The sequence below is a fragment of the Kitasatospora sp. NPDC057223 genome (assembly GCF_042669755.1).
Taxonomy (GTDB): domain Bacteria; phylum Actinomycetota; class Actinomycetes; order Streptomycetales; family Streptomycetaceae; genus Kitasatospora.
Genome location: NZ_JBHUWW010000079.1, coordinates 1 through 41,233 on the forward strand (window position 1 = coordinate 1; position 41,233 = coordinate 41,233).

Consider the following 41,233-nt stretch of genomic DNA (forward strand, 5'->3'; position numbering starts at 1 on the left):
GGTTTATGGCGGCGCAGCGGCGTCACAGTTCCCGCCGCACGCTTCGGCGGCCGGTACCTCGAACGGTCCAGGGCCGGTTCGGGAGGCTTGGTTGCGGCCGCAGGCGGGAACGTGTCCGCGGTGGGTGAGGCCGGTTGGAGGGATGGACCAGGGTGATCGGTGATGAGAACGGCGAGCGGCACGTGCGCCCCGGGGGAGTGGACGATGCCACGGTTGAGGCGCTGGGTCTGCTGTCCGAGGCGCTGGAGACGACGCAGCGGGCGCGGGGTCGGCTTTACGACTTCCACCAGCTGACGGGTGGCGCGGACAAGGTGGTCGGCCGGGCTGTCCTGGCGCTGCGGGAAGCCGGGCACGCCGAGCAGGCCGATCTGGTGGAGCGTGAGGTCCAGGGTGCGGATGTGCTGCCGGGCATGTGGACGTTCCAGATCGTCGAGGCGTACGACGAGGGGTACTACCGGCGCTTCGCCGAGGCGGAACGGCTCGTCCGCGGCGAGCTGGCCGGCGGCCGGGGCCACATCGCCGAGGCCGAGATGAAGCAGCGCCGCGAGACGCACTGACCCGCGTCGCGCGGCGATGTCTCGCCGGAGATCCCGTTGGCGGGGCGGTGCAGTGCAGTGCAGGCGGCGCGGTCACGCGATCGCACGATTGATCGGGGCATTACGGTTCGGCCGTCGGTTTTATGCACCTCTGGCCCTGCCAGCCTGCCCAGTCCTCCCGGAGTGCGTTCCGCCTGCCCGGATCCGATCGCAGCTCGTGCGACCGGGATCCCATCTGGTCGGTGACGGCGTTCCGTCATCCTGGTCGTCGACATCTTTGTGGCTGCCCATACATCCGCAGCCCGCCGCACGGGTACACCGCCTTGACGGCCGCCACAACCGAGACTGGCGGCCCGGCCGGCAGTACAGCGGTCCGTGAGCGCCGTCCCGTTGCGGTGGTGAAGGGCGGATGCGCGATCGGCATCTGCGGGGGCGGGCAGCGGAACGGCTCCGCCCTCGGGGAGGGGGAGCCGTGTCCGTGCTGGTGCTGGTGCTCGTGCTTGGGGTCGCTTAGGCGTGGCGGTGGTGGTGCTTGTTGCCGGTGACGAGTCGGTAGACGGCGAGGAGGATGACCGAGCCAATGATGGCGGCTATCCAGGTGGAGACGTGGAAGAAGCCGTCGATGGAGTCGACGCCGAAGATCACCTTGCCGAGCCAGCCGCCCAGGAGGCCGCCTGCGATGCCGATGAGGATCGTGACGATGATGCCTCCCGGGTCCTTGCCCGGCATCAGCATCTTCGCGATGAGACCCGCGAACAGTCCGATCAGGATCCAGGCGATGATGCCCATGGCTTCTCCTACTTCGTTGAACCAAGCCGCTGTCGACACTCGTCTGCACCGCGGCGGGATTCCCAAACATGCGGTCATGAGCACCCACCGGCGGGGGCGCTCAGGTGCCGATACGGGTGAGCACGGCGCCCGGCCGCCGCTTCCCTTGCCCGGGTGAACCACTCAGTCCTCGGGAGTTCGCTGCCGCAGGGATGACCGTCGTCGGCGGGCAGGGCCGAGGCCCGTTGAAGGACGCTGTGACTGGCGGGTCGGGGGCAGGCTGGGTGACAGCGGGATGTGAGGAGAACCGATGAGTTCGGAAGGCGATCGGGGGCGTCCGGTGGTGGTGGGTGGGTTGGGGGGTGCGGACGGCAGGCGGGGTGCTGTCGCTGCGGTTGGCGCCAGGGCGCCGGGTGACAGGTGTGCTGGTTGCCGGGGTTCTGGACGGGCAGTGTGCCCGGGAGATGCGGCAGGCGCTGCTGGCGGCGGCCCGGGCGTGCCCGGGCGGGCTGGCATTGGACTTGAGCGGCGTGAGGGAGGGCGACCTACAGGGTGTGGCCGCGCTGGTCGCGGCCTGTGAGGCGGTGAGGGCGGCGGGGCACCCGGTGGGACTGGTGGCCGCGAGTGCGCAGATGGACGGCCTTATGGTGCTCACCGGCGCCCTGCACCTGCTCATCGACCATCTGGACGTGGGCCCGGACGACTCCGGCCCGCCCGCCTGACTTGGGTCGCGGGCCGGCCAGCCGGTGCTGGCGGTATCCGACTCGCCCATTGCACGGCACAGCGCGCCATCGATGTCCGCGGCCGGGCGGCCGCTGACCGTAAGGCTGCTACCAGGGCAGGACGGCGTGGATCTCCTTGCCGCCCGGGTGGGTGACGACGTCGATGTCGGTGGCGAGGCACTGGATGATGGCGGGCCAGCCGAAGCCGCCGCCGTTCACCAGGTCAGGTGTGCGGGGCGTGGGCAGCACTTCACTGGTGTCGCGCACACTGATCCGGACACCGTCGGGCTGGGCGCGCAGGATGAGGACGAAAGGTCCGGGAGCGTGGCGCACCGAGTTGGTGACGAGCTCCGAGACGACCAGCAGCACCTGGTCCGCTGCGCCGGCCTCGCGGGCGGGGGTCTGCGCGGCGAGGGTGTTGAGGAAGAGGGCGGCGCTCTCTCGGGCCCGCACACAGGAGCCCGGTCCGCCGTCGAACGCCGCGTAGAGCGGCGCCCGGACCACACTGCCGGCGCTACTGTCCACGCTTTCCTCCTTGACATCACACCCCGCATGCCCTGTGGGCTTCACTACCCGGAGCGCACATACTCCCACCGCGTGCCCGCCCCCTCGGAAGGGCCCTGCTGTCCAGGACAGGCCCCACTTGCCCTACGTTTGTCCCGTCCACCGTACGCGGCCCCGACCGGAAGGATCCCGAGGATGACCACACCCACACCTACCCCCGTGCTCAGCCTCGCCACCCGCGCCACCGCCGCGGGCCCCGTCATCGAGGCGGCCGGCCAACTCGACTACGACACCGCCCCCCGGATGCGCGCCGCCATCACCGCCGTCCTCAACTCCGTACCGGCCCCGCCTACCGTGGACCTGGACCTCGCACACCTCACCTTCTGCGATTCCTCCGGCCTCACCGCCCTCATCCACGCCCGCAACGAAGCCGCCCAGGCAGGTACCCAACTACGCCTCGGCGCGGTGTCGGCCAACGTCACCGACCTCCTCGCACTCACCGGGGCACAGGCCCTCTTTCCCTCGGCCGCTTAAGCGCACCGGGCCGACCGACGTCTCATAGTCGTCGGACTGGAATAGCGGCCGTCATGAGTCCTGGCCGTGGTCCGCTGAACCGCCCGTTTTTCGATCCGCCCCTCGAGGTGCCCGTCCAGGCCGACGCCCGGGCCGTCTGCTCACGGTGGTGCGGGCCCTGATCCTGACGTTCGCCGACCGCCGTTCGCTCCGCACCGGTTGCCCGGGGCGGGCGTGTGCCGGGGTCAGGGTTGTTCGTCGTCCGGCCACGTCCGGGTGTCGCGGGGCCGGACGTACGGCTCCTCCCCCTTGGGCAGGCCACCTTCGGTGGCGCGTTCGCGGGAGAGTTCGGCGTCGAACTCCAGGCCGAGGAGGATGGCGAGATTGGAGATCCACAGCCAGACGAGGAAGACGATGACTCCGGCGAGGGTGCCGTAGGTCTTGTTGTAGGAGGCGAAGTTCGCGACGTACAGGGCGAATCCCGCGGAGGCCGCCATCCAGAGGGCGACGGCGAGCAGGCTGCCGGGGGAGATCCAGCGGAACCCGCGGTCGCGCACGTTGGGTGCGGCCCAGTACAGCAGGGCGATCATCAGCGCGACGAGGATCACCAGGACCGGCCACTTGGCGATCGACCACGCCGTCAGCGCGGTGCTGCCCACGCCCAGCGCCCGGCCGACGCGGTCCGCGAGCGGGCCGGTGAACACGACGATCACCGCGCTCGCCGCCAGCAGCACCATCAGCAGCAGCGTCAGCCCCAGGCGCAGCGGGGTGGTCTTCCAGAGGGGGCGACCTTCGCGGATGTCGTAGACCGCGTTGGAGGAGCGGATGAAGGCCGCGACGTAGCCCGAGGCCGACCAGAGAGCGCCCGCGAGGCCCACGATCATCAGGATGGTGCTGGTGCCGCCGTTGTTCTGCAGCTGGTGGACGGCGTTGCGCAGGATGTCCCGGGCGGCGCCGGGTGCGAGGCTCTGCAGGTTGTCCAGCACCCCGTCGGTCGCGGACCGCCCGATCACACCCAGTATGGAGACCAGGACGAGCAGGGCGGGGAAGATCGCCAGAACGCTGTAGTAGGTGAGGGCGGCGGCCCGGTCGGGCAGCTCGTCCTCCAGGAACTCCTCGCCGGTGCGTCGTAGTACCGCCCACCAGGAGCGCCGGGGCAGGTCCCCGAGGGCGTCCGGGGCTGCTGCCTCGACCTGCCGACTCGGCCCGGGCCCGTCGGTGCGCTCCTGGCCTCCGGTCGTCTGCTTGCGGTGGTGCAGTGGTGCCATACCGGTCGCCTGCCCGCGACGCCAGCGATGAATCAATCACCGGTGCCCGGGGCCGGCGGTTCACCGGCTCCAGGCACGCCCGGGGCCACCTGGCGTGCGGGGAGCGAGCGAAAGCGATGAGTGACGAGCACGCACACCCGGTAACCCCGCTCCCTTTAGTCACGATGACATGCGCTGCGGGCGTGAAGCCGTCTTCTGGAGGGTAGGCCCGAGGCATGCTCACCCTCGGCGTGGAGGAGGAGTACCTCCTACTCGACCCGGCGACCGGTATGCCCGTTGCCCGGGCGGCGCAGGTGCGCCGAGCAGCGGACCTCCAGTCGGCGATGGACCAGGGCGAGGTCCAACGCGAACTCCTCCAGGCACAGCTGGAAATCGCGACGCCGGTCTGCCATGAGCTGGAGGAGGTCGGCGGACACCTCCTGCGGATGCGCCACGCCCTGGGCCAGGCCGCGGCCCAGAACGGCTGCCTGCTCGCCGCATGTGCCAGCGCGCCGTTCACCGACCGCCTCCCCGTGCCTGTGACGGACACCCTGCGCTACCGGGCCATGCACAGTGACGCTCCCCGGCTCACCGACGAACAGCTGATCTGCGGCATGCACGTCCACCTCGGCATCCCCGACCGTGCGACCGGCATCACGCTGCTGAACGGGCTTCGACCCTGGCTCCCGCTGCTGGTGGCGCTGGCCGCGAACTCCCCGTTGTCGCAGGGCACCGACACCGGCTTCGCCAGTTGGCGCACGCTGGTCTTCGATCGCTGGCCCGTCAGCGGGCCGCCACCCTCCTTCGAGGGCGCCGACGACTACGACCACCGGACGCGGGCCCTGGTGGAGAACCGCTTGATCCCCGACACCGGCCAGATCTACTGGCACATCCGGCTGTCCGAGCGCTTCCCCACCATCGAGATCCGCGCGATGGACGTGCAACTGCGCCCGGACGAGGCGGTGATGCTCGCCGGCACGGTCCGCGCCCTCGCCACCCGCCTGCTCGGCGACGCGGCCGCCGGGCGTCCGGTGCCCGCGATCCGGCCCGAGACGCTGGACGCGGCCGTGTGGTACGGCGCACGGCACGGCTGCACCGGCGAGGTGTTCGACCCGCTCCACGGTGAGCCGCGCGCAGCGGGGGACGCGGCAGCGGCCCTCCAGGGGTTCACCGCCTCCGCGGCCGGGAAGGACGCGCGGCACATCACGCCCGTGCTGGAGCGAATCCTGCACGAAGGCAACGGGGCGGCGCGTCAGCTACGCGAACTGCGCCGCAGCGGCCGCGAAGGGCTTGTCCGCATGATCACCGACCAGACCACGGGTGCCTGACCGCGCCCGTAGCCCGGTCCGGACCACCGCGCGCGACTCCGCGCCGCTGGCGCGGCCCAACCTCCGATCCGCCCAGCCGTGACTGGCGGAGCACCCCCAGCGCCGGTCCCGGTCAGTCGCGCGTCAGGCAACACCCGAAGTTGAGTCCCTACTTGTCAATGAACCTGTGTCAGCGCTATAACTTTCTTGTCGATGAGCCCGGCAGACTAACTGGCGTGGCAGTGTCTGTCCTGCCGCTGCCGCTGCCGCTGCCGCTGCCGCTGCTGCCGGATGCTCGTTCCGCTGCGATTGTGAGGAGCTGAATCACCGTGCTGATGCGTACCGACCCCTTCCGCGACTTCGACCGTCTCGCGCAGCAGCTGCTCGGGACCCCGGCGAAGCCGGTCGGCATGCCGCTGACCGCCTTCCGCGACGGCCAGAGCTTTGTCCTGCGTCTGGACCTGCCGGGCGTCGACCGGGAGTCGATCGACCTGGACGTGGAGCGCAACGTGCTGAGTGTCCGCGCGCAGCGCCAGGGCGCTCTGCCGCAGGGCGCGCAGGTGCTGGCTGACGAGCGCACGCTGGGGACGTTCACCCGGCAGGTGTTCCTGGGCGACGCCCTGGACACGGAGCGCATCGAGGCCGACTACGACCAGGGCGTGCTCACGGTGCGGATCCCGGTGACGGAGAAGGCCAAGCCCCGCAGGATCGAGATCACCGGCCCTACCCAGAGCGGCACCCCCGCCGCCGTGCGGGCCCCGCGCGAGGTGATCAACGCCTGACTTCCGTCCGCCACCGCCCGCGCGGCACCGCAGCCCCACCGGCGCCGATCGGGCCCCTCCTTCTTCCCGACATCGACGGCTTTCGAGGAGTGGAGATGACCACCGGCACCACCACCCAGCGGCGGACACCACTCACCGAGCCCGGAACGGCTCAGCGCCGCTCGGCAGGTTCCGGCGCGGAGAACGCCACCGGCAGGACGCAGCATGGCCTGCTGGTCGGGCTGTTGAACCGCCCCGGCGGTGCGCCCGCCGCGCTCGTGACGCTGCCGGGCGGGCGCCGCGCGGTCACCGCCGTGCTGCGGGGTCCGCAGGCCCGTCAGGTGGAGGAGGCGGTGGCCGGCCGGCTGCGGCCGCCCACCACGGCGTCGGGCCGTCAGCTGGTGCGCTGGCTGGAGCGTCCGCTGCCCGCTGAGTTGAGCGTGGCTGGCCCGGGCCCGGCGGACATCGCCCTCACCGCTGTGACCGCACCTGCGCCCGCAGTCGACCTCGCACCCGACCTCATGGCGGCCTGACACCGGCCCCACCCGTGCCGGACGCGCCAGCCGGCAGGCCCATCCGCCGGGCCTGCCGGCCGGCCCCGGGGTTCCGTACTGTCCTAAGGGAGATGCCCGGTGACCTTTACCGTGTCCGCGGTGCTGTTCTTCGGCGTGGTCCTGGGCGTGCTCGTCCGCAATCGGCAGGCGACCGGCTTCGCGGCCTGCGTTGCCGTCGTCTTCGGGTTCCTGCTCGCCTCCACCGGCTTCGCCCCCGTCATCGACAACCTGCTGGGCAACGCGGTCGCCATCCTCAACCGGTGACGCGACCAGCGCCGAACCCATGGACCGCCCCGGCACCGCACGACGGCCGACTTCCGCGGCAGGCCTGCAAACAGGCCTGGAGAAGAGGCCCCGATGCCGGAAGACTCATGGCCGGTCACTTTGACAGAACCGGCGTGCATAATTTCCGGGCGGCCGGGTAACCCGGTGGCGCGCGCCGCTGAGCACCCCACAGTCGAGCAGGGAGAGTGATCCTCATGACCGTCCTCCAGGACCTTGTACCGACCGCCGTCCCCGCCGAGCACCGCGCCGAGGAGGCTCTCCCCGCTGCCCCGGCTCTGCCCGCGGTAGGCGACCCGTCCGAGGTCGCGGCGTCGGACGCCCGTGCCTTGTCCAGGGACCTCTTCCTGCGGCTGCGTCAGCTGGAGGAGGGCACCCGGGAGTACTCCTACGTCCGCGGCACCTTGATCGAGCTGAACATGATGCTCGTGAAGTTCGCCGCGCGGCGCTTCTCCCACCGCAGTGAGCCGATGGAGGACATCCTCCAGGTCGGCACGGTCGGCCTGATCAAGGCCATCGACCGCTTCGACCCCACCATGGAGTACGAGTTCAACACCTTCGCGCTGCCCACCATCACCGGCGAGATCAAGCGCTTCTTCCGCGACACCTCCTGGATGGTCCACGTTCCGCGCCGGATGCAGGAACTGCGCCTCACCCTGGCCAAGGCCTCCGACGACCTCCAGCTGACCCTGGACCGTGTGCCCACGCCCCGGGAGCTCGCGCGGCACCTGTCGATGGACGAGCGCGACGTCGTCGAGGGCCTCAAGGCAGCGGAGGCGTACAGCGCGCACTCACTGGACATGTCCTCCTGCGACGACGAGGACTCGGGCGCCAGTCTCGCCGAGCGGTTCGCGGTGGAGGAGAAGGGCTTCGACGCCGTCCTGCACCTGGAGAGCCTCAAGCCCCTCATCGCCGCCCTCCCCAAGCGCGAGCGCGCGATCCTCTCCATGCGCTTCGGCGCCGAGATGACCCAGTCGCAGATCGGCGAGCGTCTCGGGCTGTCGCAGATGCACATCTCCCGGATCCTCAGCCGCGTCCTGAAGGACCTGCGCGCAGCCCTGCTCGTCGAGCAGTAACCGTGGTCGGCCGGCCGCCTCCTGTGAGGGCCGCCGGCTTGGTGCCCACGCCAAGAGCAGCGCGCCGTCCGGCGCTGCCGCCGGACCTGGCGGCTGCGGGCGTTCTGCGACTCCACGTGGTTGAACGACCTGCCCGCGGCCGGGCCGACGGGTTTATCTGCGAGCCTTCCCCACGAACATAGCTGCCCCGCCTGGACGGGCGCGTGGTCGCCGAAGTGCCGCAGGCCACGCCGGCTGGTCTCCGCGGACGATGGGAAGCATTCTCCGGGCCCGGGAAGGGCCGCTCACGGGTTGCGCGATTGCTCCAGCCGACTGGGCTGGGCGGGGCCGAAAAAGTAGGCGAGCGCCAGAGGCGCGATTTCGGGTCCGCGAGATCGCTCGCTCCTAGTCCTGCATCGTCGTGCTCACCTGCCCTGCTCACATGCGCCGGTCTCGCGCATCCTCTGCCCTCCGGTGCCTGGAACCTACCCCGCCGCGACACGCTGCGTCCGTGCGCCTCAACGCCCCCTGTCCGGCACACTTGGGGCCGCCCCGGCATCGGGCCTGGTCCGCTTCCGGGCCGCGTCCGCGTCGCCCGTGTATGCGGCTCGTGCTTGCTTCTGCGACTGGTGGCCTACGACGGCCGGGGCCCGGGACCCGGAGAATCGCGGCTGCGGTCTGGGCGGCCCGGGTGTCTCGCGGCAGCCGGCGTCGGTCGTTGCGGTTCCCGTGCTGTTCGTCAGCGGCGGTGGGTGAGGCGGTGCAGGGTGTCGCGCAGTTGGTGGGCTGCGGTGAACCAGGGCTGCCAGCGGCCGTGGTGGGCGGCTTCGGTGCTGTGGTCGGTCCGGGGAGTGGTGGCCGGGTCCGGGCGGTCGGACCGGTGTCTGCCTGCCATGGTTACAGGTTCTTCTCGTAGTTCGCGAGGGCGAGGCCGAGGCCGAAGAAGGTGGGCGCCCATTCGCCGACGTAGATGCCCCAGCGGTCGGCGCGTTCCAGGTCCTGGCCCTTCTCGACTTTCAGTGAGGTGGCCCAGGTGAGGACGGACAGGCCGATGGAGGCGAAGGCGGCGGTGTAGGCGTGTTCGCTGCGGATGCCGGAGTCGTGGAGCTTCTTGACGATCACGGTTTCTCCTCTGGGATGGTTCTTAGGGGTGGCCGGAGCCGGAGGTGTCAGCGCGGGCTGCCTGCCCCGCGGCCTCGGCCCCCGGTATTGAGCCTGCGGCAGGCCGGGCGGCCTCGCACCCTGGTCGGTGAAGGCGGGTGAGGTGATGGCGTACAGCCGGCGGCCGACATCCAGGCATCCCGAGCGGCATCCCGGCAGCCCGGTTCCTGGCCCACGGTGCGCAGGTCCCGTAACGGTGGGTGAACCCACGAGCGGGTGAACCGCAGCTGATTGAGGTGCCGCGATGGGGATAGTCGTTCGTATGCCGATGTCGTTGCAGGCCCTCCGGGCCGCGCGGTCGGCCTGCGGACACCCGATTCCAGGAGGAACAGCGGATGGACAAGCCCGGTCCCGTGCAGAAGATCGTCGATGCCGTCGTCGACGCCGTGAGCGAGGACGGCCACCCGGAAGTGCAGGTGCCCGGAGCACCGTCGGTCGGACCGCCGTCGCTGGCCGAGCCGACTGAGCCGAGGGCGCCGCTGGCGCCGAAGCCCGACCAGCGGGCACCAGCGCCGCTGTCGGCCACCGGGCGGGGAGCTGGTGCGGCCGGCGAGGTGCGGGCGCAGAGCGGTGGGTTCCTGACGACCGCGCAGGGTGCGCGGCTGCCGGACTCGGACCACTCGTTGAAGGCCGGCCCGCGCGGGCCGGTGCTGCTGCAGGACCACCACCTGCGGGAGAAGATCACCCACTTCGACCACGAGCGGATCCCGGAGCGGGTCGTTCACGCGCGCGGCGCCGCGGCCCACGGCGTGTTCCAGGGCTACGGGACTGCCGCCGGGGTGACCAGGGCGGCGTTCCTCGCCGAGGGCGTCGAGACGCCGGTGTTCGTCCGCTTCTCGACCGTCCTGGGTTCGCGGGGATCGGCCGACACGGTGCGCGACACCCGGGGCTTCGCGACGAAGTTCTACACCAACGAGGGTGTCTTCGACCTGGTCGGCAACAACATCCCGGTGTTCTTCATCCAGGACGCCATCAAGTTCCCCGACGTCATCCACGCCGGCAAGCCGCACCCCGACCGCGAGATCCCGCAGGCCCAGAGCGCCCACGACACCTTCTGGGACTTCGTCTCCCTGCACACCGAGGCCACCCACCACACCATCTGGAACATGTCCGACCGCGGCATCCCGCGCTCCTTCCGGATGATGGAGGGCTTCGGCATCCACACCTTCCGCCTGGTCAACGCCGACGGTGCTTCCACCCTGGTCAAGTTCCACTGGAAGCCGAAGGCGGGTGTCCACTCCCTCGTCTGGGAGGAGGCCCAGCTGATCAACGGCATGGACCCCGACTTCCACCGCCGCGACCTCGCGGACGCCATCGAGGCGGGGAACTTCCCGCAGTGGGAGCTCGGCATCCAGACGTTCCCCGACACTCCCGAGCAGACCTTCCGCGGTATTGACCTCCTCGACCCGACGAAGATCGTCCCCGAGGAGCTCGCCCCCGTGCAGCCGATCGGCCTGCTCACCCTCAACGCCAACCCCACCAACTACTTCGCCGAGACCGAGCAGGTCGCCTTCCACCCGGGACACCTCGTCCCCGGCGTCGACGTCACCGACGACCCGCTGCTCGCCGGCCGGCTCTTCTCCTACCTCGACACCCAGATCACCCGGCTCGGCGGCCCGAACTTCGCGCAGATCCCGATCAACCGCACCCACGCGCCGGTCAACGACATGCTCCGCGACGGCTTCCACCAGGACGCCGTCCACTCCGGCGTCGCCCCCTACAAGCCGAACTCCCTCGACGGGGGCTGCCCCTTCTTCGCAGGCGCCGGCGACCACGCCTTCATCGAGCACCCCACCCCGGTCGCCGCCTCGGCCAAGGTCCGCGAAGCACCGGCCTCCTTCGCCGACCACTACAGCCAGCCCCGGCTGTTCTGGCTCAGCCTCACGCCGGTGGAGCGCGAGCACGTCATCGCCGCGTACACCTTCGAACTGAGCAAGTGCTTCGAGCAGGCGATCAAGGAGCGCACCCTCCAGGTGCTCGCCAACATCGACACCTACCTGTGCGCCCAGGTCGCCCAGGGCCTGGGCCTGCCCGCACCGCAGCGTTCCGAGCAGCTCGCCGACCCGCAGCCCAGCCCCGCCCTCTCCCAGCTCGGCCACACCTGGCCCACCACCGGCCGGGTCATCGGCATCGTCGCCGACCCGTCCAGTGACCTCGACGCCGTCCGCCAGGTACGCGACGCGGCCCGCCGGGCCGGCCTCCTCCCGCTGCTCATCGCTCCCACCGGTGTACCCCTCGCCGACGACCTGCCCGTGCAGCGGACCTTCGCCGCCACCCGCTCCGTGGAGTACGACGCACTCGTCATCGCCGGCCCCCTCCTCCCGGCAGCCGACGAACACGGCGCCCGTGATGCCAAATCCGGCGTCGCGGGCCCCGCGAGCCAGGTCGACTCCCGCGTGGCCCTGCTCACGAACGAGGCCTACCGCCACGCGAAGCCGATCGCGGCACTCCCCGGTACGGAAGCCGTCCTCACCGCAGCCGGCGCCGACCCCGCCGCTCCCGGCGTGATCGCCGCCGAGGACACCGACGCGGTCATCACAGAACTCACCGGCCTCCTCGCCTCGCACCGCGTCTGGGAGCGGTTCCCCGCCGCCGTGAACTGACCGCGACCGCCCGGCCCTGCGCACGCCAGCCAATGTCCTTACGGCGGCGGCGGCGGACGGGCGCAGGGCCGGGCCGGGCGGCACCCCGCCACCGCACGAGGGACGAGCAGAAGCCGGCCGCGACGTCCGGCGGCCGGCCCTTCGCACCAGCAGCAGGATGGAGTGAGGCCGTGACCCAGGACCAGTTCACCCCGCAGGACCCGACCGAGCAGCACCCCGGGCCCGAGTTCGGGGAACAGGAGCAGCCCTACCCGGGGTCGAGTGAGCGGATGGACCCGGAACCCGATTACGGCGAGCGGATGTACCGGGGCGCCGGTCGGCTCGAAGGCCGGCGGGCACTGATCACCGGCGGCGATTCCGGCATCGGACGGGCCGTGGCACTTGCGTACGCGAGGGAGGGAGCCGATGTCGCGTTCTGCTACCTCCCCGATGAGGAACCGGACGCCCAGGAGACGGTACGTCTGGTGGAAGCGGCCGGCCGACGGGCGCTCCCCGTGCCCGGCGACGTACGGGACGAAGGCTTCTGTGCCGCTCTGGTCGGACGGACCGTCGACGAGCTGGGCGGCCTCGACATCCTGGTGAACAACGCCGCCTACCAGATGTCCTAGCCCGAAGGGCTGGCCGCGATCGACACCGAGCAGTTCGACCGGGTTGTGAAGACGAACCTGTACGCGATGTTCTGGCTCTGCAAGGCGGCGCTCCCGCACCTGCGGCCCGGATCGTCGATCATCAACACCGCTTCCGTCCAGGGGTACAAACCGAGTCCGCACCTGCTCGACTACGCCACCACCAAGGGGGCGATCGTCACCTTCACCCAGGGCCTGGCCCAGCAGCTCGCGCCGGACGGTATCCGGGTCAACGCGGTCGCGCCGGGACCGGTGTGGACACCCCTCATCCCGGCCACCATGCCCGCTGACAAGGTCGCCGCGTTCGGCAGGCAGTCACCCCTGGGACGGGCCGCCCAGCCCTGCGAGATGGCACCCGCCTACGTCTTCCTCGCTTCGCAGGAAGCCGGTTACATCACCGCTGAGATCGTCAACGCCACCGGCGGCATCCCCCTGCCCTGACACCTCACCCGAGCCGCCGGGCGGCCATGCCAGATGGGCCCAAACCGTGCAGGCCCTGCACGGTGCACGGCGGCGGGTACGAGTCTGAAGATCGGCATCCCCACGCCCCCAACCCCAGGGATTGCGACCGCTCGGCCCCCGAGGCAACCCGAGCGGGCCGATACTCGCCGACCACACCGTGTCGTCAGGATGACGATATGAAGTATCTGAGCGGTTTCGTCCTGCACCCGCTCCGGTGCGGTGGCGCTGCCTGGCCGCCGCTCCACCCGGGATGCTCCGGCACGGCCTGGTGCTCGCCGAGGTGGTGCGCGCCCGGGTGCTGGCGCCGTCCGCTGCCCGGGTCCGGCCGCCCTCGGTCCAGCCCGCCTCCGACTGCCGGTCCGCCCCGCCCCGTCCCGGGCCCTCGCCCCGGAGCCGGGCCGAGGGTGGTTCGCGGTGGCAGGCCCGGCCCCATGACTTCTCCAGGGCACGGAGTCGAGCACGTCACACTCGGCGTCGCCCGACTCCACGATGTCGCTCTCGCGGGATGAGCCGTCAGAAGAACAGTGGACCGCCGGTCCCGGACCTCCTGAGCTGGTATTAACGGGACGGTTTTCAGTAGTAGTGGCGGCGGCCGCCGACCTCGTGCCCGACGGCGCCCATGATCCACAGGATGAGGCCGATGACGACCAGGGCGATGCCGATGGTCCACAGGATGGAAATGCTGGCGAGGAATCCGATCACGAGGAGAATGACTCCGAGGATGATCACGGTGACCTCCGTGTGTGTTCCCCCCCTTGATGTGGTTCTCCCTTGTGGGAGGTGAAGCCTCTCCGTTCTTTCTCGGATTTCGAAGCGCTGTGCCCGTTTTGGACAGGGGAGCCGTTTTCGGCAGTGCCCGCGTGCACGAGCGTCCGCTACGGGTGCGGGACGAGGGTGGTGGTGAGGCCGGTGAGGAGGATGTCGAGGCCGCGTTCGAGTTCGGCGGCGCCGTCGTAGGTGGCGAGGGTGGAGGCGAGGCCGCGAAGGAGGGGGAATTCGCCGATCGGCAGCCGGTGCAGACCCAGGCGTAGCAGGTCGTCAGTCTCGTCGGGGTTGTCGACGAGTTCCTGGAGTTCGTTGAGTACGTGGCCGTGGAGGAGCCCGAAGAGGGCGCGGTAGATGTGCAGGGCCTCGGCGCTGCTGAAGCCGGCGCGGGTGAGCAGGGTGAGGATGGCTTCGAGCGGTCGCAGGGTGCCCCGGGGGCGCAGGGCCAGCGGTGTCGCGAGGGGGCGGGTGACCAGGAGCGGTACGACGTTGGGGTGGGTGAGGGCGAGGCGGCGGTAGTCGCGGGCGACGGCGCGCAGCTGGGCGGCCCAGTCGGGGTCGGCGGAGTCGACGGTGAGGCGGCTGAGGACGGTCTCGGCGATGCCGTCGAGCAGGGCGGCTTTGTTGGCCGCGTAGCGGTAGAGGCTCATCGGGTCGTACTCCAGCGCGCGGGCCAGGCGGCGCATGGACAGTTTCTCGATGCCCTCGCGGTCGATGATCTCCAGAGCGCAGGCGAGCATCCGGGCGCGGTTGAGCTTCCCGTTCGTGTGCTGCCTGGGTTCCTGGACGACCCGGTCGGCCGGGGGCTGGACCATGGCCGTCCCTCCTGTCGCTCGGGGCCACTGTCGACGAACTTAAAGTTCGTAGACCTACGGTGTAGAAATAAGTCTACATCGGGAGTTGACTGTAGGCATACGACGTAGACCTTGACGTAATACCTTTGGGAGCGCGTCATGATCCTTGTTCTTCTCGGACTTCTCGTCCTGGTGGTAGCGGCCGTCGTCCCGGTCGCGGGAATCGTCACCAACACGGGCGCCGCGCACGAGCTCACGAACGCGTTCTCGGTGTTCGGGCACCACGTGACCGGCTCCACGGGCACGCTCTTCCTCTCTTCGGCATCATCGTCGGCGCGGCGGGCATGCTGGGACTCGGCCTGCTGCTGACCGGGGCGCTCCGCGCCTCTCGTCGTGGCAGGGTCGCGCGTAGCGGACTGCGTGACTCCCGCCGTGAGACGGCGGCCGCCGCCGAGTGCCGGGACGACCTGGCCGCGCAGCGCGACGAGGTCGCCCGCCAGCGGGACGAGCTGATGCGCGGCCAGGGCAGCGCGCACGAGGAGACGGCCGGCGCCCGCCGTCTCCCGCTGCCCCCGAAGAGCGACAGTGACCCAGCTCTGGGCGATTCGCAGGAGCCCGATGGGCCCCACGGATCTCATCCGCTCGCGCGTCGCCCCGACTCCCGCTGAGGAGCGGTCACTGCCCCTCGCTCTCGACACACGAAAAAGGAGACCAGCCATGGGTATCGGCAAGAAGGCCGCCCACAAGGCGGAGGAAGTCAAGGGCACGGTGAAGAAGTCGGTCGGCGCCGCCACCGGCAACGGGCAGGGACTGCACTCGCAGTGCGAGACGACCCAGGTCCGTGAGTACGGCAGCGGCGCCTCGCTGTTCGGGTACACCAAGCTCGACGGCCAGGTCCCCGGCGGCCAGGCCGAGCTGTTGCGGGCCCCGCGCTCCCAGGCGGAGCTGGCCCTCGCGGCGGGGGAGCTTCCGCCGTGGCGGCGCGGCCGGGTTCCACCGTAGCCACCGGTCCTCGCTCGTCCGCAAGGGCCCGGACTTCTACCGGCCCCCGCTTCCCGGACGTGCCGGACGACCTGGCCTATGTCTGGCCCGTCTCGGGCCGCGCGGCACGGATCTGAGGCCTCGGTGGGATGCCGCGCCGCGTTCACCGCCCCTGAGGGCGGGCTGACGCGCCGGATGGAGCAGTCCGGGCACCGTGCTCGGAGCCCACGCGGCACTGGCCGTCACCCGGGCGGCGCGGGCGTCCCCGGAAGCAGTTCGAGGGCGCAGCATTTCGGGCCGCCGCCGGCTTTGGCGTACTCCGACATGTCCACTCCCACGGGTTCGAACCCCAGGCCCGTCAGTCGCTCGGCCAGCTCGGTGGCCGCTACCGGCAGGAGGACGTGCCGGCCGTCGCTGACGGCGTTCAGGGCGAGCAGCTGGGCGTCGCGTTCCTGCACTTGTACGGCGGAGGGGAACAGTGTCGCCAGGCGGTGTCTGCTGTGGGCGGAGAACCCACCCGGCCAGTACATGATCTGCTCGTCGTCCAGGACGGCGAGGGCGGTGTCGAGGTGGTATAAGCGCGGGTCGACGAGCTCCAGTGCGACCACGGGACGGCCGAAGTACGTCTCGGTTTCCTGCAGGCTGGCGGGCTGCGTGCGGAATCCGGTGCCGGCCAGGATCAGTCCGGCCAAGGCCAGGTGGTCACCCTGGCCCTCGTTCATGTGCGCCGCACCGGGGACCTGTGCGAAGCCGCGGTCCCGGAACCACTTCTCGTAGGCGGCCGCCTCGGGTGCCCGCTGGGTATGGCGGAAGGAGGCGATCAGGGCCCTGTCCCCGATGACGGTGGCGCCGTTGGCCGCGAACACCATGTCCGGCAGGCCGGGGACGGGCTCGACGAGATCGACGCGGTGGCCGAGCCCTGTCAGGGTGGCGCGCAGTGCCTCCCACTGGCCCTCGGCCAGGGCTCGGTCGACGGGCCGGTGCGGGTCCATCCACGGATTGATCGAGTACTCCACCGCGAAGTAGGAGGGCGGGCACATCAGGAAGCGGCGCGCGAACGCCTCGCGTGCGATGCCGGTCACCAAGGGGTCCGCCTTCCGCCTCCCGGCCCGCACCGCGCAGACCCGCCAGACCTGCGCCTGGTACTCCAACAGTGCAGGCAGCCGTGGCGGGTGGCACGACGGACAGCCGGCCACTCACCCGACCGGGCCGGCCAGGTCCAGCAGGTACCCGTCAGCCTTCCGGGGGAGGCAGGGGGCTGCTCCGGCGCTCCAGGAGATCCAGCAGCCCACGGAAGTCGAGGTCCTCGCCATCGCCGTGGGGACTCCGGGTGCCGGCCGAGCGGAAGGTGCCGTCGGCGGTGAAGGTGGCCAGGGCCGTCACCGGTCCCGCGGCCATGGTGAGCACGGCGTCCGGCGACCACGTCACCGTCCAGCCGTAGGCCTCGGCCGTGACGGACAGGTACCGGGAGTCGGGGCCGGCCGGATCTTCGGGATTGCTCATACCCGCATCGTCGGCCACGAGCGGCGCACCGTCGGCCACGGCACGCCGGACCGGCGGCCGGCCTGAGGCTCCGGCCGGCGTGGACCAGCATGGTCACTGTCGGTCACCGGAGCTGTAGCGCCTCTCCCGGAGCGGCAGGCAGCAGCCAGGACCAGGATCCGTCGTCTGACCCGGAAGACAGCGGCCCGCCGCGCTCGTCCAAGAGGCGGTCAGGACCCTCAGGCCCGGCCGGGGCCGCTGCGAGCACGCGGGCTTCGCCTCCCACCTCACGGCTGCGTATGACCGCACACAGCTTCAGGAGCCGCCCGGACGCACGGCGCGGCGCCGTACAGGGCTGGGCAGGAACCCGGCACCCCGGCACCGCCTGGGCCGGACGTGCCTTCGGCCCTGCCCCCAACCCCGCCGGGTCGACGGACCGGCCCAGGACTGGAAATCGGTTACGCCGCTCAGACATGCCGGCACTCGGCTCCACCGGCCCGGCGCCCCTTGCCTGGTCAGGTGGGCGAGCCTGGCCGGTGGGGCGAGTCATCCTGTCGGGGTCTGGCGTCTCCTGTCTGTGGGCCGTCCACCAGTCGGCGAGGCGTTCGGATGGGCATGGTGGATGGTGCGGGGCGGGGCGGTTCCAGCGCCAGGCCTGGGCGATCAGGTGCTGGAGCGGGCAGAGGCCGTCGTGTGTCACCGGCGGAGCCCGCGACCGTGGCCCCAGCGGGGGCGCAGACGGGTGTCGAGTGCGTCGCGCAGGGTGTAGAGGTCGGTGATGGTGGCCTGTTCGGCGAAGCGGGCGAGCAGTCGCCGCAGGACGCTGTCGTTGCCGTCGTGGACGGCGTCAGTGATGGCCTCCACCAGGTGGTACGGGTCGGCGTGCGGCGGGTGCGGAGGTGCCGGCTCGTCCATCGTGGTCTCCCGTCGTTGTGTCTGCGGCCCGGTTCTCGTGCGGGCGCATCCTTCCTCGGGTGTGTCGCCGGTCGGGTGCCGCATGAACTCCGTGGGCCGGGGCGAACACTACCTTCCTCTCGAACGCCGAAAAATCTGTGTCGGCTGGAGTAGACATCGGGCGGTGTCGTGGTTAGTGTTTCTCTCGTAGCAAGCAGTCGAGCGGTACCCGCAAGACACGAACTGGCGGGTTGCAGTATGGAAGTTCGCAGGTCGGCACGGTTGTGGGGTTCTGAAGCCAGGTTGGTGCAGTTCGGCGACGGGACCGGCGGCCGGGCCGGGTGGCCCGCAGTGATCAGGGGCCACCATGAAGCGGTACCGCGGCAGTACGTGGTTCGCGGGTGAGCAGGACACGCCGGGCGCATCGGCGTGAAGCAGTACCAGGTGGTGCGGCAGCAGAGTTCCGGAGCCAGTGCAGGTGCAGGACGGCGACGGGGCTGGCGGCCCGCAGTGATCAGGGGCCGCCACCGAGCGGTACCGCGAATGAATGTGAATGAGCAGGTGCTACCAGTAGGGCGAAGTTGGTTGGCAGTTGCAGTGCGAGGTACCTCGGTAAAGGCGTCGGGCTGCGGGCGCGCGTACTGGGAGGTCCGTGCAGTGGGGTTCCAAGCCGAGCAGGTGAGCATGACGGGCGACGGGGCTGGCTGCCGGAAGAGGGCGACCCGTGAGGGTCGCCGCAGCAGTACTGGGTAGTTGGCAGTTCAGCAGTACCTGTAGTTGCAGTACCCGTGTTGAGAAGGACCGGCAGTACCCGTAGGTGCGGTACCAGCAGTGTGCAGTACCCGATGTAGAGATTCCGGTCAGAGCGCAGTACACCCAGAGGAAATCGGAGGGGACAGAGCGCCATCAGGATCGCCCGGCCCGTGAGGATGTTCGTCCGGGCGGACACCGCAGACCCCCCAGTTACGAAGGACGGTGGTTTCCGGTCACGCATACGCGATCCCCGCAGGCCCCTTCCCCCGGGGCAGTGCGGAACTGAAAAAAGCCGGCTGACGGTCGGCCGGCAGATGGTGATGTATCCCTTTCGGGGCCCCGGAGCCGCAACGGCCCGGGGCCCCTCGCCGTGTCCTCGCCACCACCTGTCGATGAGGTGACAGAGTGACCACGACGACCACCCGACCCCACACCCACACCCTCGGCCCTGACTCCGGCTCGGGTTCCGACTCCTTCGATGACGACGACTACCCCGCCTACACCGTGGGCTGCGCCGCGGAGATGACCGGTACCAGCGCCGGCTTCCTGCGGGCCCTCGGTGAAAGCGGCCTCATCACCCCGCAGCGCTCCGGGGGCGGCCACCGCCGCTACTCCCGCCGGCAACTGCGGACCGCGGTGCGCGCCCGTGACCTCGCCGGCCAGGGCATGACCGTCGACGCCGCCTGCCGCATCATCATCCTCGAGGACCAACTCGAGGAAGCCCAGCGCCTCAACCAGCAACTGCGCCGCCCCGCCGCCCGTTAGACGCCCGCGGCGGGCACCTGACGCTGCGCCCGGGGCCGCTGTCTGCTCGCCGGCCCCGGGACCGCACTGTGGGGGAGGGACTGCTTGCAAGCAGTCCCTCCACAGTCATGTCCGGAGTCACTCACGCGCGGGACTCCTGGCGGGCCCGCCGCTTCGATCTCCCGAGCGGAGCGGCGCACCGGACCTGCCCCGGAATCAGTGGCTCGTGCACCGCGATGTGCAGCCACCCGGCCATGTACCCTCACGATCGTCGGGTGCCGGCCGGCTGCGGTCGCTGCGCTGCCGAGGCGGAGTTGGCCGTTCCTACTCGGCGGTTGCCGTGGCGGGGCCGGTGCCCGCTGGCGGAATGCGCACGGCGAGCAGGGCGACGTCGTCGGTACTCTCCGCGGCAAGGCCGGTGAGGAGTTCGTCGCAGAAAGCGTCGAGGGGTTCGCGGGCGAGCGCGGCCGCGTGCTGCCGCAGTCGCGCCATGCCACGGTCGAGGTCTTCCCCGCGGCGTTCGATCAGGCCGTCGGTGTACAGCAGCACCGTGGACTGCGGTGGTAGCCGTTCGGTGGCGTCCGGGCGAATGCGGGTGGGGTCGACGCCGAGGAGCAGGCTGCGCCCGTCGTCGAGGAAGCGGGTGTCGCCCTCGTGGGTGATCAGCAGGGGAGCGGGGTGACCGGCGATGGCGTAGTGCAGTTTCCAGGGGTCATGCGGCTCCAGCTTCTCCACCAGTGCGTAGATACAGGTCAGGGTCTGGCTCGCGTAGAGGATGTCGTTGGCCGCGTCTAGACGGGCCAGGATCTTGCCGGGTGGCTCTTTGCGGTCGCAGGCGATGCCGCGCAGCATGTTGCGCATTTGGCTCATGGTGACTGCGGCCCGCATGTCGTGTCCCGCGACGTCTCCGATGATCAGGGTGGTGGCGCCTTCGGGGAGGGTGAAGGCGTCGTACCAGTCGCCGCCGATCTCGGCTGTCGCACGGGAGGGCTGGTAGCGGGCGGCCAGTTGCAGTGCTCCGGTGTTGGGCAGTTCGGGCAGCAGGGCGCGTTGCAGGCGCTCGGCGGTGTGCTGGACCTGGGCGTGCAGTTGGGCACTGTCCACGGCGAGCGCCACCCGGTGGGCGAGATCCTCGATCAGCGCCAGGCTGTCTTCGTCCAGGGGGGCGTCGTCGCCGGTGCGAACCAGGGTCATCGCGCCGAGCACCCGGCGGCGGGCGGTAAGCGGTGCGACGACGGCGGTGGTGGCGCTCAGGCGGGCGAAGAGTTCCAGTTCGACGGCCTGCAGCGGGTCGCGGGCATGGTCGGGGGGCGGGAAGTCGGTGATGAGCAACGGGCCGGCGCCGCGCAGGGCCCGGGCCAGGGGGGCGGGTGAGGCGTCGCGGACAGGTGGCAGTTGTGCTTCGAAGAAGCCGGGTGGCAGTTGGCCGGGGTCACGGTGCTCGACCACCAGCCGCCGCGGCCGGCCGTGTTCGTCGAGGAGGTCGACCGCGCACCAGTCGGCCAGGGCGGGGACCAGCGTGCGGCACAGGCGGCGCAGTCCCGTCTCCACGTCCAGGGTGCTGGCAACTGCGTTGTTGGCGTTGGCCAGCAGAGTGAGGCGGTCCAGGGCATGTTGCAACGCTTGGTCCACGTCATGGGAGTCCGTTGGATGCGGGGCGTCCTGCTCGGGGCGCATGGCGGTCCTCGTTCCCTGGGGGCTGGGCCTGTTCTGGGACCGCGGCCTTGGGCTACCTACGCTCGGCGGGGAGCATCCCGACCACAGGGTTGCGGGTCGGCGTTGTGGGGTGAGCCTACCGGCACGTACTCGTTCGAAGCCTTCCAGCGTCTTCTCCGGTCGTGGCGGCCGAGGGACGGTCGTCGCCATCTCCACCACGTCTCGGGAACGGGCGAAACGAGGGCCACGGACGGCAGAGCCGGCGCTGGGCAATCTTCACATCCTGAGCGGCCGGCGGTCAGCAGTTCGGAGAGGGGCCTGCAGATGGTGATGTATCCCTTCGGGGCCCCGGAGCCGCAACGGCACCGGGGCCCCTCCACGCGTCCCCGACCCCACACAGAAGAGGAGCAAGTGACCACGGCCACCATCCGACCCCACACCCCACCCCCAACACCGGCACCAACGCCGGATCCGACTCTTTCGACGACGACTATCCCGCCTACAAGAGGGGCCGGGCTGCGGATATGACCGACACCACCGCCGGCTTCCTGCGCGCACTCGGCGAACAGGGCCTCATCACACCGCTGCGGTCCGAGGGCGGCCACCGCCGCTTCTCCCGCTACCAGCTGCGCATCGCGATGCGGGCCCGCGACCCGTCGACCAGGGCACCGCCATCGACGCCGCCTGCCGCATCGTCATTCTCGAGGACCAGCTCGAAGAGGCCCTGCGCCTGAACGAAGAACTCCGCCGCCGCCCCGCCGGCGGCCCGACGCCGACCGCGGACACCTGACGCTGCCGCAGGAGCCGCCCGCCCGGCCCGAGGCAAGGCGGCCCGGCCGGAACCGGGCCGCGGCGGGGACGCGGGAACGCGACCGGAGCGTGTCCCGCTTCCCGGACGGATTGTATTCGCGTGAGCGTGGAACCGGGCCGCTTGTGGGGCGCTACGGTTGGTGTCCGCCCGGTGTGCGGTCCGGTCGGTGATCGCGTCCGTTTCGCGGGCGCACCCCCGGACCGAGGAGACCGTGGCCGTGAGGACATACCGATGGCCGCGCCCGCGCACGTCGATCCTCCCCGACTGAACTGACATGGCGTCAGGGTGGTGTTGGATCGTGACTCACCTGATCGGGGTGCGTTGAACCTGTCATGGAGACGGACAGCGATGTCGAAGTAGGTCGGTGGGATGCTGAGTTGGATTCGTTGCTGCTGCGAGTGGGCGAGCGGTTCAGCCGCATCGAGCCGCGGCGGCAGATGCGGGACTACGTGCGAGGGCTGCTGGGCCCGGTGGGCAGGAAGAACAGCTGGCAGATAGCCGAGTACGCGGGCCATGCCACCCCGCACGGACTACAGCGGCTGCTGTCGTGGTGCCGGTGGGATCCGGACGAGATCCGCGACGACCTGCAGGATTATGTGGCTGAGCGGCTCGGGCAGCCGGACGGCGTGCTGATCGTCGACGACACCGGCTTCCTGAAGAAGGGCACCGTCTCCGCCGGGGTGCCGAGGCAATATTCCGGCACCGCCGGCCGTACCGAGAACTGTCAGATCGGGGTGTTTGCCGCCTATGCCTCCGCCAGGGGTCGGGCCCTCGTGGACCGCGAGCTCTACCTCCCCAGATCCTGGACCGAGGATCCCGACCGGTGTCGCGCCGCCCGAATCCCTGAGGGCAAGTCCTTCGCGACCAAGCCGGAGCTGGCACGGGTCATGGTCCAGCGGGCGCTGGACTCTGCCCTGCCGATCGCCTGGGTGACCGCGGACGCGGCCTACGGACAGGAGGGGCAGTTCCGGCGCCCGCTGGAGGAGGCCGGGGTGGGCTACGTCCTGGCGGTGCCTAAGTCACAGCAGGTGAAGTCACCTGCGGGCAGATGGCGTATCGACCATGTCCTGACCGGCGCACCGGCCGAGGCCTGCAAGCGAATCTCCTGCGGGGACGGCGCCAAAGGGCCGCGCGTCTACGACTGGACCGCGGCCAAGCTACCCACCTTCGAGGGCTCGGACCGCGCCCACCACCGCTGGGTGCTGGCCCGCCGCAGTCTGGCGCGTCCTGAAGAGGTCGCCTACTACCTCGCGTTCGCCCCGACGGACGCTACCGTCTCGGAGCTGGTCCGGGTGGCCGGCGCCCGGTGGGCCATCGAAGAGTGCTTCCAGGCCGCGAAGAACGAGTGCGGCCTGGACCAGTACGAAGTCCGCCGCTACGTCGGCTGGTACCGCCACATCACCCTGGCCATGCTCGCGCACGCCTTTCTGGCGGCCATGACCGCCCATGCACTCGAAAAGGGGGCCGAAGAAACGGTTCGAGCTGCCTCGTTCCCCTCACCGTGGCAGAAGTCCGGCGGCTCCTGGACCTTGCCCATCCCCCCGCAGCACGGCACCGGTCACCCGCGCACCGGCTCCACTGGTCACGCTGGCGCCGACGCCACCAGGCCATCGCCCGCCACTGCCACTACCAGCGCCGCACGCACCCCGATCAGGTGAGTCACGATCCAACGCCACCCTGACGCCATGTCAGTTCAGTAGACTCCAAAAGAGCCCTGTGACCAGGGGAAATGGAGAACTCTCACTGGAGTACTAAAGGCGCTGGCCCTCCTCACCGGTCCACCCGACCGACCAGCTCGACCACGCGGGCGGCCGGGCCCCGGCCCACAGGCGGCCGGCCCCCGTACTGCTCCGGCTCGGTCCTGGCCCACACCAGCACCTTGGTACTGGGAACACGGGCGGTGGTGCAGGTGTGATCGGTGCCGGGGCTCTGCCACAGCCAGGGGAGCGGGCAACGCGGGCAGGACGGACAGCTGGGCGATCTGCGCGACCAGACCGGCGAGCTCCAGGTTGAACCTCGGCACCGCCGTCATCGGCGCCTTCGAGCACACCTTCCACCTCTGACAGCCGCTGCCCGTACACCGGGGGATGTCTCGTGTGGTGGTCAGATGCCGGCGGCGGTGCGGATGGCTCGTACGGTGGCGTCGGGGTCCGGGTCGGTGACAGCCAAGCGGGTGTACGGCGAGGAGCGCCACAGGTCGACGCAGACGGCAGGTCGGCGGCCCCGGACCCTTACAGCAGAAAAGTCCTCCCCCAGGGGATGCGGACGGACGCCGTAGGACAGGACGCCGGGAATCCAGGTACCCCGTCCCCGCACGCCGCGCAGAGCACGCCACCAGTCGGGCTCGACGCTCACCTGCTGGATCGCGGACAGCGGCACGCGGACCTCATGGCGACGTGCCACGGCCTTCTCCCACCACGACAGGTCGACGATCAGGTCGTCGCCCTCCACCACGAGCCGCGCCATCGTTCCTCCGTACCCCCTTCCGGCACTGCGCCGGTCGTTGGCCTCGGGTCGCCAGCCGGCTGCGGGACGCACCCGCACCATCCCCGCCGACGCGATCCAGCACCTCCTCACCCCGTACCAACCATCTCCTTCCCGGCCTGGCCACCACCATGCTCGCCGGCTGCGCCCACCTTCGCGTCGACCTGGCGGGCCGGCCGGACCGGGTGGTCGGTGCGGGACACCCTCCGCCACTGCTCTGCACTCCGGACGGCCGGGCAGCCGCCCTCGACGTGGCCAACGGGGCGGTGCTCGACGCCGTCCAGCAGGCGCCCAGGACCGGGCCTCGATACTGCACTCGCCCGCCACGGTGCTGAGCCGCTCGATGACGTGGCGACGTTCTGACCGCTCGCGCCGAGTCGGCAGGCAGGACACGACCTGGCGCTGTTGCTCCGGTCGGTGCGGACCTGCACGGATCGCGGCTGGAGCCGGGTGCGCGACCCCCTACGCGGTCGGACCGGAGACCACGACGACCGGTCGGAGTACGGTGGGGACACCGGGGCGGTTCGGGTGCTGGCTGTCCGCAGCGTCGTCTTCCCTGGTGGGTGGGCTCTTCTCGGGCCTGCAGATGGGTGGCGGGCCATGGCGGACGACTCCGGCACGCCGTTCCCGGTGCTCCGGCCGGATCGGTTCCGCGAGACGGCAAAACCGGGTTCGGTCCTGTTCAGTCCGGCGACGACGCGGTCGCGCGAGGGGACGCTCGACGGTGCGGGGTGGCCTCGTTCCCGTGACGTCGGTGCCGAGCCGCCAGGTCTGGTCCCCGCGCTGACCGGGCACCTGGGCCCGGTCACGAGCATCGGCCTGAATACGGGTGCGTGGGACGACGTCCCGGCCCCTCTGGTCGACGGCCGGTCCGTGCACATCGGCTGGTACCCGGTCGGTGGTGACACGGTGATCATCACGCGGGTGACCGCGATCGTTTCAGGCTGCTCGTCATCCCTCCGCAAGCAAGCCTCGACGCGGCCCGTGCCGCCGTGGCGCGGGCGGTCGAGGCCAGCGGTATGGCGGGCACCGACTCGGCGCGGCGGATCCCCATCGCCGCCGGCATCAGCTCCGGCCTTCCGGCGAATCGTTCTGACCGATGCGCCACCCGTACGAGTCGTACGGGCGGCAGGAAGCAGGGTGGAGACATGTCCGTCTACGTGAAACTCTCGGTCGAGGCCAGGTCGCCGTCCGAGCCGTCCAAGGGGCCGTTGGACATGCAGTACCAGGACGTCCCCGGCGGTCTCACGTACGAGTACGACCTGCATCCGAGCGGAGCGCTGCGGATCTTGCGCGTCTTCGAAGACACTCCGCACGCGGTCGAGGTCTGTTTCAGCCCTGGTACGTGGCTCGAGGTCGCGGGCACCTATCTGCGAAGTGGTTCCGCCTATTGATCCGCGGGTCCTGTCGGCGCACCCCCGCCGAGTGCCACCCGGTGGGGCCGGGGTTTCAGCGGCCGGGGCGGCGACCGCTGTGGCGGAGCCGGACGGCGGAGATGATGACGGCGACCACCAGCAGGGCCACGCCGATGAAAAGCGGGTGGAGCAGGCCCTCGGCGGCGACACCCACGATGCCGAGCACGACCGCCACGATGAATCAGGAACAGACCAGTGCCATATCCGGCCTCCTGCGGTCGTGGGTGGTCCGGGTCCGTTCGTCCCGCCAGGGCGACTGCCGCACCTGCTCGGTGCGCCGGCCGGGCACATCGTTGCGACCACTGGCCGGGCTGCGGTGCAGGCGGAGGTCCACCGGTCGCGGTCAGCCTGCCGGGCCCATACGGTCGTGGTCCGGGGACCGATCGTCGTGACAGGAGGCCAGGATGCGGCACTACCGGTGGACTCTCGAGACCCAGGACGACGCCGGCCACTGGTCCCTGCAGGACGGCGCGCCCATGCCGAACCCCCTGGAATACGACGGGTCGCCCCAGCAGGCGGCAAGTCACCTGCGGGACGTGTTCGTGCGCACGCTCGCCCGGCCCGCTCCCGGCCCTCGAGCGATCAAGGTTCGCGTCTGGGAGGGACATTCGGTGGGCGAGCCCGAGTCCGAGTCCGAGTCCGAGTGGTCACGTGAGTAGTCGGACCAGCGACTGCGGGGGGAGGGCGGGCTCGGCTCGCCGCGCCACCGGCCCCTGCACAGGATGTTCCTCTGCGGGGTGGTCCGGTCCTCCCGTGCGGGGCCGACGAGGAGCAGGGCTTCAGGGGGCCAGGCGGCGGTACAGGCGGTCTGGCGCACCACCGCCCGAACCCGACGCGAAATGAGTCGGAGCCGACGGCGAACCGCGTGGTGTTGTTCGGTGACGGCCGGCGTTGTTCGCCCGCCTGTGGCCGGTCTGCTGTCGGAAGACCCGCAGCTGTCAGGAGGCCGGGTCCGGTGTGCGTGTTGGCCGGGTCGGATGCCGTGGTCATCAGCCACTTGGCGCCCGGGGCCTCGGCGTCGGGGGCAACGACGAGGAGTTCCAGGCGCCGAGGGATGAAGGAGTACCCCATCACCTCGTCCTGCTCCTGTTCGAACCGTCCGATGTGGATGGCATGGCCTGCGACCGGGACCCGCCGGGGATGACCGGCCGGTGCGCCGGATTCACGGTGGCCCGGGTGATCCGCCCCCACTGGGTGTCCAGCGCTGCCGCCGGCGGGGGAACTTCACGAAGGAGGTCGTGCGAGCGGGGCCATCAGGCCCCGTCCGGCCGGCCCGGGGTGGCGCCCTCGGGTGTCAGCGAGAGTCGGACCAGGGGTTCCGGCCCTGATGGCCGGTCAGTGGCGGGATCGAAGGTCGCGGTCGTGTCGAACACCTAGCCCGGGCTCTTTCCGGACGGCCACGTGCTGCAGCCGGGGCACCCCCGAGCAATCCGCGCGCCGCCGACGGTGAGCGCTTTCACCGGGCTCCGGCCAGGACCAGGGCCAGGGTCGACTCATCGGGGTACTTCGACGGACGTCCCATCCGGATGTCCCTTCTGGGCCTACAAGATCCAGGTGTCAGGGGTGTCCACGTCGCGGGGCAGAGCGCAGAGACCGCGTTGACTCGAATCGAGGACGGGCCGGATGGGCGGCCGGTGCGGCCACACGGATGTCCTGTGACCTGCGTGTTGTCTGGGGGACGGGTCGTGGGTGTGGTGGAGTGGGCGACTATGGCAGAGGCTGACGGGGAGCTCGACAGGGTCGTGGTGGACCGGTCGGAGGGGTTCGGTGAGCGGCTGCTCGGTGTGCTGCTGGACCGGGCGCACGAGATGCCGCCGCAGCTGATCGCCCCGCTGATCGCCGAGGAGGTCGCCATCGTCGGGGGCCGGGAGGTCTCGATCCTGCTGCAGGACTACGAGCAGCTGATGCTGGTTCCGCTGCGCGGGCGCCGGTTGAGGGTGGGTGAGCCCCAGTCCATCGATGCTTCCCCCGCCGGTACGGCGTTCCTGCGCGCGGCGGCGGTCGAGGTGGTTCAGCCTGACGGGGTGCGGATGTACCTTCCGCTGCTGGACGGCAGCGACCAGGTGGGGGTTCTCGCCCTGACGCTGGACGCTGTGGACGACGACGACCGGCGGCTGCTGCGGCGGCTCGCCGGACTGGTGGCCGACATCCTGGTCACCAAGAACGGCTATACCGACGAGTTCTTCAGGGCGCGTCGCCTCTCGCCGATGTCGACCGCCGCGGAGATCCAGTGGTCGTTGCTGCCGCCGCTGACGATGTCCACCCCGCAGGTCGAGGTCGCCGGGATCCTGGAGCCCGCCTACCAGGTCGCCGGTGACAGTTTTGACTACGCGCTCAACGGCGACATCCTGCACGTGGCCGTGATCGACGCGATGGGCCACGGACTGGACGCAGCGGTGATGGCGACGGTCGCCATCGGGGCCTATCGGCACTCCCGGCGCTCGGGCATCGCGTTGGCCGAGACGTATGCCTTCATGGACACGGCGATCGCCGACCAGTTCGGGCCCGAGCACTTCGTCACCGCGCACATGATGCAGCTCAACGTCGTCTCGGGACGTCTGCAATGGGTCAACGCCGGTCATCCTGCGCCGCTGCTGATCCGCGACCACGACGTGGTCCAGCAGTTGAAGGGCCCCACGACGTTGCCGGTCGGCTTCGGCGGGGAGCAGCCACGGATCAGCGAACAGCTGCTGCAGCGCGGTGACCGGGTGCTCTTCTTCACCGACGGTCTCGTGGAGGAACACCTGCCCGGCGGTGAGCAGTTCGGCGAGGAACAGCTGATCGACGTCGTCGCCCGGGTGGGGCGTGTGCAGGTCGGCCTGCGGTCGACGGTGCGGGCGCTGTCCCACACCCTGAAGCGGGAGCGTGGCGGAGCCACCAGCGACGACGCGACGCTCTTCCTGGTCGAATGGCGCGGCGGCAGCGCCGACCACCTCGCGACGGCCTCCTGGGACGACGGCCGCCGCACCCCTCCCGGAGCAGCCGGCAGTACCCGGAACCAGACCCCGACCACCTGACCGGGTCGACCAGTAGCCCCGCCCACCGGTCGACCTGACTGCTTCCCCGGGGCGCCTGGGCGATGTCGACGTGCTCGCCTACGCCTGGAATCCTGCGAGTGCGGCCGCGATCGTGTCGGTTGCGTGTCTGCCTCGCCCGGGAGAGGCAACGCTGAAAAGGCTCAGTGCACAACGCGGAGCGACGGCCTTACTGCAGAAGCCGGTTCGGCTGGACGCTGTGGGGCTGTGCCGGCCGCACGGATGGCGCCTGTCCCGGGCAGATCGATCGGACAGGCAAATGTGGCGGTGAACCTACGCGACGATATTCGTACACCTGGCCGGCCCGTATACGCGCTTTGCTGGAGTAACCTGGAAGGTGCCGGAGAACTTACCGGAAGGACGATCGCGAGGAGGTAATTATGCAGATTAGTGGAGCAGGAGCCCTGATTCTGCGACTCGTGATCGCGAAATCCCATCCCAGCCTTTCGGTCGGGAGATAGCGGGATCACTGAGGTGTCGGGGGCGCAGGTGCAAATCCTGTTGTTCAGCTTTTATGCAGGGTGTGGGCCGTTTTTGCAGAGATGCGGAAGCGGCCTTTTTGTCGTTTCTGTCAAGTGGCAGTCACAGTGCGATCCCATCACGCGGTCACAAGCGCTGGGCTCGATTCCTTCCTTTGCGATCCGGCGTGTGTCCGAGTGGCTCGGGAATGCCGTGGAAGCATGTCCGTTTCCTCGTCCGGTGATCGTGCGGGCGTCGCAATCGCCGGGGACCACCTGATCGGATGCGGGCTTGTTGCAGGCGGCTTCCGGTGGGCGCCCGCGGTGCGGGGCGTAAGCGGTGTGCCGACGGGTCCGCCTCCTGTCAATGGGAGGAGACATGATGAGTCCTGACGGACAGCGTCCCGTAGTGGTCGGCGTCGATCCCGAACACTCCAGTTGCATGGTGCTCGCCTGGGCCGCCGACGAGGCGTACCGGCGCCATCTGCCGGTGCATGTCGTGCAGGCATGGAAACCCGTGGTCCGCGAGGCCGGCTGGCCCCGGCTCTGGCCCGAACTCCACGAACGGGCCCGACTGCTCCGTACCGCCGGTGAGCACGCGCTCGATGAGGCGGCCCGCTTCATCGGCGAACGCCACCCCGCCCTACAGGTGTCGGCCCGGCTCATCGATGGGGACCCGGCCGAGGTGCTGAACCGGCAGGCCGAACGGGCCGTGGTGCTGGTTCTCGGCTCACGACCGCTCTCCGGCGTCCGGGAGCTGTTCCACTCCGGGGCGGTGACTCTGCCGCTGATCGCACACGCGAGCTGCCCGGTGGTGGTGGTCCGGGACCCGGAGCACATCACCCAGCAGCCGGCGTACGTCGTCGTCGGTGTCGACGGCAGCCGGATGTCGCAGGACGCCGTGGACTACGCCTTCGAGGCCGCGGCGCTGCGGGGCGCCGAGTTGCGCGCCCTGTACGCCTGGAATCCTTCGCGTCTCTCGGCGGCCGACGAGTACCGGGTGGAGCAGGAGTCCCGCCGGGTGCTCGCGGAGACAGCCGCCGGGCGGCGGGATGCCTACCCGGAGGTGGAGCTCAAACACGAGGTGGTGCGCGGACATCCGGTGGCCGTCCTGGCCGAGGCCTCCAAGCACGCCCTGGCCCTGGTCGTCGGCACGCGGGGTGCCGGGGGCTTTGCCGGCCAGTTGCTCGGGTCCGTCGGCCAGGGTGTCCTGCATCACGCTCGGTGTCCTGTCGTCACCGTGTCGGGGTCGCTCCGGCCTGGAGGACTCACGCGAGGGGCCTCAGGCTGAGGGTCCGCTGGGGGCAAGGGGGTTGCATCGACGTTTGCAAAGGACTGCTGGTTCTGATGCGGAGTTCGTCCTCTACGAGGGCACCACCCGTGACGCGGCGGCGGCAGGTTGGCGAAGGCTGCGACCGGCGATGTGGGACAACCGTGACTACGCCCTCGACCAGCCGGAGTCGGTCGCCGCGTTCGGCACACGTATGGGGCAGGTACTCGCCGGAGCCGGTCTCCCGGTCGAGGTGGTGAAGCTGGAGGGCGCCCCGGGCCCGAGGATCCGGATCGCGTCGTCGGCACGGCCGGTGCGCTCCAGGTCTCGCGCCAGGTTGTTCGCGCGTCCGGCCGCACCGGGTCGCGCCACGGCACTCGCCCGCTTCTCATGGGGTGAGATGCGCCACCCACATTCTGAGGAGCGACGCCATGCCGGCTGCCACTCGCGTTCGTCGGGCCCTGATCAGCGCGAGCACCGTGACTCTGCTGGCTGGCGGGTGCGGAAGCGGCGGAGGCGGCGGCAGCTCCGCTGACGCCGCCAAGTCCTTTAGCTACCAGGTCAGCGAGCCGCAGAATCCGCTCCAGCCGGCTAACTCGAACGAGGCCGGCGGCTCGCGCATCATCCTGAACCTCTTCAAGGGCCTGGTGGACTACGACCCGCATAACGCCAGCCTGCGGTTGCAGGTCGCGGACAAGATCGACAGCAGCGACGCGCAGAATTTCGCGGTCACCCTCAAGAGCGGCTGGACCTTCCATGACGGCACACCGGTCACGTCCCACAGCTTCGTCAACGCCTGGAACTGGGCGGCGAACACGGCCAACAACCAGATCAACAGCTCCTGGTTCTCCGACATCGAGGGCTACAAGGACGTCCACCCGGAGAGCGGTACGCCGACCGCGACCACCATGTCCGGACTCACCGTCACCGACGACACGCACTTCACCATCAAGCTCAACAACAAGGTCTCGTACTTCGAATACAAGCTCGGGTACATCGCCTTCTCGCCACTGCCGGAGGCCTTTTACGGCGACCCGGCCGGCTTCGGCCAGAAACCGGTCGGCAACGGCCCGTACCAGTTCGTCAGCTGGGACCACAACTCCCAGGTGGTGACCAAGAGCTACCCGGGCTACAAGGGTGTGGACAAGCCGAAGAACGGCGGGGTGGTCTTCAAGATGTACACCACCGCCGAGGCTGCCTACGCGGACCTGCAGTCCAACAACCTGGACGTGCTCGACCAGGTCCCACCGTCGGCACTGGCGAGCTACCGGAGCGATCTCGGCAGCCGGGCGGTCGACGCCCCGCAGGGCGGGATCCAGAACATCGGCTTCACCCTCTACCAGCCCGAATGGCAGGGCGCGAACACGGCCAAGGTCCGGCAGGGCCTCTCGATGGCGATCGACCGCGACAGTATTACCAAGACCGTACTGCAGGGCTCCCGCGCTCCCGCCAGCGCCTGGACGGCTGAGGGGGTACAGGGCTACAAGGCCGGTACCTGCGGCGACTTCTGCACCTTTGATCCGGCCAGAGCCAAGCAGCTGATCACCGAGGGCGGCGGGGTGCCGGGCAACTCCCTGACGATCACCTACAACGCGGACGGCGGCCACAAGGAGTGGGTCGACGCGGTGTGCAACTCGATCCGCCAGAACACCGGCGTGGAGTGCGCGGGCGACCCGAAGACCGACTTCAAGACCGCCCGGACGGCGATCACCGGGCACACCATCAACGGCGCGTTCCGGACCGGCTGGATCCAGGACTACCCGCTCAACGTGAACTTCCTCGCCGACGTCTACCGCACCGGCGCCGCGTCCAACGACTTCGGCTACAGCAGCCCGCAGTTCGATGAATTGGCCAACCAGGCCGACCAGGCGGCCACGCTGCAGGACACCATCACCGGCTACCAGCAGGCCGAGGCCGTGCTCGCGCAGGACATGCCCGCCATCCCACTCTGGTACTACCGGAAGAACTCGGGGTACTCCACGAAGGTCCAGAACGTCATCTTCGACTCCTTCGGCAACCCGGCCTGGACTCAGGTCGAGGTGAAGAGCTGAGCCTGTCCTGGCAGCCGGCCAAGTGTGGATCCGAGCCAGTCATTCGTCAGTAGGGTCGAGGACCGGTGAGGGGGCTGATGCCTCGCTTCGAATCCCTGCCGATTCAACGCGCCCATGGTTCCGAGCCGTCTTCGTGACCGTCGACCGCGTTGAACTTCCATCACACCGGTAACCGTCTGGCCCCGTCGAGGGACGGGGCCAGACGGCCGGGGGAGGGTCAGTTGGTCCGGATGAGCGTCCAGGCCTGCCCGTTGGCGACGGGCTGCTGGGTGAGGACGGAGCCCTTGACGCTGCCACTCGGGCTGACGGCGAGGCCGCTGATCTGGGAGACGAGCTTGTATCCGTCGGTTCCGGTCGGCGTGAGGGCGAACTTTTGGTTGGGCTTGGCCGAGTCGCACGAGTACTGGATGACGGCCACGCCGGCCGCGGTAGAGGCGCCGCGGATGTCGAGGCACTTGCCGGAGACCTTGTTCTTCACGGCGTAGGTGCCGTCGGCGTTGGCGGTGAGGATCCAGCGCTGGTTGTCGTTGTTGTTACGGTCCCAGGTCACCATCTGGGTGTTGTTGCTGGTGGAGTTGTTGGGGTCGTCGAGCACCTGTGCGGGGCTGGTCGCGGAGGCGATCTCGTAGGTGCCGTTGGCCGGCAGCGCCTGGATGGTGCTGATCGTGCCACCGGGGGTGATGCGGTACATGGCGCTCTCGTGGGAGGCCAGGCTGGCGGAAAGAGCACCGGTCGTGCTGCTGGAGTCCCCGGTCCACAGGTTCTTGACGGTGTAGGAGGACGCCCCGGCGATGCCGAGTTCGGCGATGGTGGTGGACACCGTAGCCGTGCTCGCGCCGGTGTTGGTGAGGGTCACCGACCGGTCGCCGCCTGCCAGTTCGCGGACGGTCACCAGTTCGGTGTCGGAGTCGATGACGATCCGTGCCTGACGTCCGAGGCTGTCCTGGTCGACGGCGATCACGTCGTGGTTGGTGAGGATGCCCTTGACGGCGGTCGTCATGGTGGTGAGCTTATTGCCCGCGATGAGGGGTGAGGCCATCTGGGCCCAGAGGCTGAAGTGCGAGCGGTACTCGTTCTCGCTCATGCTGCCGACGCCGACCTCCATCATGTCGGGGTCGTTCCAGTGGCCAGGGCCGGACTGGCTGCCGAGGCGGCCGTTGTAGCCGACGATGTCCATGACGCCCATGCTGTACGAGTTGCTCGTCTTGGGCTGGTCCCAAACGGCGCTGATGTCCTCGGTGGTCCGCCACATGTTGGCGACGGCGGACCAGTCGTAGGTGGCTCCGGTCTTGTCCTTGTGGTAGCTGTTGGGGTTGATGCTGTACACGATGGGGCGGCCGGTGTTGTGCAGCGCGTCACGCATCTTGCTGAAGGCGGTGACCTGCTCGTCGAGGGTGCCGGCCGGGGAGCACCAGTCGTACTTGAGGTAGTCGACGCCCCAGGCGGCGAAGGTGTCCGCGTCCTGCTGCTCGTGCCCCTGACTGCCGGTCGCCCCGGTGTAACTGCCGTAGCGCTGGGCGCAGGTGAGGTCGGTGGGCACCTCGTAGATGCCGAACTTCAGCCCCTTGGAGTGGATGTAGTCGCCGAGGGCCTTCATCCCGGTGGGGAAGCGCACGGGCTCTCCGTGGATGTTGCCCTGGGCGTCGCGCTGGGGGTCGAACCAGCAGTCGTCGACGATGACGGTGTCGTAGCCCGCGTCCTTCATGCCGGAGCTGACGAGGTTGTCCGCGGAGGTGCGGATGAGCTGCTCGTTGATGTTGCAGCCGAAGGAGTTCCAGGTGTTCCAGCCCATCGGCGGGGTGGTGGCCACGCCGTTGTCGAGGGCGGACGCCGGTTGGGCGCCGACCGTCGTGAGGGGGCCGACGGCCAGCACCAGCGCGGTGGCCAGCAGCGCGACGGCTCTGCGGGAACGGGAGGTGGGGGCGGGGGAAGTCATGTTGGACATGGGGGTCCTAGGGGTGCTGTGGGTGGGGGAGGGGGTGCGTCGGGCCTGCCGTCGCGGCTTCGTCGGGCAGGTTCAGCGTTCGTCGCCGGAAGGTGAATCAGTCCCGCAGGTTGGAAGAGCCCGACTGGTTGCGAGAGCGGACCGAGTGACACTGTCGGGCCTTCGCCTGTTGGACTGTTCTCTACGGGGGTTCGGGTAGAGCGGCATGTTGACTAGTTGGCCGGCCCTCCGGCAAGGCCCGAGGAGATCCAACAAAAAGCGACACTACCGCTTCTAAACCACCAGGTTCGAACTGCTGCGTCACAGGAAACGCTCCGTTCACCCCCGTCGTCAAGAGCTTCCGGGAAACTGTTCCGACTCGATACGACCCCGTGACGTTGGGTACTGGTCGCAGGAGCGACCCTCGCCACGGCTCAACCTGCAGCTCGTGGATCGCGCCGGCCCTGTCAGGCGTGTTGAACAGGGATGGGATCGTCAGGCAGCGCCTCTGGCATCCGGCCTACGCCCGAAGGGCGCCGGCCCGATGGCCACTCCGCCCTCGTTTTGAGCGTCACGAGCACGCCCCAGATCGGCCGGTTTGCTTGACATCAACGGTGTAGCGCGAGTGTCATGTGAACACTGTTGCGTTCGAACATGTTTACTTCTGTGTAATCTTTCGGTCGGGGCCCACGCCCACCTCCGTGTGGAAGCGGAACGTCAACCTCTGCGACGACCGCGTCGAGGCCACCAAGGACGCCTTCGGTGCGGCCGTCCTCGCCGTGCCGGACATCGACGCCGTGACCGACAGAACCTCCCGCCGGCGCCTGGACGAGTAGCTCCGCGACTTTTCCGGCCTGAACACCCTGATGCAGACCCGTCTCGACGCCGAGCGCCGGAGTACGGTGATCCACCTCGCCTGCCCGGCCCACACCGCACCCGGGTACTGCAGATCACCGGCGCCGACCAGGTGTTCCCCATCGACGTGGACGTCCCCGGCGCCGCGCCGCACACCACTGCGGGCTGGCCGCTCGAAGGCCCTTGGGTGGTCGTTCGGGTGGCTTTCCGCCACCTGGGGACGCTTCCGTGTGTCCGGCGCGACGCGGAACGCCCCCGGCTGACCCGCCGGGTGGCGGGCGCGAACCTCGGCGCCGACGACCTCGCTGACCGCCGCGGGCTCCAGCACGGTGACGGCCTCATGGAGGGAGACGAGGCGTTCGGCGGTCAGGTCGGCCGCTCACGGTGTCGTGCAGAACCCCGCGCCGTAGCGCCCGCAGGCTCGGCGCCGGTGGCCCCGTCACTGCGGGGGGTAGTGCACGGCGTCCGTTGAGCTGATCTTCAGGGGGTGCGACACTTCATGAGCCGCACAGAATGCATGCCGTGTTCGGGGCTTGAAAAGGCGGTGGCAGCGCACGCCCCGGCCGGGTCGATATCGGATCCCCTGTGAGGCACGGCAGCTCGTTGAGCAGCAGGACAGTTGCGCGGGGAGGTAGGGGGCTCTCAGCTGTGGACCGCCGCCGTCCACCCGGCCACCTGCCGACGAACGCCGGGTGGCTCGGCCCGGTCCGGCATCCCGTCCATGCACCGCGCCGACCGGCTGGGCTGCTCAATAGAGCGGCGCAACCGGTCGGCGGGTGGGGCTCAGGAACGCATCAGCATGTGGTCAGACGCAGGTCAGCTGGGGTGCGGCCCAGTCGGCGTGGTCGAAGGAGCTGCCGTCGCCGCCGTCGGTGGCCTGGAGGGTGAGTTCGAAGGCTCCGGTGAGCGGGGCGGTCAGGTGGGCCGGGCCGTCGCTGCCGGTGCGCAGGCCGCTGTCGGCGACCTTCTTCCCGTCGGCGTAGATCTGGAAGACGACGGACCCCTTGGCGCCGGCGTCGTCGTCGATGCCGACGTCGGTGGTGAGGGTGGTGCAGGCGCCGCCGAGGTAGTATCTGACGGTTGAGGGCGCGTTGGTGCCGAGGCCCTTGGCGTAGGCGGTGCCGTTGACGGTCAGGGGGTGCCCGTCGCCGGCAGCTTTCTCGCCGTTGTTCTGATCGCGTTCGACCGGGCCCCAGCTGTTGCTGCTGGTGGTCCAGGTGAGGTCGCTGAGGGCGTGGGTGCCGGCGGTCGGGCCGTTGCCGCAGGCGAGCCGGGGATTGCCCCAGTCGCCGTGGTCGTTGCGGTCCTCGCCGGTGGCGGAGGTCGTCACGATACGCAGCTCCTCGCCTCCGGTCAGGTCGGCGAAGAGGTGCAGGGCGGGTTGGGCGGCGGTGCGTACACCGCTGTCGGCGACCAGGATGTCGTCGCGGTAGATGCGGAAGACGACGGAACCGGTGGGCACTTCGTCGTCGACCCCGACATCCACGGTGAGGTTCCTGCAGGTGCCGCCGAGGTAGTAGTAGATGTCGGAGTCGGCGCGCACGCCCAGCCCCTTGGAGTAGACGGCGCCGTTGACGGCGAGCGGGCGGCCGTCCCCGGCGGCACCGCCGCCGTTGCTGTGGTCCCGCTCGACCGGACCGTTTCCGTTGTCGACGTCCGTCCAGGCGAGGTCGCCGAGTTGGAAGACTCCGGTGGGCATGGCCGTGGACGAGTTCGGGGTGAGGCGGTACATCGCGGTGCCGTGCGAGGGCACGGAGGCGCTGATCGTGCCGCGGATCCGGCTCGTCTGCTTGGACCAGAGGTCCTTGAGGGTGTAGAAGTCGGCGCCGCCGATGCCGGCCGCCGCGGCCGTGGTGGAGATGGTCTGGGTGGTGGCGGTCTCGTTGGTGAGGGTGATGGCGCGGCTGCCGTCGGCGAGGGGCTTGCTCATCACGACCAGGCCGCCGCCGTTGGCGATGACGGCGCCCTGGCGGCCGAGCGGGTCCTGGTCAACGGCGATGATGTCGGTGTTCCTGATGATGTCCATGGTGGCAGGGGTTGCAGTGCGCAGGTCGCTGCCGATCAGCAGCGGGGCGGCCATCTCGGACCACAGGCTGAAGTGGGTGCGGTACTCGGTGTCGGTCATGCCACCGTTGCCGACCTCCAGCATGTCGGGGTCGTTCCAGGCGCCCGCACCGGCGTACGGGGCCAGCTGCTGGTTGCTGTGCGCGATGGAGATCATGCTGGACCAGTTGTCGGAGATGTCGCCGGTGGTGCGCCAGGAGTTGCCGGCTTCCTGTGCCCAGGTCCAGGGCCGGCTCCCGCCCCATTCGCAGATGCTGTAGACGATGGCACGGCCGGTGGCCCTGAGGGCGTCGCCCATGGCCTTGTACCGCTTCTGCGCGTCGACCCCCTGGTTGTTGCAGTTGTCGTACTTGAGATAGTCGACGCCCCAGGAGGCCCACAGGTTGGCGTCCTGCTGCTCGTGGCCGAGGCCGCCGGGGAAGCCGTTTCGGTCGCAGGTCTTGGTGCCGGCGCTGGAGTAGAGCCCGAACTTCAGGCCCTTGGAGTGGACGTAGTCGGCGACGGCCTTGATGCCGTGGGGGAAGCGCACCGGGTCGGCGACGAGGTCGCCGCCGGCGTCACGGCTGGGCAGCGCCCAGCAGTCGTCGAGGTTGACGTAGGTGTAGCCGGCGGCCTTGAGGCCCTGCGAGATGAAGAGGTCCGCGATGCCTTCCATCATCGCCTCGTTGAACTCGGCCCGGCAGTGTGTGGAGTTCCAGTTGTTGAAGCCCATCTGCGGGGCGCGGGCCTGGGAGTTCTGCAGCGCGGCGGCCGGTGTGGCGGTCGCCAGACCCAGTGCCACGATGGCGGTGGCGCTCAGCGTGCCACCGCTGCTGAGCAGGGCCAGGGTGGCCGCGAAGCCGATAGCTCTGTGTCGATTCTTGTGCGATATCCGAGCCAAGAGGGACCTCCGAGGATGCAAATAGGACAGAAAAACACTGAATCAAACGAAACCAAGCAGTGTGAGCATCTGGCGGGCGGGCGCGGCTGTCAAGAGGGCTGACAGTCTTCCGCTGCCGCTCCCTCGATGGGGTCGGTCATCGCAGATGTGCTCGCTCAGAGCACAGTTGACGCAACGTCACAGATAGGAGCACGTGAGAGGCATCGCCCTCGTTGCCTCCTGCGGCGGTCGCGAGCTAGCCCGGCGCTGGGCGGAGAGTAGCTCCGGCCCTCGGCTCTCCACGGCAAGGCCCTTGACGCAGCGTCGCCAATCGAGTCTCATGGTGCATGGTAATGTTTGTATCTGTTGGATTCTGATGCTTCTCGATCAGCCGAAGCGTAGGCGGGCCCCGACAGTCGATAAGCACGTGCGCACCACAGACCGCCGGCGTGGCACACCCAAACCTCCCCGGGTGTTCCGCGCCGGCCTTCCGTCCAACACGCGCAGTGGCCGAGGCCCGTCAAGTGCTCGGCAGCCAACATGACGGAGCGCCCGTCCGAGCAGACGGGCAGATATCGCCTAATGGGGCATCTCCCCGTGTCTGACTGCTTCTGCGACGACCTGCGCGAAGTGCCAGAAAATATCATCTGTTTCAGTCAACGGGGAATACTTGAACCGTCGAACCACACTGATACAGGCAAGGCCGATCTGACCGCGGGCCCCTTCGGTCTGACCACTGTCAGAAGCCGACATGGACCGGGCGGTCGGCCTCACTGTCCCGCACCACGTCACCGTCCTCGTATCCCCGAAGACCGCTCAGAACCCTCGGCGGAGCATTCGCCGACGAGGAAAGACGGCCCTGCGAGGCGGGCTGGCCGTCCTCAGGCCCGTTGTGCCACGCACTCCACGGCGTGGCACGACCGGCAGCGGATGACTCACAGGGCACTGCTCATCCACTACCTACCGTCCGAGCGCACGCTACCTACGACCACCCCTAAGAGGCGGTACTGGTGCGGCCGCAATTACCTATGAATACCAGCATCATTTACCTAGGCAGCCGGGGGAAAAAGGCCAAATTGTTTCCGGGAAGCCTGTCCCATTGCCGTCGGGGGATATTCCATGGAGGTGAGAAGAAAGCATCTCGTCGGAGATCCAACTCGCGGCATCCGGCGCAAGCCCCTGAACGGATAGGAAGGTCATGCACCCCACAGCAAGTTCCTTCACCGCCCGCACAGCGATGTACCTGCGCTGCTACCCCTTCGACACCTGGCAGATGCGCAACCACCAGGACGCCCTGCGGCGTCACGCGGAGCTGCTCGCCCTGCCGGCGCCTGACCTCTACCTGGACAACGGCACCCGTTCCTGTGAACCGATGCCGTCCCTTCAGGAACTCCTCGGGCAGGCAACCGCAGGTGCGGTCCGCCTCGTCCTGGTGCCCGGCCTCTTCGTCTTCTCCCTCCATGAGGAACAGGCGCTTGCCGTTGCCCTGCGGTTCAAGGCCGTCGGCTGCGGCGTTGCGACACTGCCCTCGCTGCGCCACGACCTGCGAAGGAGCGTGTGCTGATGCTGTCCGACCAGGATCCGGCCTGGGGCCCGTGGGTGGGCCGGACCGTCGCCCTGCCGGACGGCACGCCCGTCATCGTGCGCATGGCCCAGCGTCAGATCGCCGCCGACACACTGTGGGCTGTCGACCGTCGGGGAACCATGCACCGGCTGAGTGTGTACACCCGCGTCCTCGTCCACCACGGCGCCCCCGCCCGTCACCTCTCGCAATTCGCTGGGCCGCCGTCTCCGCACTCCGCGCCGTGCGGGCAACCAATGCCGGGCAGCGCCGCGGCCGCCGGCCGCCGCTTCAGCATTCCTTGCCACAGTGGATGAAGCGCACAGTCCTTCGACGAACCCGAACACCTCAGGCGGTTCAGGTTTTTGCCGCCTTACGAGGCCGGCCATGATGCGGGCCGGAGCACCGAGCCGTCCGGCCCGGTCCCGGCGAGCCCTGCCGCCCGACCCGACTGTGCCGCCCTCCAGGCCGAGTTGCCGTTGGCGGGCATCGGACCGGAGCGCCGGCAGCCGTGTGACGACGAGCGGCACGTCACAAGGTGGTCTCGTCCCCCACGGGACCCTTGACGCAGCTTCCGTCACAGGGGTGTCATATCCCCATCGCGTTCGTTAGTGTTTGATTCTGATGGTTTACGTTTGAACTGCACTCCAGCGAACCAACTGCTCCGGGCCGTACCACCTACCCTCCCCGACGCGCTTTCCAACCGCCTCGTCGCACGTCCCGGGCACGAGTACCGACCACCCTCACACCATGCACACCCGTTGAGTCCCATCCGACGGGTGTGGCCTCCGAAGGAGCTCCTCATGTCCCGTACCACCAGCCGTTCTGTTGCCGCGGCGGGCCTGCTGCTCGCCCTGGGCCTGACCACCGCCTGTTCCACCGGCAAGGAGGCGACGAGTGCGGACGCCCCGCTCGCACCGGTGAGCGGCAAGATCTCGATGACCTACCTTCAGAAGCAGGGTGACCAGGAGTACTTCGTCGGTGAGGCCGCCGGTGCGAAGGCGAAGGCTGCCGAGCTGGGCGTCGACCTCAAGGTCGTCAACCTGGGCAACGACGCGAACAAGACCGTCAGCGAAGTCCAGTCCGCTGTCGCGCAGAAGACCAACGGCATCATCGTCGTGGTGCCGGACCCGGCGGTGGGCCCGCAGGTCGTGCAGACCGCCAAGGACGGCAAGGTGGCGCTGCTGACCTCCGACGACCAGATCTGTGCCAGCGGCCCGGACCCGTCCGCCTGTGCCAAGGACGACCTCGTCGCCCGGATCGGCTTCTCCGGCGC

At 69.6% G+C, this 41,233-nt stretch carries 38 protein-coding genes and 5 pseudogenes; 27 read left to right on the top strand and 16 right to left on the bottom strand.

The window, feature by feature from the left end; all coding sequences use genetic code 11:
• The first annotated feature begins 152 nt into the window (after positions 1-152).
• Positions 153-557, top strand: coding sequence for a hypothetical protein (locus tag ACFUK0_RS25040; RefSeq protein ID WP_380253878.1), 405 nt, complete (start codon positions 153-155; stop codon positions 555-557).
• A 489-nt stretch (positions 558-1,046) separates the two neighbouring features.
• On the opposite strand, the gene ACFUK0_RS25045 is transcribed toward ACFUK0_RS25040, so the two are convergent.
• Entirely contained in the window at positions 1,047-1,325 is a 279-nt protein-coding gene (locus ACFUK0_RS25045) for a GlsB/YeaQ/YmgE family stress response membrane protein (RefSeq protein ID WP_380253880.1), read from the bottom strand.
• A 401-nt stretch (positions 1,326-1,726) separates the two neighbouring features.
• On the opposite strand from ACFUK0_RS25045, the gene ACFUK0_RS25050 reads away from it, so the two are divergent.
• On the top strand, positions 1,727-2,026 hold the full coding sequence (locus ACFUK0_RS25050; RefSeq protein ID WP_380253950.1) for an STAS domain-containing protein: 300 nt from the start codon (positions 1,727-1,729) through the stop codon (positions 2,024-2,026).
• Between the two features lie 108 nt (positions 2,027-2,134).
• Here the strand turns inward: ACFUK0_RS25050 and ACFUK0_RS25055 are convergent, their stop codons facing one another.
• Entirely contained in the window at positions 2,135-2,551 is a 417-nt protein-coding gene (locus ACFUK0_RS25055) for an ATP-binding protein (protein ID WP_380253882.1), read from the bottom strand.
• 174 nt (positions 2,552-2,725) lie between these two features.
• On the opposite strand from ACFUK0_RS25055, the gene ACFUK0_RS25060 reads away from it, so the two are divergent.
• Positions 2,726-3,064 carry an STAS domain-containing protein gene (locus tag ACFUK0_RS25060; protein ID WP_380253884.1) on the top strand — a complete coding sequence of 113 codons (339 nt, stop codon included), beginning with the start codon at positions 2,726-2,728 and terminating at the stop codon, positions 3,062-3,064.
• A 224-nt stretch (positions 3,065-3,288) separates the two neighbouring features.
• Here the strand turns inward: ACFUK0_RS25060 and ACFUK0_RS25065 are convergent, their stop codons facing one another.
• Positions 3,289-4,311 carry a YihY/virulence factor BrkB family protein gene (locus ACFUK0_RS25065; protein WP_380253886.1) on the bottom strand — a complete coding sequence of 341 codons (1,023 nt, stop codon included), beginning with the start codon at positions 4,309-4,311 and terminating at the stop codon, positions 3,289-3,291.
• A 215-nt stretch (positions 4,312-4,526) separates the two neighbouring features.
• On the opposite strand from ACFUK0_RS25065, the gene ACFUK0_RS25070 reads away from it, so the two are divergent.
• The 5 genes from ACFUK0_RS25070 to ACFUK0_RS25090 all read left to right on the top strand — a co-directional run bounded on the left by ACFUK0_RS25070 (position 4,527) and on the right by ACFUK0_RS25090 (position 8,270).
• Positions 4,527-5,618, top strand: a complete 1,092-nt coding sequence (locus ACFUK0_RS25070; RefSeq protein WP_380253888.1) for a glutamate--cysteine ligase — start codon at positions 4,527-4,529, stop codon at positions 5,616-5,618.
• Positions 5,619-5,926: 308 nt separating this feature from the next.
• Complete coding sequence (locus tag ACFUK0_RS25075) at positions 5,927-6,379, top strand: Hsp20/alpha crystallin family protein (protein ID WP_380253890.1); 453 nt, start codon at positions 5,927-5,929, stop codon at positions 6,377-6,379.
• A 95-nt stretch (positions 6,380-6,474) separates the two neighbouring features.
• On the top strand, positions 6,475-6,891 hold the full coding sequence (locus tag ACFUK0_RS25080) for a hypothetical protein (protein WP_380253892.1): 417 nt from the start codon (positions 6,475-6,477) through the stop codon (positions 6,889-6,891).
• Between the two features lie 99 nt (positions 6,892-6,990).
• Positions 6,991-7,176 (top strand): hypothetical protein, encoded by a 186-nt coding sequence (locus tag ACFUK0_RS25085; RefSeq protein ID WP_380253894.1) that lies wholly within the window; start codon positions 6,991-6,993, stop codon positions 7,174-7,176.
• Positions 7,177-7,391: 215 nt separating this feature from the next.
• Positions 7,392-8,270: a SigB/SigF/SigG family RNA polymerase sigma factor gene (locus tag ACFUK0_RS25090; RefSeq protein ID WP_380253896.1), complete on the top strand. Its 879-nt coding sequence runs from the start codon at positions 7,392-7,394 to the stop codon at positions 8,268-8,270.
• Positions 8,271-8,988: 718 nt separating this feature from the next.
• On the opposite strand, the gene ACFUK0_RS25095 is transcribed toward ACFUK0_RS25090, so the two are convergent.
• The gene (locus tag ACFUK0_RS25095; protein WP_380253898.1) at positions 8,989-9,144 is read right to left on the bottom strand and encodes a hypothetical protein; all 156 of its coding nucleotides are present in this window, start codon (positions 9,142-9,144) and stop codon (positions 8,989-8,991) included.
• Positions 9,145-9,146: 2 nt separating this feature from the next.
• A complete protein-coding gene (locus tag ACFUK0_RS25100; protein ID WP_380253900.1) occupies positions 9,147-9,371 on the bottom strand; it encodes a hypothetical protein in 225 nt (74 codons plus the stop codon).
• Between the two features lie 374 nt (positions 9,372-9,745).
• Here ACFUK0_RS25100 and ACFUK0_RS25105 point away from each other — a divergent pair, with 374 nt between their 5' ends.
• Together ACFUK0_RS25105 and ACFUK0_RS25110 are read left to right on the top strand one after the other, a co-directional pair.
• Complete coding sequence (locus tag ACFUK0_RS25105; RefSeq protein ID WP_380253902.1) at positions 9,746-12,013, top strand: catalase; 2,268 nt, start codon at positions 9,746-9,748, stop codon at positions 12,011-12,013.
• Between the two features lie 170 nt (positions 12,014-12,183).
• A pseudogene (locus ACFUK0_RS25110) lies at positions 12,184-13,080 on the top strand (SDR family oxidoreductase).
• A 594-nt stretch (positions 13,081-13,674) separates the two neighbouring features.
• Here ACFUK0_RS25110 and ACFUK0_RS25115 read toward each other — a convergent pair.
• A complete protein-coding gene (locus tag ACFUK0_RS25115; RefSeq protein ID WP_380253904.1) occupies positions 13,675-13,830 on the bottom strand; it encodes a DUF6131 family protein in 156 nt (51 codons plus the stop codon).
• A 146-nt stretch (positions 13,831-13,976) separates the two neighbouring features.
• A complete protein-coding gene (locus ACFUK0_RS25120) occupies positions 13,977-14,681 on the bottom strand; it encodes a TetR/AcrR family transcriptional regulator (RefSeq protein ID WP_380253906.1) in 705 nt (234 codons plus the stop codon).
• Between the two features lie 138 nt (positions 14,682-14,819).
• Here ACFUK0_RS25120 and ACFUK0_RS25125 point away from each other — a divergent pair, with 138 nt between their 5' ends.
• The 4 genes and pseudogenes from ACFUK0_RS25125 to ACFUK0_RS25140 all read left to right on the top strand — a co-directional run.
• Positions 14,820-15,029 carry a hypothetical protein gene (locus ACFUK0_RS25125; RefSeq protein WP_380253908.1) on the top strand — a complete coding sequence of 70 codons (210 nt, stop codon included), beginning with the start codon at positions 14,820-14,822 and terminating at the stop codon, positions 15,027-15,029.
• Positions 15,005-15,328, top strand: coding sequence for a hypothetical protein (locus ACFUK0_RS25130; protein ID WP_380253910.1), 324 nt, complete (start codon positions 15,005-15,007; stop codon positions 15,326-15,328). Before ACFUK0_RS25125 ends, ACFUK0_RS25130 begins: the two co-directional genes overlap by 25 nt.
• 133 nt (positions 15,329-15,461) lie before the next feature.
• Positions 15,462-15,590: pseudogene (locus ACFUK0_RS25135) on the top strand (glutathione-dependent formaldehyde dehydrogenase); the annotation flags it as partial.
• Positions 15,591-15,778, top strand: a pseudogene (locus ACFUK0_RS25140) (cytoplasmic protein); the annotation flags it as partial.
• 105 nt (positions 15,779-15,883) lie between these two features.
• On the opposite strand, the gene ddaH reads toward ACFUK0_RS25140, so the two are convergent.
• The 3 genes from ddaH to ACFUK0_RS25155 form a co-directional block, all read right to left on the bottom strand.
• Entirely contained in the window at positions 15,884-16,723 is an 840-nt protein-coding gene (gene ddaH / locus ACFUK0_RS25145) for a dimethylargininase (RefSeq protein WP_380253912.1), read from the bottom strand.
• Positions 16,724-16,874: 151 nt separating this feature from the next.
• Positions 16,875-17,144: a hypothetical protein gene (locus ACFUK0_RS25150; RefSeq protein WP_380253914.1), complete on the bottom strand. Its 270-nt coding sequence runs from the start codon at positions 17,142-17,144 to the stop codon at positions 16,875-16,877.
• A gap of 675 nt (positions 17,145-17,819) precedes the next feature.
• Positions 17,820-18,038, bottom strand: coding sequence for a hypothetical protein (locus ACFUK0_RS25155; protein ID WP_380253916.1), 219 nt, complete (start codon positions 18,036-18,038; stop codon positions 17,820-17,822).
• 1,137 nt (positions 18,039-19,175) lie between these two features.
• Here ACFUK0_RS25155 and ACFUK0_RS25160 point away from each other — a divergent pair.
• The gene (locus tag ACFUK0_RS25160; protein ID WP_380253918.1) at positions 19,176-19,535 is read left to right on the top strand and encodes a MerR family transcriptional regulator; all 360 of its coding nucleotides are present in this window, start codon (positions 19,176-19,178) and stop codon (positions 19,533-19,535) included.
• 303 nt (positions 19,536-19,838) lie between these two features.
• Here ACFUK0_RS25160 and ACFUK0_RS25165 read toward each other — a convergent pair whose 3' ends face one another.
• Entirely contained in the window at positions 19,839-21,134 is a 1,296-nt protein-coding gene (locus tag ACFUK0_RS25165) for a PP2C family protein-serine/threonine phosphatase (RefSeq protein WP_380253920.1), read from the bottom strand.
• Positions 21,135-21,652: 518 nt separating this feature from the next.
• Here ACFUK0_RS25165 and ACFUK0_RS25170 point away from each other — a divergent pair.
• Both ACFUK0_RS25170 and ACFUK0_RS25175 read left to right on the top strand, forming a co-directional pair.
• Positions 21,653-21,960, top strand: a pseudogene (locus ACFUK0_RS25170) (MerR family transcriptional regulator); the annotation flags it as partial.
• A gap of 353 nt (positions 21,961-22,313) precedes the next feature.
• Positions 22,314-23,459, top strand: a pseudogene (locus tag ACFUK0_RS25175) (IS701 family transposase); the annotation flags it as partial.
• A 625-nt stretch (positions 23,460-24,084) separates the two neighbouring features.
• On the opposite strand, the gene ACFUK0_RS25180 reads toward ACFUK0_RS25175, so the two are convergent.
• Positions 24,085-24,447 carry a hypothetical protein gene (locus tag ACFUK0_RS25180; RefSeq protein ID WP_380253922.1) on the bottom strand — a complete coding sequence of 121 codons (363 nt, stop codon included), beginning with the start codon at positions 24,445-24,447 and terminating at the stop codon, positions 24,085-24,087.
• Here ACFUK0_RS25180 and ACFUK0_RS25185 point away from each other — a divergent pair.
• From ACFUK0_RS25185 to ACFUK0_RS25195, 3 genes are all read left to right on the top strand, one after another.
• Positions 24,378-24,800, top strand: a complete 423-nt coding sequence (locus ACFUK0_RS25185; RefSeq protein WP_380253924.1) for a SpoIIE family protein phosphatase — start codon at positions 24,378-24,380, stop codon at positions 24,798-24,800. The two genes, ACFUK0_RS25180 and ACFUK0_RS25185, sit on opposite strands and share 70 nt — an antisense overlap.
• A 265-nt stretch (positions 24,801-25,065) precedes the next feature.
• A complete protein-coding gene (locus ACFUK0_RS25190; RefSeq protein WP_380253926.1) occupies positions 25,066-25,629 on the top strand; it encodes a DUF5994 family protein in 564 nt (187 codons plus the stop codon).
• Positions 25,614-25,859: a hypothetical protein gene (locus ACFUK0_RS25195; protein ID WP_380253928.1), complete on the top strand. Its 246-nt coding sequence runs from the start codon at positions 25,614-25,616 to the stop codon at positions 25,857-25,859. Before ACFUK0_RS25190 ends, ACFUK0_RS25195 begins: the two co-directional genes overlap by 16 nt.
• A gap of 55 nt (positions 25,860-25,914) precedes the next feature.
• Here ACFUK0_RS25195 and ACFUK0_RS25200 read toward each other — a convergent pair whose 3' ends face one another.
• Positions 25,915-26,046, bottom strand: coding sequence for a hypothetical protein (locus ACFUK0_RS25200; protein ID WP_380253930.1), 132 nt, complete (start codon positions 26,044-26,046; stop codon positions 25,915-25,917).
• 904 nt (positions 26,047-26,950) lie between these two features.
• The gene (locus ACFUK0_RS25205) at positions 26,951-27,082 is read right to left on the bottom strand and encodes a hypothetical protein (protein ID WP_380253952.1); all 132 of its coding nucleotides are present in this window, start codon (positions 27,080-27,082) and stop codon (positions 26,951-26,953) included.
• Positions 27,083-27,589: 507 nt separating this feature from the next.
• Here ACFUK0_RS25205 and ACFUK0_RS25210 point away from each other — a divergent pair.
• The 3 genes from ACFUK0_RS25210 (at position 27,590) to ACFUK0_RS25220 (ending at position 32,694) form a co-directional block, all read left to right on the top strand.
• The gene (locus ACFUK0_RS25210; RefSeq protein WP_380253932.1) at positions 27,590-28,897 is read left to right on the top strand and encodes a PP2C family protein-serine/threonine phosphatase; all 1,308 of its coding nucleotides are present in this window, start codon (positions 27,590-27,592) and stop codon (positions 28,895-28,897) included.
• An 855-nt stretch (positions 28,898-29,752) separates the two neighbouring features.
• A complete protein-coding gene (locus ACFUK0_RS25215) occupies positions 29,753-30,664 on the top strand; it encodes a universal stress protein (RefSeq protein WP_380253934.1) in 912 nt (303 codons plus the stop codon).
• A gap of 410 nt (positions 30,665-31,074) precedes the next feature.
• Positions 31,075-32,694, top strand: a complete 1,620-nt coding sequence (locus ACFUK0_RS25220) for an ABC transporter substrate-binding protein (protein ID WP_380253936.1) — start codon at positions 31,075-31,077, stop codon at positions 32,692-32,694.
• A gap of 217 nt (positions 32,695-32,911) precedes the next feature.
• On the opposite strand, the gene ACFUK0_RS25225 is transcribed toward ACFUK0_RS25220, so the two are convergent.
• Positions 32,912-34,639: an alpha-galactosidase gene (locus tag ACFUK0_RS25225; RefSeq protein WP_380253938.1), complete on the bottom strand. Its 1,728-nt coding sequence runs from the start codon at positions 34,637-34,639 to the stop codon at positions 32,912-32,914.
• Between the two features lie 680 nt (positions 34,640-35,319).
• Here ACFUK0_RS25225 and ACFUK0_RS25230 point away from each other — a divergent pair.
• A complete protein-coding gene (locus ACFUK0_RS25230; protein ID WP_380253940.1) occupies positions 35,320-35,454 on the top strand; it encodes a hypothetical protein in 135 nt (44 codons plus the stop codon).
• Between the two features lie 824 nt (positions 35,455-36,278).
• On the opposite strand, the gene ACFUK0_RS25235 is transcribed toward ACFUK0_RS25230, so the two are convergent.
• Positions 36,279-38,417: an NPCBM/NEW2 domain-containing protein gene (locus ACFUK0_RS25235; protein ID WP_380253942.1), complete on the bottom strand. Its 2,139-nt coding sequence runs from the start codon at positions 38,415-38,417 to the stop codon at positions 36,279-36,281.
• Between the two features lie 1,177 nt (positions 38,418-39,594).
• Here ACFUK0_RS25235 and ACFUK0_RS25240 point away from each other — a divergent pair.
• From ACFUK0_RS25240 to ACFUK0_RS25250, 3 genes are all read left to right on the top strand, one after another.
• A complete protein-coding gene (locus ACFUK0_RS25240; protein ID WP_380253944.1) occupies positions 39,595-39,960 on the top strand; it encodes a hypothetical protein in 366 nt (121 codons plus the stop codon).
• The gene (locus ACFUK0_RS25245; RefSeq protein ID WP_380253946.1) at positions 39,960-40,274 is read left to right on the top strand and encodes a hypothetical protein; all 315 of its coding nucleotides are present in this window, start codon (positions 39,960-39,962) and stop codon (positions 40,272-40,274) included. Before ACFUK0_RS25240 ends, ACFUK0_RS25245 begins: the two co-directional genes overlap by 1 nt.
• 486 nt (positions 40,275-40,760) lie before the next feature.
• Positions 40,761-41,233: substrate-binding domain-containing protein (locus ACFUK0_RS25250; RefSeq protein ID WP_380253948.1), on the top strand; the 473-nt coding region annotated here is incomplete at its 3' end.

Excerpts from the sequence above, each read along its gene's own strand:
- ACFUK0_RS25045 (WP_380253880.1), bottom strand. The coding sequence starts at position 1,325 with ATGGGCATCATCGCCTGGATCCTGATCGGACTGTTCGCGGGTCTCATC.
- ACFUK0_RS25060 (WP_380253884.1), top strand. The coding sequence starts at position 2,726 with ATGACCACACCCACACCTACCCCCGTGCTCAGCCTCGCCACCCGCGCC.
- ACFUK0_RS25065 (WP_380253886.1), bottom strand. The coding sequence starts at position 4,311 with ATGGCACCACTGCACCACCGCAAGCAGACGACCGGAGGCCAGGAGCGC.
- ACFUK0_RS25070 (WP_380253888.1), top strand. The coding sequence starts at position 4,527 with ATGCTCACCCTCGGCGTGGAGGAGGAGTACCTCCTACTCGACCCGGCG.
- ACFUK0_RS25080 (WP_380253892.1), top strand. The coding sequence starts at position 6,475 with ATGACCACCGGCACCACCACCCAGCGGCGGACACCACTCACCGAGCCC.
- ACFUK0_RS25090 (WP_380253896.1), top strand. The coding sequence starts at position 7,392 with ATGACCGTCCTCCAGGACCTTGTACCGACCGCCGTCCCCGCCGAGCAC.
- ACFUK0_RS25095 (WP_380253898.1), bottom strand. The coding sequence starts at position 9,144 with ATGGCAGGCAGACACCGGTCCGACCGCCCGGACCCGGCCACCACTCCC.
- ACFUK0_RS25105 (WP_380253902.1), top strand. The coding sequence starts at position 9,746 with ATGGACAAGCCCGGTCCCGTGCAGAAGATCGTCGATGCCGTCGTCGAC.
- ACFUK0_RS25120 (WP_380253906.1), bottom strand. The coding sequence starts at position 14,681 with ATGGTCCAGCCCCCGGCCGACCGGGTCGTCCAGGAACCCAGGCAGCAC.
- ACFUK0_RS25125 (WP_380253908.1), top strand. The coding sequence starts at position 14,820 with ATGATCCTTGTTCTTCTCGGACTTCTCGTCCTGGTGGTAGCGGCCGTC.
- ACFUK0_RS25130 (WP_380253910.1), top strand. The coding sequence starts at position 15,005 with ATGCTGGGACTCGGCCTGCTGCTGACCGGGGCGCTCCGCGCCTCTCGT.
- ACFUK0_RS25150 (WP_380253914.1), bottom strand. The coding sequence starts at position 17,144 with ATGAGCAATCCCGAAGATCCGGCCGGCCCCGACTCCCGGTACCTGTCC.
- ACFUK0_RS25155 (WP_380253916.1), bottom strand. The coding sequence starts at position 18,038 with ATGGACGAGCCGGCACCTCCGCACCCGCCGCACGCCGACCCGTACCAC.
- ACFUK0_RS25180 (WP_380253922.1), bottom strand. The coding sequence starts at position 24,447 with ATGGCGCGGCTCGTGGTGGAGGGCGACGACCTGATCGTCGACCTGTCG.
- ACFUK0_RS25190 (WP_380253926.1), top strand. The coding sequence starts at position 25,066 with ATGGCGGACGACTCCGGCACGCCGTTCCCGGTGCTCCGGCCGGATCGG.
- ACFUK0_RS25195 (WP_380253928.1), top strand. The coding sequence starts at position 25,614 with ATGTCCGTCTACGTGAAACTCTCGGTCGAGGCCAGGTCGCCGTCCGAG.
- ACFUK0_RS25210 (WP_380253932.1), top strand. The coding sequence starts at position 27,590 with ATGGCAGAGGCTGACGGGGAGCTCGACAGGGTCGTGGTGGACCGGTCG.
- ACFUK0_RS25215 (WP_380253934.1), top strand. The coding sequence starts at position 29,753 with ATGATGAGTCCTGACGGACAGCGTCCCGTAGTGGTCGGCGTCGATCCC.
- ACFUK0_RS25220 (WP_380253936.1), top strand. The coding sequence starts at position 31,075 with ATGCCGGCTGCCACTCGCGTTCGTCGGGCCCTGATCAGCGCGAGCACC.
- ACFUK0_RS25225 (WP_380253938.1), bottom strand. The coding sequence starts at position 34,639 with ATGTCCAACATGACTTCCCCCGCCCCCACCTCCCGTTCCCGCAGAGCC.
- ACFUK0_RS25240 (WP_380253944.1), top strand. The coding sequence starts at position 39,595 with ATGCACCCCACAGCAAGTTCCTTCACCGCCCGCACAGCGATGTACCTG.
- ACFUK0_RS25245 (WP_380253946.1), top strand. The coding sequence starts at position 39,960 with ATGCTGTCCGACCAGGATCCGGCCTGGGGCCCGTGGGTGGGCCGGACC.